The organism is Nocardia aurantia, from assembly GCF_009604425.1.
GTDB lineage: Bacteria > Actinomycetota > Actinomycetes > Mycobacteriales > Mycobacteriaceae > Nocardia > Nocardia aurantia.
This window is the reverse complement of sequence record NZ_WEGI01000011.1, coordinates 55,446-113,116: the sequence shown is the minus strand read 5'-3', so window position 1 is coordinate 113,116 and position 57,671 is coordinate 55,446. Positions and strand designations below refer to the sequence as shown.

General features: G+C 70.5%; 50 protein-coding genes (2 of these 50 cut by a window edge). 14 read left to right on the top strand and 36 right to left on the bottom strand.

From position 1 onward, the window contains the following. The 5 genes from NRB56_RS24820 to NRB56_RS24800 form a co-directional block, all read right to left on the bottom strand. On the bottom strand, positions 1 to 112 hold the 5' portion of the coding sequence (locus tag NRB56_RS24820) for an SDR family oxidoreductase (RefSeq protein WP_153346249.1). Its footprint begins 653 nt before the window's first position; the window shows 112 of its 765 coding nt (coding positions 1-112); the start codon lies at positions 110 to 112; the stop codon falls past the left edge of the window. Between the two features lie 133 nt (positions 113 to 245). Further along, the gene (locus tag NRB56_RS24815) at positions 246 to 887 is read right to left on the bottom strand and encodes a TetR/AcrR family transcriptional regulator (RefSeq protein WP_319943486.1); all 642 of its coding nucleotides are present in this window, start codon (positions 885 to 887) and stop codon (positions 246 to 248) included. A gap of 119 nt (positions 888 to 1,006) precedes the next feature. Next, on the bottom strand, positions 1,007 to 1,630 hold the full coding sequence (locus tag NRB56_RS24810; protein ID WP_153346247.1) for a LutC/YkgG family protein: 624 nt from the start codon (positions 1,628 to 1,630) through the stop codon (positions 1,007 to 1,009). Between the two features lie 196 nt (positions 1,631 to 1,826). Next, entirely contained in the window at positions 1,827 to 3,308 is a 1,482-nt protein-coding gene (locus NRB56_RS24805; RefSeq protein ID WP_319943485.1) for a lactate utilization protein B, read from the bottom strand. Then, positions 3,305 to 4,057: a (Fe-S)-binding protein gene (locus NRB56_RS24800; protein ID WP_153346245.1), complete on the bottom strand. Its 753-nt coding sequence runs from the start codon at positions 4,055 to 4,057 to the stop codon at positions 3,305 to 3,307. Before NRB56_RS24800 ends, NRB56_RS24805 begins: the two co-directional genes overlap by 4 nt. A 94-nt stretch (positions 4,058 to 4,151) precedes the next feature. On the opposite strand from NRB56_RS24800, the gene NRB56_RS24795 reads away from it, so the two are divergent. From NRB56_RS24795 to NRB56_RS24785, 3 genes are all read left to right on the top strand, one after another. Beyond that, positions 4,152 to 4,844, top strand: coding sequence for a FadR/GntR family transcriptional regulator (locus NRB56_RS24795; protein ID WP_319943484.1), 693 nt, complete (start codon positions 4,152 to 4,154; stop codon positions 4,842 to 4,844). 145 nt (positions 4,845 to 4,989) lie between these two features. Next, entirely contained in the window at positions 4,990 to 6,201 is a 1,212-nt protein-coding gene (locus tag NRB56_RS24790) for a cytochrome P450 family protein (protein ID WP_319943483.1), read from the top strand. A gap of 300 nt (positions 6,202 to 6,501) precedes the next feature. Continuing rightward, complete coding sequence (locus NRB56_RS24785) at positions 6,502 to 7,830, top strand: bifunctional o-acetylhomoserine/o-acetylserine sulfhydrylase (protein ID WP_153346244.1); 1,329 nt, start codon at positions 6,502 to 6,504, stop codon at positions 7,828 to 7,830. A 113-nt stretch (positions 7,831 to 7,943) separates the two neighbouring features. Here the strand turns inward: NRB56_RS24785 and NRB56_RS24780 are convergent, their stop codons facing one another. Further along, positions 7,944 to 8,690 carry a 3-hydroxybutyrate dehydrogenase gene (locus NRB56_RS24780; protein ID WP_153346241.1) on the bottom strand — a complete coding sequence of 249 codons (747 nt, stop codon included), beginning with the start codon at positions 8,688 to 8,690 and terminating at the stop codon, positions 7,944 to 7,946. Further along, positions 8,687 to 10,057 (bottom strand): MFS transporter, encoded by a 1,371-nt coding sequence (locus NRB56_RS24775; protein WP_153346239.1) that lies wholly within the window; start codon positions 10,055 to 10,057, stop codon positions 8,687 to 8,689. Before NRB56_RS24775 ends, NRB56_RS24780 begins: the two co-directional genes overlap by 4 nt. Positions 10,058 to 10,157: 100 nt before the next feature. Between NRB56_RS24775 and NRB56_RS24770 the strand changes: the two genes are divergently transcribed. Continuing rightward, entirely contained in the window at positions 10,158 to 11,120 is a 963-nt protein-coding gene (locus NRB56_RS24770; RefSeq protein ID WP_153346237.1) for a LysR family transcriptional regulator, read from the top strand. Between the two features lie 50 nt (positions 11,121 to 11,170). Here the strand turns inward: NRB56_RS24770 and NRB56_RS24765 are convergent, their stop codons facing one another. From NRB56_RS24765 to NRB56_RS24735, 7 genes are read right to left on the bottom strand one after another with little or no spacing between them, the layout of a single operon-like run. Then, complete coding sequence (locus tag NRB56_RS24765) at positions 11,171 to 12,256, bottom strand: MSMEG_0565 family glycosyltransferase (protein ID WP_153346235.1); 1,086 nt, start codon at positions 12,254 to 12,256, stop codon at positions 11,171 to 11,173. Then, positions 12,256 to 13,107: a carbon-nitrogen hydrolase family protein gene (locus NRB56_RS24760; RefSeq protein WP_153346233.1), complete on the bottom strand. Its 852-nt coding sequence runs from the start codon at positions 13,105 to 13,107 to the stop codon at positions 12,256 to 12,258. The genes NRB56_RS24765 and NRB56_RS24760 overlap by 1 nt, the downstream gene beginning before the upstream one ends. A gap of 11 nt (positions 13,108 to 13,118) precedes the next feature. Next, positions 13,119 to 14,360 (bottom strand): MSMEG_0569 family flavin-dependent oxidoreductase, encoded by a 1,242-nt coding sequence (locus NRB56_RS24755; protein ID WP_153346231.1) that lies wholly within the window; start codon positions 14,358 to 14,360, stop codon positions 13,119 to 13,121. Next, positions 14,353 to 15,264: a carbon-nitrogen hydrolase family protein gene (locus NRB56_RS24750; RefSeq protein ID WP_153346229.1), complete on the bottom strand. Its 912-nt coding sequence runs from the start codon at positions 15,262 to 15,264 to the stop codon at positions 14,353 to 14,355. Before NRB56_RS24750 ends, NRB56_RS24755 begins: the two co-directional genes overlap by 8 nt. After that, positions 15,261 to 16,727, bottom strand: coding sequence for an MSMEG_0567/sll0787 family protein (locus tag NRB56_RS24745; RefSeq protein ID WP_153346227.1), 1,467 nt, complete (start codon positions 16,725 to 16,727; stop codon positions 15,261 to 15,263). Before NRB56_RS24745 ends, NRB56_RS24750 begins: the two co-directional genes overlap by 4 nt. Position 16,728: 1 nt before the next feature. After that, positions 16,729 to 17,787, bottom strand: coding sequence for an MSMEG_0568 family radical SAM protein (locus tag NRB56_RS24740; RefSeq protein ID WP_153346225.1), 1,059 nt, complete (start codon positions 17,785 to 17,787; stop codon positions 16,729 to 16,731). A gap of 11 nt (positions 17,788 to 17,798) precedes the next feature. After that, entirely contained in the window at positions 17,799 to 18,344 is a 546-nt protein-coding gene (locus NRB56_RS24735; RefSeq protein WP_153346223.1) for an MSMEG_0572/Sll0783 family nitrogen starvation response protein, read from the bottom strand. Between the two features lie 393 nt (positions 18,345 to 18,737). On the opposite strand from NRB56_RS24735, the gene NRB56_RS24730 reads away from it, so the two are divergent. Next, positions 18,738 to 19,226: a MarR family winged helix-turn-helix transcriptional regulator gene (locus tag NRB56_RS24730; RefSeq protein WP_153346222.1), complete on the top strand. Its 489-nt coding sequence runs from the start codon at positions 18,738 to 18,740 to the stop codon at positions 19,224 to 19,226. Positions 19,227 to 19,332: 106 nt separating this feature from the next. Here NRB56_RS24730 and NRB56_RS24725 read toward each other — a convergent pair whose 3' ends face one another. Continuing rightward, entirely contained in the window at positions 19,333 to 20,829 is a 1,497-nt protein-coding gene (locus tag NRB56_RS24725) for an MFS transporter (RefSeq protein WP_153346219.1), read from the bottom strand. 474 nt (positions 20,830 to 21,303) lie between these two features. Between NRB56_RS24725 and NRB56_RS24720 the strand changes: the two genes are divergently transcribed. The 5 genes from NRB56_RS24720 to NRB56_RS24700 all read left to right on the top strand — a co-directional run bounded on the left by NRB56_RS24720 (position 21,304) and on the right by NRB56_RS24700 (position 30,090). Further along, on the top strand, positions 21,304 to 23,076 hold the full coding sequence (locus NRB56_RS24720; protein WP_153346217.1) for a hypothetical protein: 1,773 nt from the start codon (positions 21,304 to 21,306) through the stop codon (positions 23,074 to 23,076). A gap of 9 nt (positions 23,077 to 23,085) precedes the next feature. Continuing rightward, complete coding sequence (locus tag NRB56_RS24715) at positions 23,086 to 25,866, top strand: ATP-binding protein (RefSeq protein WP_153346215.1); 2,781 nt, start codon at positions 23,086 to 23,088, stop codon at positions 25,864 to 25,866. Next, positions 25,863 to 27,767 (top strand): hypothetical protein, encoded by a 1,905-nt coding sequence (locus tag NRB56_RS24710; protein ID WP_153346213.1) that lies wholly within the window; start codon positions 25,863 to 25,865, stop codon positions 27,765 to 27,767. Before NRB56_RS24715 ends, NRB56_RS24710 begins: the two co-directional genes overlap by 4 nt. A gap of 52 nt (positions 27,768 to 27,819) precedes the next feature. Continuing rightward, positions 27,820 to 28,824, top strand: a complete 1,005-nt coding sequence (locus tag NRB56_RS24705; RefSeq protein ID WP_153346211.1) for a nucleoside hydrolase — start codon at positions 27,820 to 27,822, stop codon at positions 28,822 to 28,824. Between the two features lie 324 nt (positions 28,825 to 29,148). Beyond that, positions 29,149 to 30,090, top strand: a complete 942-nt coding sequence (locus tag NRB56_RS24700; protein WP_153346209.1) for a hypothetical protein — start codon at positions 29,149 to 29,151, stop codon at positions 30,088 to 30,090. Positions 30,091 to 30,124: 34 nt separating this feature from the next. Here the strand turns inward: NRB56_RS24700 and NRB56_RS24695 are convergent, their stop codons facing one another. From NRB56_RS24695 to NRB56_RS38440, 19 genes are all read right to left on the bottom strand, one after another. Next, positions 30,125 to 30,457: a 4Fe-4S dicluster domain-containing protein gene (locus NRB56_RS24695; RefSeq protein WP_153346208.1), complete on the bottom strand. Its 333-nt coding sequence runs from the start codon at positions 30,455 to 30,457 to the stop codon at positions 30,125 to 30,127. Further along, a complete protein-coding gene (locus tag NRB56_RS24690) occupies positions 30,457 to 32,037 on the bottom strand; it encodes an FAD-dependent oxidoreductase (protein ID WP_153346206.1) in 1,581 nt (526 codons plus the stop codon). Before NRB56_RS24690 ends, NRB56_RS24695 begins: the two co-directional genes overlap by 1 nt. Before the next feature lie 111 nt (positions 32,038 to 32,148). Next, the gene (locus NRB56_RS24685) at positions 32,149 to 33,090 is read right to left on the bottom strand and encodes a TauD/TfdA dioxygenase family protein (RefSeq protein WP_153346204.1); all 942 of its coding nucleotides are present in this window, start codon (positions 33,088 to 33,090) and stop codon (positions 32,149 to 32,151) included. A gap of 43 nt (positions 33,091 to 33,133) precedes the next feature. Continuing rightward, positions 33,134 to 34,477, bottom strand: coding sequence for an LLM class flavin-dependent oxidoreductase (locus NRB56_RS24680; protein ID WP_153346202.1), 1,344 nt, complete (start codon positions 34,475 to 34,477; stop codon positions 33,134 to 33,136). Between the two features lie 53 nt (positions 34,478 to 34,530). Then, complete coding sequence (locus tag NRB56_RS24675; RefSeq protein ID WP_319943546.1) at positions 34,531 to 35,325, bottom strand: ABC transporter permease; 795 nt, start codon at positions 35,323 to 35,325, stop codon at positions 34,531 to 34,533. A gap of 261 nt (positions 35,326 to 35,586) precedes the next feature. Further along, positions 35,587 to 36,429 (bottom strand): ABC transporter ATP-binding protein, encoded by an 843-nt coding sequence (locus NRB56_RS24670; protein WP_153346200.1) that lies wholly within the window; start codon positions 36,427 to 36,429, stop codon positions 35,587 to 35,589. Next, positions 36,426 to 37,514 carry an ABC transporter substrate-binding protein gene (locus tag NRB56_RS24665; RefSeq protein ID WP_227838325.1) on the bottom strand — a complete coding sequence of 363 codons (1,089 nt, stop codon included), beginning with the start codon at positions 37,512 to 37,514 and terminating at the stop codon, positions 36,426 to 36,428. The genes NRB56_RS24670 and NRB56_RS24665 overlap by 4 nt, the downstream gene beginning before the upstream one ends. 119 nt (positions 37,515 to 37,633) lie before the next feature. Further along, entirely contained in the window at positions 37,634 to 38,389 is a 756-nt protein-coding gene (locus tag NRB56_RS24660) for an IclR family transcriptional regulator (RefSeq protein WP_194290976.1), read from the bottom strand. A gap of 98 nt (positions 38,390 to 38,487) precedes the next feature. Beyond that, the gene (locus tag NRB56_RS24655) at positions 38,488 to 39,726 is read right to left on the bottom strand and encodes a cytochrome P450 family protein (RefSeq protein WP_319943482.1); all 1,239 of its coding nucleotides are present in this window, start codon (positions 39,724 to 39,726) and stop codon (positions 38,488 to 38,490) included. A 92-nt stretch (positions 39,727 to 39,818) separates the two neighbouring features. Further along, the gene (locus NRB56_RS24650; protein ID WP_319943481.1) at positions 39,819 to 41,051 is read right to left on the bottom strand and encodes a cytochrome P450 family protein; all 1,233 of its coding nucleotides are present in this window, start codon (positions 41,049 to 41,051) and stop codon (positions 39,819 to 39,821) included. Then, positions 41,048 to 42,328, bottom strand: coding sequence for a cytochrome P450 (locus tag NRB56_RS24645; protein ID WP_319943480.1), 1,281 nt, complete (start codon positions 42,326 to 42,328; stop codon positions 41,048 to 41,050). The genes NRB56_RS24650 and NRB56_RS24645 overlap by 4 nt, the downstream gene beginning before the upstream one ends. Then, a complete protein-coding gene (locus NRB56_RS24640; RefSeq protein ID WP_153346682.1) occupies positions 42,325 to 42,942 on the bottom strand; it encodes a GTP-binding protein in 618 nt (205 codons plus the stop codon). The genes NRB56_RS24645 and NRB56_RS24640 overlap by 4 nt, the downstream gene beginning before the upstream one ends. Positions 42,943 to 42,970: 28 nt before the next feature. Beyond that, positions 42,971 to 43,342, bottom strand: coding sequence for a DUF742 domain-containing protein (locus NRB56_RS24635; RefSeq protein ID WP_019930398.1), 372 nt, complete (start codon positions 43,340 to 43,342; stop codon positions 42,971 to 42,973). Beyond that, the gene (locus NRB56_RS24630) at positions 43,339 to 43,755 is read right to left on the bottom strand and encodes a roadblock/LC7 domain-containing protein (protein ID WP_153346197.1); all 417 of its coding nucleotides are present in this window, start codon (positions 43,753 to 43,755) and stop codon (positions 43,339 to 43,341) included. The genes NRB56_RS24635 and NRB56_RS24630 overlap by 4 nt, the downstream gene beginning before the upstream one ends. After that, the gene (locus NRB56_RS24625) at positions 43,755 to 45,149 is read right to left on the bottom strand and encodes a sensor histidine kinase (RefSeq protein WP_319943479.1); all 1,395 of its coding nucleotides are present in this window, start codon (positions 45,147 to 45,149) and stop codon (positions 43,755 to 43,757) included. Before NRB56_RS24625 ends, NRB56_RS24630 begins: the two co-directional genes overlap by 1 nt. Before the next feature lie 335 nt (positions 45,150 to 45,484). Next, the gene (locus NRB56_RS24620) at positions 45,485 to 46,420 is read right to left on the bottom strand and encodes a sugar kinase (RefSeq protein ID WP_153346195.1); all 936 of its coding nucleotides are present in this window, start codon (positions 46,418 to 46,420) and stop codon (positions 45,485 to 45,487) included. Next, entirely contained in the window at positions 46,417 to 47,517 is a 1,101-nt protein-coding gene (locus NRB56_RS24615) for a glycoside hydrolase family 88 protein (RefSeq protein WP_153346193.1), read from the bottom strand. Before NRB56_RS24615 ends, NRB56_RS24620 begins: the two co-directional genes overlap by 4 nt. Then, entirely contained in the window at positions 47,504 to 47,719 is a 216-nt protein-coding gene (locus NRB56_RS38445) for a hypothetical protein (RefSeq protein WP_194290975.1), read from the bottom strand. Before NRB56_RS38445 ends, NRB56_RS24615 begins: the two co-directional genes overlap by 14 nt. Then, positions 47,716 to 50,526 (bottom strand): hypothetical protein, encoded by a 2,811-nt coding sequence (locus tag NRB56_RS38440; RefSeq protein ID WP_194290974.1) that lies wholly within the window; start codon positions 50,524 to 50,526, stop codon positions 47,716 to 47,718. Before NRB56_RS38440 ends, NRB56_RS38445 begins: the two co-directional genes overlap by 4 nt. Before the next feature lie 300 nt (positions 50,527 to 50,826). On the opposite strand from NRB56_RS38440, the gene kduI reads away from it, so the two are divergent. The 4 genes from kduI to NRB56_RS24585 all read left to right on the top strand — a co-directional run bounded on the left by kduI (position 50,827) and on the right by NRB56_RS24585 (position 54,285). Further along, positions 50,827 to 51,645 (top strand): 5-dehydro-4-deoxy-D-glucuronate isomerase, encoded by an 819-nt coding sequence (kduI, locus tag NRB56_RS24600; protein WP_319943478.1) that lies wholly within the window; start codon positions 50,827 to 50,829, stop codon positions 51,643 to 51,645. Between the two features lie 71 nt (positions 51,646 to 51,716). Next, positions 51,717 to 52,505 carry an SDR family oxidoreductase gene (locus NRB56_RS24595; RefSeq protein ID WP_319943477.1) on the top strand — a complete coding sequence of 263 codons (789 nt, stop codon included), beginning with the start codon at positions 51,717 to 51,719 and terminating at the stop codon, positions 52,503 to 52,505. Next, entirely contained in the window at positions 52,502 to 53,275 is a 774-nt protein-coding gene (locus NRB56_RS24590; RefSeq protein WP_153346190.1) for an IclR family transcriptional regulator, read from the top strand. Before NRB56_RS24595 ends, NRB56_RS24590 begins: the two co-directional genes overlap by 4 nt. 80 nt (positions 53,276 to 53,355) lie before the next feature. After that, positions 53,356 to 54,285, top strand: coding sequence for a hypothetical protein (locus NRB56_RS24585; RefSeq protein WP_153346187.1), 930 nt, complete (start codon positions 53,356 to 53,358; stop codon positions 54,283 to 54,285). A 30-nt stretch (positions 54,286 to 54,315) separates the two neighbouring features. On the opposite strand, the gene NRB56_RS24580 is transcribed toward NRB56_RS24585, so the two are convergent. After that, on the bottom strand, positions 54,316 to 54,951 hold the full coding sequence (locus NRB56_RS24580; protein WP_153346185.1) for a PASTA domain-containing protein: 636 nt from the start codon (positions 54,949 to 54,951) through the stop codon (positions 54,316 to 54,318). Positions 54,952 to 55,013: 62 nt separating this feature from the next. Next, positions 55,014 to 57,671, bottom strand: partial view of an FAD-binding and (Fe-S)-binding domain-containing protein gene (locus tag NRB56_RS24575; protein WP_227838324.1) — the 3' portion only. Its footprint extends 168 nt past the window's final position; 2,658 of the gene's 2,826 nt are visible here — the last part of the coding sequence; its start codon lies beyond the right edge, outside the window — the gene reads right to left on this strand; the stop codon is at positions 55,014 to 55,016.

The following is a 57,671-nucleotide window of genomic DNA, read 5'->3' as shown; positions in this document are numbered from 1 at the left end:
AGACCCGGGCGCCCTCGTCGACCAGCCGCTGCGCGATCGCCAGCCCGATGCCCCGGCTGGCGCCGGTCACGATCGCCGTCTTCCCCTCGAATCGCCCCAACGTCCGACCCATCGAATACCGCCCTTCCCGCTGTGGTTCGCTCGCGCGCACGACCAGACTCCCCAAATCCGAACCCGACGTCAAGTTCATCGCCGCGCGGGCCGCGCGTCAACCGGCCCACCACAGTGGTAGCAGCCGGACGCGCTCAGCGGGCGGGACTCAGCCCCAACGTGTTGAACCAGATCCGGTTCAGCCCGGTCAGCAGGCGCTCGAACGCGATGCCCTCCCCCTGGACGAACACCATGTAGGCCATCCGGCTGGTCATCGTCGACAGCGACAGCGCGGTCACCCACGGATCCAGATCGGCTTCCACGCTCCCCGCGGCCTGCAGCGACCGGATCAGCGCCGCATTGCGCTCGCCGAACGCCTTGGCCCGATCGAACCGGATGGTCCGGAACTGCTCGTCGACCTGCGCCACCTGCTCCAGCACCGCCATCAGCCGATGATTGCGCTGATAGGCGAGCAGATATTCACGGTTCGCGGCCTCGATCAGCAGCCGGGGATCGTCGACACCGGAGCGCTGCCGGATGTGCGGATGCAGCATCTCCTCCCGCAACTGCTCGACGACCTCGGCGAACACCTCTTCCTTGCTGTCGAAATAGGTGTAGAACGACCCGGCGGCCACCCCCGCGGCCTTCGAGATGTCGCTGATCCGGGCATCGAGATAACCGTCGCGCTCGAACACCTCACGCGCCGCCGTCACCAGCGCACCGCGCGTGCGCATCCCCCGCTTGCTACGGGGAACCAGCTTCCCGGATTGCTCCTCGGTCACCTCTTGCGCACTCACCGTCCCGCTCGCTGGCCCCGGCGACCCTCGCCGGTGCGGAGGATATCAACAAGCCCCCATGACATCACCAGGTCAGCGATGCTACGCCCGCGACGACCGGATCGTGCGGGCATCGAGTGCTATCCGAATGCCGGATCGACGAGGATCACGTCGAGGGTGCGCGGGCCGTGCACGCCCTCGACGCGGTTCAGTTCGATATCGCTGGTGGCGCTCGGGCCGCTGACGAAGGTCAGTGGGCGCGTCGGGTCGAGGGCGCGGAACGCCTGCGGCACGGTGTCGACGATGTCGGCGGCGCGCACTACGCAGATGTGGCGGTCCGGGACCAGGGTCAGGGCGCGGCGGCCCTGCGCCGGGCCGGCGTCCAGGACGATGGTGCCGGTGGCGGCGATGCCGAGGCGGCTGCCGGTCAGGACGGCGTCGGCGGCGTCCAGCTCGGTCACCGACAGCGGGCGGGGATCGCCGTCGAGCACGAGCGTGGTTCGCGGACGCCAGCTCTCGGGCAGGTCGGCCGGGGCGACGACCGTGGCAACGGGCGACAGGAGGCCGGTCACGAGGTCGGCGATCCCGGATTCGGTGGTGCGGTAGACCTGCGCCCGGTAGTCGGCGACCATGGCGGCGAATCGCGCCACGTCGCCCGGGCCGCACCGTGGGGCGTGCTCATAGTCACGCGGAATCTGCACGGGCGCAATACTTCCCGCGGCGTGGATGCGCGCGAGGATCTCCGCGCGGGCGTCGGAGGCCATCAGCGGCTCCCGGCGCGAGTGGTCGAAGCGGGCTTCGCCCGGCGATCTCGGAGTGGCAGTCCCGGATCCGCACGAATACGGGGTGCGTGGTCTGCGACCCGGCCGATGCCGGGCGACCTGGTCGAAACCCTCGGTGACGGCACCCGGACTCGTCCGGAACCCGCCGCATACGATGTCGGAATACGCTGTGCCGCCGTCATTCTCGCTCCTCGTGGGTACGTGCCCACCATTGCCGGAAGGTCTCCTTCGGGGGCAGCGGGAGGTCGCGGCTGGTGGTCCATTTCGAGCCCGGATAGGGCAGGGTGGTGATGCGGCCGCGCATCCGGCCCAGCAGGCGGGCGAGTTTCGTGGCGCGTTCCGCGGCGGCGAAGCGCGACGGCGAGGCCATCATCGCGCTCGCGGCCTTCATCGCGAGGTCTTGAGGACCGGGCAGGCCACCCCGATGCGCGTCGATGTCCTTCGCGCGCAGATGGACCAGGATGCTCGGGATGTCGATGCGGACGGGGCAGGCGTCGAAGCACGCGCCGCACAACGTGGAGGCGTACGGCAGCGACGCGTTCGGGTCGTCCGGCCCGGTGACCCCGGTGAGCTGGGGGCTGAGGATCGCGCCGATCGGGCCCGGATACACCGAGCCGTAGGCGTGGCCGCCGACGCGTTCGTACACCGGGCACACGTTCAGGCAGGCGCTGCACCGGATGCAGTGCAGCGCGGGGCGTCCCGTCTCGTCGGCGAGGACGCGGGTGCGGCCGTTGTCGAGCAGGATCACGTGCACCCGCTGTGGTCCGTCGCCGGGATGCACGCCGGTCCACATCGAGGTGTAGGGGTTCATCCGCTCGGCCGTGGAGGAGCGTGGCAGCAGCTGCATGAACACCTCCAGGTCGGTGAACGTGGGAACCAGTTTCTCGATGCCCAGCACCGTGATCAGCGTCTCCGGCAGCGTCAGGCACATCCGGCCGTTGCCCTCGGATTCGACGACCGCGAGCGTACCCGTCTCGGCCACACCGAAATTCGCGCCGCTGATCGCCACCTTCGCGGTGAGGAACTTGTGCCGCAGATAGGTCCGGGCCGCGGTCGCCAGGGCGCGCGGATCGTCGGAGACGGCCGGGTCGACACCCGGCATCTCCCGGAGGAAGATCTCCCGGATCTCGGCCCGGTTGCGGTGGATGGCGGGCACCAGGAAATGGCTCGGGGTGTCGTGTCCGAGTTGCACGATCAGTTCGGCGAGATCGGTTTCGTACGCGGTGATCCCGTGTTCGGCCAGGTGCTCGTTGAGCCCGATCTCCTGGGTCGCCATGGATTTCACCTTCACCACCTCGGTGCTGCCGGTGGCCCGGATCAGCTCGGTGGCGATGCGGTTCGCCTCGGCGGCGTCGCGCGCCCAGTGCACCGTCCCGCCGCGCGCGGTGACGTTGGCCTCGAACTGTTCCAGCAGCTCCGGAAGTCGTTGCAGCACCGACGCCTTCAGCGCGCTACCGGCCGCGCGCAGCTGCTCCCAGTCCGGGACCTCGGCCACCGCCGCGGACCGCTTGGCGCGGATCGTCGCCGTGGCCGCACCCAGATTGGCCCGCAACTGGCTGTCGCCCAGCGCTTTCCGGGCCGCCGCCGGGAACGACTGCGCGCCACGCAGATTACCGCCGTCCGGCGGCGGACCCGGTGTCCCGAGGAAAGTGCTCTTCACGACCGGGCGACCTCCTGTTCCGTCGCCGCGAGGATCTCGGCGAGGTGGACGGTGCGGATTCCGCTGCGCAGCCGGGACAGTCCACCGCCGATGTGCATCAGGCAGGAGGAGTCGCCGGCGGTGCAGACCTCGGCGCCGCTGCGCTGCACCGTGCTCATCTTGTCGGCAAGCATCGCGGTGGAGACGTCGGAATTCTTCAGCGCGAAGGTGCCGCCGAAACCGCAACACGATTCCGCCGCGGGCAGTTCCAGCAGCGTCAGGCCGCGCACCGCCCGCAGCAGGCGCAGCGGTTTGTCACCGACCCGCAGCATCCGCAGCGAATGACAGGTGGGGTGATAGGTGACCCGGTGCGGGTAGTACGCGCCGACATCGGTGACGCCGAGCACGTCGACCAGCAGTTCCGACAGTTCGTAGGTCCGCGCCGCGATCGCCGCGGCCCGCGCGGCCAGACCGTCGTCGCCGGCGCGGCGGGCCACCATCGCGTGCTGATGCCGCACCGAGCCCACGCACGAGCCGGAGGGCGCCACCGCCGCATCCCAGGATTCGCCCTCGAACGCCGCCACATGGTTGCGGACCAGCGGCACGGCCTCCGCGAGATAGCCGGTGTTGACGTGCATCTGACCGCAGCAGGTCTGCCCGGCCAGGAACACCACGTCGTGACCGAGGCGTTCCAGCAGGCGGACCGTCGCGGTCGCCGCCTGCGGGAACAGCGCGTCCGCCAGACAGGTGGCGAACAGGGCGATGCGCATGGACTCTCCCGCCGATCGGATGTGGTCCGACCACGGTAGCACTATGGTCGGACCACTGTGACACTATGGTCCGACCACAAGGTAAGCTGCCGGGGTGCGAACCCACGAAGTCGTCCTGCAGCGAATCGAGTCGGACCTCGCGGCCGGGCGGCTGGTCGTGGGCGGCAGGCTGCCCGCCGAACGGGCCCTGGCCGAGGAGCTCGGGGTCGGCCGCTCATCGGTGCGCGAGGCGCTGCGCGTGCTGGAGGCGATGGGCGTGGTGCGCACCTCCGCCGGCTCCGGCCCGGACGCCGGCGCGATCGTCGCCGCCGATCCGGCCGCCTCCATCGGCACCGCGCTGCGGTTGCACGTCGCCACCCACACGCTGCCGGTGCGCGATCTCGTGCAGACCCGGATCCTGTTGGAGACCTGGGCTGTTCGCGAGGCGGCCTTCCGGGCGGCGGGCAATCCGCTGCCGGAGGTCGACGCACTGCTCGACGCGATGGACGATCCGGCGCTCAGTCCCGATCAATTCCACCGCCTCGACGCGGATCTGCACGTCGCGCTGACCGGGCTGGCGGGCAATGTGCTCATCGAGGCGATGATGTCCTCGCTGCGCGAGGCGATCCACGGTTACGTGATGGCGGCGGTGTCGCGACTGTCGGACTGGCCCGCCGTCGCCGCCGAACTGCGCCGCGAACACCGCGAGATCGTCGCCGCGATCCGCCGCGGCCACGGCGCCAAGGCCGCCGAACTGGTGCAGGTGCACATCGCCGGATTCCACGCGCTGGTGGATCCGGGCGCCTGAGTTGCGCGCGAATTGCCACGTACACCATCGATTTCGATGAACCATGCTCGAAAGACGTTGCGGCCGAGTCGCTTCGCCACGACTTGGCGCGGCGTGACACGCGAGCTGCTTGCACGGTCCGGCGGCGGTCCGTAGCGTCGATGAGGTGGTCGATGCCGTGATCGAAACGCTGGGGGACGACTTCTTCACCGAGCCGCAGGCCTACTATCGGCGGTGGCGGGAACGGGGTCCGGTGCGCCACGTGCGCTTCCCGGACGGTATCCCCCGCTGGATCATCGTCGGCTACCCGGAAGGCCGGGCGGCGCTGTCGGATCCGCGACTGCGCAAGGACGCCACGGAATTGATCGAGGTGTTCCGCCGCAAACGACCGGATCAGCATGTCGACTTTCGAGAGTCGATGCTGACCGCGCATATGCTCAACGCCGACCCACCGGATCACACCCGCCTGCGCAAGCTGGTCAGCAAGGCGTTCGCGCCACGGCAGGTCGCGGCCCTGCGGCCGCGCATCGAGCAGATCACCGCCGAGCTGCTGGACCGGTTCGACGGCCGCGACCGCGTCGACCTGCTGGAAGAGTTCGCGATACCACTGCCCGTCACCGTGATCTGCGAGGTGCTGGGGGTCGGCCTCGGCGACCGGGACTCCTTCCGCGCCTGGACCGCCACCCTGCTCGGTATCGGCGGCCGCTCCCCCGACACCACGGACGCGGCCGAGCAGATGACGCGGTACATGCGGAATTTGGTGCAGCACAAGCTTTCTCATCCTGCCGACGATCTGCTGTCGACGATCCTCGAGCCCGGCGAGGACGGCGATCGGCTCACCGAGGCCGAATCGGTCGCCATGGCCTTCCTGCTGCTGGTCGCGGGTCACGAGACGACCGTGAACCTGATCGGCAACGGCGTCCTGGCGCTGCTGCGCGACGAAACCCGCTGGGCGGCACTGTGTGCCGATCCGGCCCGGATACCGGTCGCGGTGGAGGAGTTCCTGCGTTTCGACGGCCCGGTGAACGTCTCCACCCTGCGATTCACCACCGAGCCGGTGGCGATCGGCGGTACCGAGATCCCGGCGGGCGAACTGGTCCAGGTCGCGCTGTCCGGCGCCAACCGCGATCCAGCCCAGTTTCCGGCCGGAGACGATCTGGATCTCGAAGGCGACGCCACCGGCCATCTGGCCTTCGGTCACGGCATCCACTACTGCGTCGGTGCGCCACTCGCGCGGCTGGAAGCAGTGGTCGCGTTCGACGCCCTGCTGCGACGGTTCCCGCGACTGCGGCTCGCCACCGACCGGACAGCGCTGCGTTACTACCGATCCACCCTGATCCGCGGCCTGACCGAACTGCCGGTGCTACTGGGGAATTGACACTCATGGGTGTCCGCCTCTCGAAAGCTGCCCGTCAGGTCAGCGATCGGGGCTGACCTCGGATGAATTCGGCCGACACGGCGGATTCCCGCGATCTGTCGCGAGTGTGAAATTTGTTTCCTTCGATCCGACCGGGCAGCATACCCGTAGCATCGGTCCGGCGTCCGGGATCTCGCTGGTTGCGCTCAGGGAGAACGGAACTATCGCCGCGACGGCAACCGGTTCCTACCGTGGTGCCGGACCACCTGCCATCAGCTCGCCGGCCGGCAGGCCGCACCCACACGCCATCAGGAGCCAGCGATGACCGAAGCCGCCGAACCGATCGACCCCACGGCCGCATGGAGTTTCGAGACCAAGCAGATCCACGTGGGCCAGACCCCCGACGGGACCACCAGCGCCCGTGCGCTGCCCATCTACCAGACGACCTCGTACACCTTCCGCGACACCACCCACGCCGCGGCGCTGTTCGGGCTGGCGGAGCCGGGCAACATCTACACCCGCATCGCCAACCCCACCCAGGACGCGGTCGAGCAGCGGGTCGCGGCGCTGGAGGGGGGCGTCGCGGCCCTGTTCCTGTCCTCCGGTCAGGCGGCGGAGACCTTCGCGATCCTCAACCTCGCGGGCAGCGGCGACCACATCGTGTCCAGCCCCAAGCTGTACGGCGGCACCTACAACCTGTTCCACTACACCCTGCCGAAGCTCGGCATCGAGGTCTCGTTCGTGGACGACCCCGACGATCTCGGCCAGTGGCGCGCGGCGATCCGGCCGAACACCAAGGCGCTGTTCGGCGAGACGGTGTCCAACCCGCAGAACCACATCCTCGATCTGCCCGGCATCGCCGAGGTGGCGCACGCGGCCGGCGTGCCGCTGATCGTCGACAACACGGTGCCGACGCCGTATCTGATCCAGCCGCTGGCCCACGGCGCCGATATCGTCGTGCACTCGGCCACGAAGTACCTGGGCGGGCACGGCGCCGCGATCGCGGGCGTCATCGTCGACGGCGGCACCTTCGACTGGACGGTGCGCGACGAGAACGGCGAGCCGCGCTTCCCCGGCTTCGTCGTCCCGGATCCCAGCTACCACGGTGTCGTGTACGCCGACCTCGGCGCGCCGGCGTTCGCGCTGAAGGCCCGGGTGCAGTTGCTGCGCGACCTCGGCTCGGCCATCGCGCCGTTCAACGCGTTCCTGATCAGCCAGGGCCTCGAGACGCTGAGCCTGCGGGTCGAACGGCACGTGCAGAACGCGCAAGCGGTGGCGGCGTTCCTGGCGGAACGGCCCGACGTCACGACCGTCTACTACGCGGGCCTCGAGTCCTCACCCTGGTACGAACGCGGGCGGCAGCTGGCGCCCAAGGGTGTCGGCGCGGTGATCGGTTTCGAGCTGGCCGGCGGCGTGGACGCGGGCAAGCGGTTCGTGGAGGCCCTCACCCTGCACAGCCACGTCGCCAACATCGGCGATGTGCGGTCGCTGGTGATCCATCCGGCGTCGACCACGCATTCGCAGCTGACCCCGGAGGAGCAGGCGGCCTCGGGCGTGACGCCGGGCCTGGTGCGGCTCGCGGTCGGCATCGAGGGTATCGAGGACATTCTCGACGATCTGCGGGCCGGTTTCGCCGCGGCCGCGCAGTAACGAGCAGGGGTGGATCCCGCGGTCCCTGAATGGATCCACCCCGGACGCCCGGCTGCCCGCACCGAACGGGCGGCTGGGCGTCGTCGCGCCGGGCGCGGCGCATCCGGCCCGGCTCACCGCGCGCTCCAGCCGCCGTCCATCACGTACGACGCCCCGGTCACCATGCCGGCGTGCGCCGAGGCCAGCCAGACCACCAGCGCCGCAACCTCTTCCGGCTCGATGAGGCGCTTGATGGCGCTTTCGGTGAGCAGTACCCGCTCCAGCACCTGCTGCTCCGGAATCCCGTGCGCCGCAGCCTGTTCGGCGATCTGCTTATCCACCAGCGGCGTTCGCACATAGCCGGGATTCACGCAATTGCTGGTGACCCCGTGTACGCCGCCCTCCAGGGCCGTCACCTTGGACAGCCCCTCCAGTGCGTGTTTGGCGGTCACGTACGCGGACTTGAACTCCGAGGCGCGCAGCCCGTGCACCGAGGAGATGTTCACGACCCGCCCGAAGCCCTGCCCGTACATGTGCGGCAGGGCGGCCCGGATCAACAGGAACGGCGCTTCCACCATGAGCGCCAGCATGTTCCGGAATCGCGCGGGCGGGAACTGTTCCAGCGGGCTGACGGTCTGCACCCCCGCGTTGTTGACCAGGATGTCCACCTCCAGCCGCAGCTCCTCCAGGTCCGCCACGTCGAGCAGGTCCACCTCCCACGGCCTTCCGCCGATCTCCCGGGCCACGGCCGCCGCGGCGGCGCCGTCGATGTCGGCGACCGTGACGGCGACCCCGGCGGCGGCGAGCGCGCGGGCGCAGGCCGCCCCGATCCCGCTGCCGCCGCCGGTCACCAGCGCGGAACGTCCGGTCGTCGCGGTCATTTCGCGACGGCCGCGGTGAATTCGGCCGGAGCGGGCTCGATCCGGTCCAGCGCCGCCAGATCCGCGCCCCGGGTCTCCCGCGCGAATCCCACGGCCACCAGCGTCACGGCCGCGGCGCCGGCGAGATACCAGGCGATCGGCACCGACGTCTTGTAGGTGTCCAGCAGTTTCACCGCGATGATCGGCGCCAGCGAACCCGCGACGATCGAGGTCACCTGATAGCCCAGGGACACACCGGAATACCGCATCCGGGTCGGGAACATCTCGGCCATGATGGCCGGTTGCGGCGCGTACATGAAGGCGTGGAACACCAGTCCGACGATGATCGCGGCCATGATGACCGGCTTGTGCCCGCTGTCCATCATCGGGAACGCGAAGAAGCCCCACGTGGCGGTGGTCAGCGCCCCGAACAGATAGACCGGCCGCCGCCCGATCCGATCCGACAGCCTGCCCGCCAGCGGAATCACGACGAAATGCACGGCGTGCGCGGCCAGCAGCCACCACAGGATCGTCTTGGTGTCGGCCTTCACGTGCACCTTCAGATACGTGATCGAGAACGTGACCACCAGGTAATACATGATGTTCTCGCCGAACCGCAGCCCCATCGCGGTGAACACCCCGCGCGGATACCGCCGCAGCACCTCCAGCGCACTGAACGAGGCCTCCCGGATCCGCTCCGCATCCCGTTGCGCCGCAACGAAGATCGGCGCGTCGGTGACCTTGGTGCGGACGTAGTAGCCGATCAGCACCACCACCGCCGACAACCAGAACGCCACCCGCCAGCCCCAGGTGAGGAACGCCGCGTCCGACAGCGTGGAGGTCAGGACCAGCAGCACGACGGTCGCGAGCATGTTGCCCGCCGGCACCCCCGCCTGCGGCCAGCTCGCCCAGAACCCCCGGCCCCGGGCGGGACTGTGCTCGGCGACCAGCAGCACCGCACCACCCCATTCGCCGCCGACGGCGAATCCCTGCAGGAACCGCAGGATCACCAGCAGCGCCGGCGCGAGAAAGCCGACCTGGTGATACGTCGGCAGGCACCCCATCAGGAAGGTGGAGACACCCACCAGCACCAGGCTGACCTGCAACAGCGATTTGCGCCCGTACCGATCGCCGAAGTGCCCGAACACGATTCCGCCGATCGGCCGGGCCGCGAACCCGATCGCGTAGGTGATGAACGCGTCCAGCACCGCGTCCAGATCGCTGCCGCCCTTCGCGAAGAACACCTTGCTGAACACCAGCGTCGCCGCCGTGCCGTAGAGGAAGAACTCATACCATTCGACGACCGTCCCGGCCATCGAGGCGGCCACCACCGTCCGCAGCCCGCGGGTGCCGGAATCGTCCGCCCGCGCCGCGTTGCGCACCCTCATCAGTCACTCCTTCTCGACCGGGAGTCACGCCGCGAAGATGTGACGCCTCCCACATTTCCTGGTCGGATCCGAGTATCGGTGCAGATATATGCCGGTCACAATGCCCAATTCCGCACCGGTTCCCTGCGAAAATGCAGATGTGATCACCAGCCCCACCCCGGCCCGCCGCCCCAGCCCCGACGACCTCCTGGTCCTGCTCGCGGTGGGCCGCACCGGCCGATTCGTCTCCGCCGCAGAGGAACTCGGCATCAACCACACCACCATCTCCCGCCGCGTCGCCGCCCTGGAACAGGCCCTCGGCGGCCGGGTCCTGACCCGCGTCACCGGCGGCTGGGAGCTCACCGACCTGGGTCGCGAGGCGCTGGCCGCGGCCGAGGCCGTCGACGCCGCGGTCCGCTCCCTGGCCACCGACGCCACCGGCGCCCGCATCCTCGAGGGCGTGGTCCGCATCTCCGCCACCGACGGCTTCAGCGCCTACATCGCCGCCCCCGCCGCGGCCGGCGTCCAGCGCCGCCACCCCCGGGTCGCGGTCGAGATCATCACCGCCACCCGCCGGGCCTCCACCCAGCGCTCCGGCCTGGATCTCGAAGTGGTCGTGGGCCGCCCCAAGGTCCACCGCGCGATCGCGACCCCCCTGGGCGACTACTGCCTCGGCCTCTACGGCTCCCGCGACTACCTGGCCGACCACCCCGCCCCCACCGGCATCGACGACCTCGGCCGCCACCCCCTGGTCTACTTCATCGAGTCGATGCTCCAGGTGGACGACCTCGACCTGGCCTCCAGCTTCGCCCCCGCCATGCGCGAATCCGTCTCGTCCACCAACGTTTTCGTCCACGTCGAGGCCACCCGCGCCGCCGCCGGCCTGGGCCTGCTCCCCTGCTTCATGGCCGACCGCCACCCCGACCTGATCCGAGTCCTCCCCACCGAGGTGGCCGTCCGCCTCACCTACTGGCTCGTGGGCCGGCCCGAAACCCTCCGCCGCCCCGAGGTTTCCACCGTCGTCGACGCCCTCCACACGACCGTCGCCGAACAGCGCAACGCCCTGCTCGGCATCACCGCGTGATTCGTTGCCACATCAGGACTCGGTGGTGAGCCGCGGTCGGACGCAACGGATCACGCTGCCAGCGTTTCGTAGAAGGCGAGGTGGGCGGTGGCGGCCCGGTCCCAGTCGTAGCTGCGGGCGAGGTTGCGGCCGTAGATGATTCGGGTGGGGTCGGGGTGGAGGGCGCGGGACATGGCGACGGCCGCGGCGGGTGGGGTGTCGGCGTAGTCGACGGTGTCGGCGAACACCTCGCGCAGGACGGGGAGATCTCGTGCTACGACCGGGATTCCGGCCGCAAGGGCTTCCATCGCGGCGAGGCCGAAGCCCTCCTTCGCGGACAGGAACGGGAGCATGGTGGCGGCGGCCAGCAGCGTGGGCAGGTCGGAGTGCGGGACGGGGCCGAGGACGATCGGGTGCAGGCCGAGTTCGGTGGCACAGGTGTCGAATCGGGACCGGTAGTCGCGGTAGTCGAAGAGGGTCTCGCCGCCGGCGAAGACCAGCTCGAGGTCCGGGTGGTTTCGGGTCAGCAGAGCGAACGCCTCCAGCAGGTCCAGGCTGCCCTTGCGGGGTTCGATGCCGCCGACTGCGAGCACGTAGCGGCCCAGGCGTTCTCGCCAGGCGGCGCGGGCGGGGGCGGCCGTCGGGGCGGCCGCGGCGGCGAAGCGGTCGTATTCGACACCGTTGGGAATCACGGTGGGGCGCAGGCCCCAGCCCGCCTCGACCTCCGCGGCGACCGCGGCCGAGACGCAGATCCGCGCGTACGGCTGCACCACCGCGCGCTCGTGGCAGCGGGCCAGTTCGGGGGTGGTGAAGTGGTCCAGGTGGTGGATGGTGCGGACACAGTGCGGGACGGCGTTGGCGCTGATGCAGTCCTGGGCGTGCGCGACGTCGTAGTCGTTGCCGGGGAAGGCGTTGTGCAGCAGACTGATCGAGCGGAGGATGCGGGGGCCGACCGGTTCGTCCTCGATCGGCGGGAAGGGGACCACGCGCACCGTCACCGCCGGATCCACCGGGCGGAAGAACGCGTCGTCGCCACCGCGGCCCAGCGTCCACACCGTCACGTCCGCACCGGCGCGGGCCAGCGCCTCGGCCAGGTTCAGGGTGTGCACCACCCCACCCCGGGGTTTCGTGGAGTAGGTGAGCAGCGCGATGCGCATCAGTGGATCCCCTTCTCGCGCAACAGGTTGTGATAGGCGTCGGTGCGGCGCTCCGCCAGGTGACGCAGCACCCGCCGGGCCCGGGCGATCTCGGCGTCGACGTCCAGGTCCACGACCGCGAGGCCGCCCTTGGACCAGGTGCGGGCCAGAATCTCCCCGCCGGGCCCGACCACCTTCGCCTGTCCGAGGAAGCGCAGATTGCCGGTCACGCCGGTCTGATTCGACGACACCAGCACCACCTGGTTCTCGGCGGCGCGGGCCTGATCGTAGAGGTCGAACAGGCGGGCCTGGCGGTCGTTGGGCATCCGGGAGGCGCGATCGGTGATGCTCGCGGGCCACGCCGACAGCGCCGCCACGATCCGGGCGCCGTCCAGGGCCAGGGTGCGGGCCGACTCCGGGAAGGTCTTGTCGTAGTCGATCAGCATGCCCAACCGGCCGACGGGAGTATCGAAGGCGGAGAACCGATCCCCCGCGGCGTAGGCCAGATGCTCACCGGCCGGCTGGTGCACCTTGCGATGGCGGCCCAGCACCCCGTCGCCGGACAGGCAGACCGCCGCGTTGTAGCGCAGGTCGCCCGCCCGCTCGGCGTAGCCGGCGCACACCACCATCGCGCCGGCGGTGCGGCACAGCAGCCGGATCTCCGGACCGTCCGGATCGATCGCCTCCGGGCCCGAGGCCGGATCCGGATGGCGCAGATCGCCGATGTAGCCACCGAGCGTGGCGTCCGGCAACACCAGCAGGTCCACGCCGTCGGCCGCCAGTCGCTCGATGATGGCGGCCAGTTTGTCCAGCGAGCGCGCGATATCGGCGCCGAAATGGGCTGCGACGGCGGCGATCCGGATCACGGTCATCCCGGTGCGCCTCAGGCGGCGGCGGTTTCGCGGGCGAGGACCGCGATCCGGTCGGCGAGATGTCCGGCGTCGCGGGCGATCGCGGCGAACCGGCCGGAGCCCCACGTGTGCAGCCAGGGCAACCCCAGGAAGTAGAGCCCGGGAACGGCCGTCACGCCCCGGTGGTGGCACGGATGTCCCGCGCCGTCGAAGACACTCGCGCGCAGCCACCGGTAATCGGTCCGGAAGCCCACCGACCACAGCACCGTCGTGATATCGCATGCGGCGAGGTCGATCTCGGTGATCTCCCGCTCCGGCCGCCACACCGGCACGTACCGCTGCTCGACGGGCGCGTCGATGCCGGACCGGGCGATATAGGCGTCGATCGAGTCCTTGATCCCGTCCGCGACGGCATCGGCGGCGTCCAGGGACCGTTCCAGCGTCGGCGCGAAATGTGCCCGGCCGCTGTGGAAGTCGGCCATCCGCCCGTACAGGGACATGCCCTCGAGGGCGAATCGGCGCAGGTCGATGTCACGGCCGCCGTCGCGGCCGGTGACGTAGTGGTTGGTGTTCTCCCGGCGCGCCAGGCCACCGGGCTGTTCCTGGACGGGAATGTCGTAGTGGCCCATGTCCTGTAGCCACGCCACGCAGTCCCGGCCGCGGTAGAACCGCGCCACCCGCGGCGCGTCACCGGCGGCCAGATGGACCCGCCGTCCCGCCAGATGCAGATCCTCGGCGATCTGCGCCCCCGACTGCCCGGTCCCGACCACCAGGACCGCGCCGGGCGGCAGCGCCGCCGCGCTGCGGTACTGCGCGGAGTGCAGCTGGGTGACCGTGGCGGGCAGCCGCTCCGCGAACCTCGGCACGGTCGGCACGTGGTAACCACCGACCGCGACCACCACCTGATCGCAATGCACCGGCCCCGTGGCGGTTTCGACGTCGAACCCGTCGGCGGCCGGCGTCACCGCGGTGACCTCGGTGTGCTCGCGCACGGGCGGGTCGAAGGTGCCGGCGTAACCACGCACCCAGCGATAGACCTCGTCGCGCGGCATGAAACCGTCCGGATCCGGCCCCTCGTACCGGTAGCCGGGCAGCACGCACTGCCAGTTCGGTGTCACGAGAGTGAAGTTGTCCCAACGACTGTCGCGCCATTCGTGGGCGACGGTGTCCCGCTCGAGCACCACGTGATCGATGCCCCGGTCGACCAGGTGCCGGCTCATCGCCAGCCCGGCCTGACCGGCGCCGATCACCACCACCCGCCGATGCTCAGGCATGAGCGGTCTCCCGTTCCGGTCGGCCCACCACGCCGTAACGCTGGACGACGCTGCCGTACACCTCGGGCCGGCGGTCGCGCAGGTTGTACATGCCGCCGTCGCGGGCGAGTCGCAACGCCTCCGCGACATCGACGGCGGCCGTGGCCAATCCGGGCTCCGTGCCGGTGGTGGCGAGCACGTCGCCGCCCGGTCCGACGATCTTCGCGCTGCACACGAAGCGCAGCGAACCGAACCGGCCCGCCTGATTCGACGCGATCCAGATCACCTGGTTCTCCACCGCGCGGGCCCGATCGAAGATGTCGAACCGCTGGGTCCAGCGATCGTCCTCGAGCCGCTCGGCGGCGGCGGTGCGGGCGGTCGGCCAGGCCGACACCGAGGCGATGATCTCGGCGCCGTCCAGCGCCAGACCGCGCGCGGCCTCCGGGAAGGCCTTGTCGTAACAGATCTGCATGCCCATCCGGCCGATCGGGGTGTCGAACGCCCGGAATTCGGAACCCGCCGCATAGCAGAGGTTTTCGCCGAGCGGCTGATGCACCTTGCGGTAGGAGCCGAGGATGCCGTCGCCGGTGAGGGTGACCGCGGCGTTGTACCGGGTGTCGCCGTCCGCCTCGCAGAAACCGAGGGTCACGACGAGATCCCCGGCGAGGGCGGCGATCCGGCGCAGTTCCGGTCCGTCCAGGTTCAATGCCGGTGGCAGGCTGCGCAACCGGCGCTGCCGCGCCTCCTCGCTCTCGTCGGTGCCGCCGAGGCTGGTCAGATAGCCGCCGAGGCAGGCCTCGGGCAGGACCAGCAGCCGGCTGCCGCGGGCGCGCGCCTCGTCGATCAGGGCGCCGATGGTCCGATAGCACTGTTCCAGATCGCGGCCGAATTCGGCGGCGGCGACGGAGATGACGGTCTCGCTCATGATTCTCCCAATCCGGTGACGGTGCCGGGCACCGCGTCGGTGACGGCCCCGTCGGGCCAGCGCAAGACGACTCCCGGTGTGGCGGTCAAGGTTCCGCACACCGCCGAGGTCGCCGGTCCGGGGTCGGCGATGCGCGCGCCGGGGTGATCGGCGGTGAGCATCGCGAAACCCGGGAAGCAGGTGAGCCAATCGGCCGTTCCGGCGCCGACGGGCCGCGGGACGCGGGCCACCTCCACCTCGGCCCCGACTCCGGACGCCTCGGCCAGCATGCCGGCGGTACCGGCCAGCCCGGCCATGCTGACATCCTTGGCGGCGGCGGGCGCGGTGGCGGCGACGAAACCGCCCAGGGCGCGCAGTTCGGCGCCGCTGCGGGATGTCGTCGAATCCCATTGGCGTCCTTGGTATCCCGGTCGCCAGCGACCGCCGAGGTCGGCGGTCACGCGCAGTTCGTGGCCCGCCCGGCCGCCACCGCCGGGAATCGGCCGCGCGGTGCGGCCGAGTGCGGTGACCGACAGCGCGGCGGACACGCCGAGCTGGGTGTGACCGCCGAGCACCGGCACGTCCCAGGCTCGTGCGGCCTCGGCCAGCCCGCGCAGGATCCGGGTCAGCAGCGAATCGGTCGGCGCACCCACCGCGTCCAGCAGCCCGACCGGTGCCGCGCCCATCGCCGCGAGATCGTTGAGGTTGACCAGCACCGCACACCAACCGGCCCATTCCGGGTCACGTTCCACCATGGCGGGAACGATCGCGTCGCAGGCCGCGATCAGGTCCGTGCCGGGCACCGGCGCTCCGTCGTCACCGCGGAAACCACTGCCGCCCAGTGCCATCGGATGCCGGTTCAGCACCGCGAGGGCGGGACCGAGCGCGGCCTTGGTGGCGTGGGCCAGCCGCCGGATCCGGTCGATCGGCCACCGCATCCGCACATGTGGCGTCGCGCCGATCACACAGTCGCCCAGGCGATTCCAGCCCAGACGCGCGAACATCGGCTCGTGCGCCGCCTGGACGGTCGCCTCGAAGCGCAGGACGCCACCGGCCTCGGCGTGCGCACAGGCGGCGCGCACCAGGGCGGGACCGAGCCCGTGGGTGCGACGGGCCGGATCCACCACCAACCGGCTGCCGGTCCACCAGCCCAGATCCGGGTCGGTCGCCGGAGCCAGGCGCACCCCGCCGAGGATCGTGCCGTCGGCGGTGGCCGCGACCAGCACGACCGTGCGCGGGTCATCGTCCAGGTCGTCGGCATCGCTGCCGGCGAACAGGCCCTGTTCGACGACGAAGGCCGACCGGCGCAGGGCCCGGTAGGCGGCCAGGTCCCGGCCGTCGGCGGACCGGATCAGATAGCCCGGGGCAGCCGCGACCGTCTGCCCGGCCAGCAGGCAGCGATCGACCTGCGGCGCTCGTGGCCTATCCAGACCCGCACCCCACCAGGCTGTTTCACCGGAAGTGGCGAATCGCGCGGCCGGCATGTCAACCTCCCAGACTCGGCAGGACGCTGCACGCTCCGCAGGCCGCACAGCCGGCCTTCTGCCCACTGCCCGCCATCCCGGCGCGGCGCAACGCCAGCGCCACCCGCTCGGTCACCTCGGCCAGCAGCTCCGCCGGTGGCCCCTGCGCGCCGTCGACGACAGCGGCGAGGGTGCCCGCCAGCGGGCGGAACGGCACCACGAACGGGTACACCCCCATCGCGATGAGTTCCTCTGCGCCGGAGACCAACTCGTCGGGATCCTCACCGAGCCCGACGAGCAGATAGGTGGACACCTGGTTGCGGCCGAACAGCCGCACCGCCTCGGCCCAGGCCGCCCGGTATTCCGACAGCGGCACCGTGGATTTGCCCGGCATCCACCGGGCGCGCACCCGGTCGTCCAGCGATTCCACGTGAATGCCGATGGAATCGGCTCCGGCGGAACGCAATTCGGACAGCGCGGCCGGATCGCCGGGCGGTTCGCACTGCACCTGGATCGGCAGATCCGGTACCGCCGCGCGGACCGCGCGGACACACCGGGCCAGATGCCGTGCGCCCCGGTCTTTTCCGGCAGAGGTACCGGTGGTCATCACCATCTGCCGTACCCCGTCGAGCCGGACCGCCGCCGCGGCCACCTCGGCCAACTGCTCCGGCCGTTTCACCGCGACGGTGTTGCCCGCGGCCAGCGACTCCTCGATGGAACAGAACCGGCAGCGCTGGTCCGCGGCGTAGCGGATACACGTCTGAACCACGGTGGTGGCCAGCACATCCGCGCCGTGCAGCCGGGCGATCTGCTCGTAGGCGACGCCGTCGGCGGTGCGCAGATCGTAGAAGCGCGGGCGGCGTACCGGTTCGACGGCGATGCCGAGGTCCGCGCCGTCGAGCAGCAGCCGGTCGCCGCGGATCTCGTAGGGGCTGTCGGCCCGGATCGGCAGTGCCGCACCGATTCCGCCGATCAGCACGTGGCCGTCGTCGCTCGGCCCGGCGCCGGCGCGCCGCCGCACCGGTACCTCGACGCGTATTCCGCGCAGCGCCAGATCCACGCGGGTGGACACCTCGGTCATCGCCGGTGTCCCTACACCTGATAGGTGGAGTTGATGATGGCGCCCTTGCGGGCGTAGTGGATCAGCGCGTCCTGCACGTCCAGCGGGTGGGCCGGGACCACGCCCTCGATCAGGTCTTCCTCGCGCGCGCCGTGCAGCGCCAGGCCGAATCGGCACGCGAACACCGTGCCGCCCTCCTTGATGAACGTGCTCAACGCGTCGTTGATGTTCTGCTCGCCCGGGAATCCGGCGTCGCCGGTGGTGGGGAAGCCGCGGTTGGCGATGCAGTTGATCGCGCCCGGACCGTAGAAGTAGATGGCGGACTCGAAACCCTTGCGCAGCGCGCGGGTCGCCTGCAGGACCGCCACGAAACTCACCGACGATTCGTGCGCGATGCCGTGCACCAGGGTGAAATAGGTCTCGCCGGCCTCGGCCCGATAGTCCGGGAAGATCTTGGTACCGCCGTAGATGTTGGTACCCTTCGGCAGCGCCGGATGCGGAATCTCCGCAAGGGATTTCGCGATATTCGCCTCGATCTGCTGATCGATGTCGGCGGTCGGCTCGGCGGGTGCGGACATGTCGTCACTCCTGAACGGGTTGCGAGGATGGGGCCCGATCCGGCTGCCGCCGGGTCCGGCGATGCATCCAGTGCACGCCCGCCGCGTTTCCGGATGGTCACGTCCGGAATAATTGGCGATAGCCGGGAGTTCACCGCCGTGATGATCTCGGAGATGCTCGTAATTCGTTGCGGCACAATAATTACGATCGAATCCGGCAGGTTCCGCCGATCGTCGCGACCGGTTCGATCCGGCGACGGGGAAATCATCGTTCTGGGCTTTCCCCGGAAGCGGTTAACAATCGACGAGGCCGAATCGGCGCGGCGTCACACGGCCGTAACCGGCTCGTCGCGGGCGGCGGGAACCCGAAAATGGTATCCATGCGGATTATCTGTAATGGATATAATGGGCGGCATGACCGCCATGGCATCGTCGCGCACCGAACCCGATCTCTCCTACCTGCTGGACCGAACCAGCCATGTGCTGCGGACCAGGATGGCGGCGGCCCTGGCCGAGATCGGCCTCACCGCGCGGATGCACTGCGCGCTCGTGCACGCGCTGGAGGAGGAACGGACCCAGATCCAGCTCGCCGAGATCGGGGACATGGACAAGACCACCATGGTCAACACCATCGACGCCCTGGAACAGGCGGGCCTCGCGGCGCGGAAACCGTCCAGCACCGACCGGCGGGCCCGCATCGTCGCGGTCACCGCGAAGGGCCGGCGGGTGGCCGAGCAGAGCCGGCGCATCGTCGACGGCGTGCATCGCGCGGCGCTGGAGTCACTGCCCGCCGACGAACGCACCGTGATGCTCCGGGCACTGACCCGCCTCACCGAAGGCGAACTGGCCACCCCCGTCGAATCCCCGGTCGCCGCCCGCCGCGCACGCCAGTCGTCACGGTGAGCCCGGCCGTCCGTAGTGGCGCTTCCACCACATCGGCCCGCACAGCGCCGCCGGACACCGGTCGCCGGCCGACCGCGATCATGGTCGGCCGGGCGTCCCGCTCGGATCAGCGGCCGGCGTGCGCGGCTTCCCCGTCGGCGGCGGCCACGGCCGATCCCGATCCGGCAACCGTCGTCTCCGCGACCGGCAGGTCCGCGACCCGAGCGGACGCGGCGGGCTTCGGGCGACGCAGGAGGGTGAGGGTGACCACCAGCGCGGCGGCCAGCAGGCCGGTGGCGAGTGTGAACGCCGCGCGATAGCCGCTGGTGAGCGCCTCGGCGGAGGTCGCGCCGCCCGCCAGGGCGCCGGCGGTCCGGGAGGCCGCCACGGTGGACAGCACCGCGACGCCCAGCGCCATGCCGATCTGCTGGGTGGTGTTGAACAACCCGCCCGCGAGTCCGGCGTCGGCCTCGCTCGCGGCCGACATCCCGAGCGTGGCCAGCGCCGGGAGCACGAGCCCGCCTCCGGCGATCAGTACCATCGTGGGCAGCAGATCGGTGAGGTAGGTGGCGTGCACCGGTAGCCGGGTCAGCAACGCCAGCGCGCCCGCGAGGAGCACCAGCCCGGTCACGAGCACCGCACGGGGGCCGAACCGGGTGTTGAGCCGAGCCGAAAGCATCAGCGACACACCGCCGATCGCCACCGCGGCGGGCAGCATGGCCAGGCCGGTGGCGGTCGCGCCGTACCCCAGCACCTTCTGCATGAACAGCGCCACCATGATCTGGAAGCCGAACATGCCCGACAGCGCGAGCATCTGGATCAGGTTCGCGCCGACGACGGTGCGCGAGCGGAAGATTCGCAACGGCAGCAGCGGGGTCCGGGCCCGCGACTGACGGAACACGAAACCGGCCAGCAGCACCACCGACACCGCGGCCAGGATCAGGGTCCGCGCCGACGCCCACCCGTGGTCGGCGATGCCGACGACGGTGTAGATCCCCAGCATCAGACCGCCGGTGACCAGCACCGCACCCAGCACATCGGCACCCGCGCGCACCCCGACGCCCCGATCCCGCGGCAGCACCCGCACCGCGGCGGCGACGGTGACGACCCCGATCGGGACGTTGATGAAGAAGATCCAGTGCCAGCTCAGGGTATCGGTGAGGACGCCGCCCAGCACCTGTCCGATCGAGGCGCCCGCGGCCCCGGTGGAGCTGAAAACCCCGATGGCGGTGGCTCTTTCGCGCGCCTCGGTGAACACCGTGACCAGGATTCCCAGCACCACGGCCGTCGCCAGGGCACTGCCGGCCCCCTGCAGGAACCGCGCCGCGATCAGCCAGCCCGGCCCGCTCGCCACACCGGCCAGCACCGACGCGGCCGTGAAGACCACGTTGCCCGCGATGAAGACGGTCCGGCGGCCGATCAGATCGCCCGCCCGCCCGGCCAGCAACAGCAGCCCGCCGAACGCGATCAGATACGCGTTCACGGTCCAACTCAGTTGCGCCGGAGCGAATCCCAGATCCTGTTGGATCGCGGGCATCGCCACGGTGACGATGCTGCCGTCGAGGATCGTCATCAGCGCTGACGCGGACAACACCACCAGCGCGGCAAGTTTGGGAACCGACATCGTGCACTCCCGTCTGTTCAGGTCCCGGAGGAACAAGAACGAGACTAGCGGATAGTTTCGTTACAGACAATCCGCAAGAGAACTGTGAGGTGGGCGGCCGATCCGAGCGACGCCGGCCGTCCCGCACATCCGGAAACCTGGCGCGTGGCCGGAAACCGCTGGTCCGATCGCCGTCGACACGCCGGGGAAAAGCCACCGAAAAGTCGGCACGTGCGCCTGAAATCGAACCGCGTGCCGGCATATGCACGCTCTTTTCGGGTTCGCCACGAATTCACTTCGGCACTCGATCACCGCGGCGCTCCGAAAAATTCCATGTACCCGAGGCCCTCATCGGGCCGGCGCGCCAATTGCGCGCGGTCCGAGCACTTTCGAAGATTCGAAAATCGATGTGCGCGCGCACATCCGGATGCAATATCGCGGACCAACTCGTATCCTGGCTCTCGCGGCGCTTTCGCATCTTGCATGGGGGATGTCATGAATCGGCTGCAGATCATCGGCGACAGCGATCTCGCTGTGCGATTACTCGTGCCCGGACAGCGCTGGGGCTGGGAATTCACGCCGCCACAACGGATCGCGCCGAATCCGCTACGGTCCCGCGAACCGCTCTGGACCGACGCACCGCCACCGGCACAGCTCATCCGGCTGCAACAGGGCCTGCGGCGGGCACCCCTCGTACTGGCGGCGGGAATATTCCTGGCGGTATGGGCCACGGTCGCCCTCGCCGCCTGGAAGTCGTCACTGTGGTTCGTCGCGCTGCCCGGTGGAATCGCGTTGTCCGCCGCATGGCCGATGTGGATCGTGCTGCGACATTGGGCGATTCACCAGCAATTCCGTACCGCCGAATCACAACGCCGTGCCCGCTATCATCGCGCACACGAGCATTGGGCCCGGCAGGTCGCGGAACAGGAGCGCCGGGATCTGGCGCGAGCCGCCACGACGACATTGTGGTATCCGCTGATGTTGCGCCCCGAATCGCGCCGGGTGGAGATATTCGGCGGCACCGTCGACGGCTGGATCAGCTTGCTCGCCACGGCCGGAACAGGACCCCTCGCAGAGGTCACGGGCATCATGGTGCTCGATTTCACCGAGCACCGGGTCGCCACGGGCCTGGCCGCGATGTGGCGTGCCATCGGGCAGCTCCCCGCGTCGGCGGAATTCGGTGACGCGCCCGCGCGGCTGAATCCGCTGGCGGGACTGACCGCTGCCGAGATCGGTGAACTGATCGCCGTCACCGTCGAATCGGACCGGAGCGCCGACGCGGCCCGGGGCCTGCGCGCCGAACTCGTCGAACGGGTCGCGCAGTGCCTCGCCGGGCCCGTCACCCTCCCCCGGCTCGCCGCCGGCCTGCGCATGTTGCGCCGCCTGGACCCGGGCCCGGCCCTGTCCGGCGCGGAAACACGTTGCCTCACCGAACAACTCGGCCGGATCGACTGGTCCGAGCCGGTGCGCGAGGAACTCCGGCTGCTCGGCGGACTGCTCGACCTGCTCGCCACCGCACCACCGTCCGACGCCACCGCGGAGATCCGCTGGCCCCCTGCGGGCCTGCACGTCTACAGCACGACCTCGATCAATCCACGCCGCAAGAACCTGCTGGACCGGCTGCTGTTCCATCGGACGGCACACAGTCTGCACGGCGCCGGCTCCGCCGCCGGGGCCACGCTGATCATCGCCGGCGCCGACGGATTCGGCGTCGCCGAGTTGGAACGGCTCGCACGGCAGGCCCGGCGGATCGGCATCCGGCTGGTCACGATGATCGAGCACCTGCGCGGCGATCTGATCCAACTGCTCGGCGCCGCCGACGGCGCCTCGATCCTCATGCGGCTCGGCAACGCCGCGGAGGCGGCGGCCGCGGCGGAATTCGTCGGCCGCGGTCACCGATTCGTCCTGTCCCAGTTGACCGATCAGTACGGCCGCGGTGTGACCGACGGATATTCCGACACCACCGGGGATTCGACCACCACCTCACACACCGGCGGCTACTCCGCCGGCGCGGCGAGCGTGTCCGACTCGTGGTCGCACAACTGGTCGTCGACCGTGAACTGGTCGGAGTCCACCTCGCTGTCCACCGGCCGCACCGTCGCGCGCGCGTACGAGTACGTCATCGAACCGGTCACCTTCCAATCGCTGCCGCCCACCGCGCTCGTGCTGGTCGAGACCGGCCGTACCGGCCGGCGGGTGGTCGCCGGTGACTGCAATCCCGGTATCACCCTGCTGGAACGGGTCTCGCCCCGCCCGCGAGCGGCCTGAGGACAGCGCATGATTCCGTTGCGGCACTACCGCTTCCACCAGGTACTGACCATCCCCACCGCACCCGGCGAGCATCCCGCCGCACGATCCGGTCACCTGTTCGCCGCGTTGGTCGCGGCACACGACCGGCTCACACCCGGCGCCGGCATCGCGGTGGCCTGGGAGCGTCCCGGCCCGGAACATCGGCTCCGGGTGCTCCTCGGCGGCGCTCCCCGATTCCCCTGGGCCGAAAGCGAATCCACCGAACCGGTACCGATCCGCTATCCACCCGGCAGCACGGCGATCGCCGTGGATTCCGCGGCGGTGGTGGCGAACTGGGCCGCACTGCCGAACTGGTTGCGCTGCCCGGCCCGGATCGACGCGCTGTGGTCACCGCACGAGGCCACTCCGCCCGCGCGAGGGTGCTTCGAGGACCACATCGCCCACGTGCCCGGCGAATTCGTCTGGCTGGTGATCGCCGAACCGGCAGCCGCAGCCGAGGTCGACGGCGAGTTGGCGGATCTGGCCGCCCGGCTCCCCCGGCTGCGAGCCCGCGAACACACCGAGATCGACCGGATTGCGCTGCACCGCGACGAGTTCCGCTACCGGGAACTGGTCCGCGCACAGTCGGCCGGTCTGTGGTCGGTCCACGTGCTCGTCGGCGGGCGCGAGCCGGACCGCACCCGCTCGGCCGCCGCGTTGCTCTGCGGCGCCGCGGATCTCGACCGGCTGCCCTATGTGCTGCGCCCGACCGGAGCCACCGGCACGCTCGCCGAGATCCACGACAGCGCAACGGATTCCACCGCGGAATTCCGCAGTCCGTTCCTGGCCGGCACCGAGGTGGTCGCGGCCCTGGCCCGGCCGCCCCATCGTGAACTGCCCGGAATCCGGGCCGTGGATCCGGTCCGCTTCGACGTCACCCCGGAACGCGACGACGGCATCCCGCTGGGCGAGGTACTCGACGAGGCCGATCGCCGGGTGGGCCCCTTCCGCATCGGCCTCGACACGATCAACCGCCACGGCTTCGTCGCGGGCGCGACCGGATCGGGCAAATCGCAGACCGTGCGGCATCTGCTGGAAGGTCTCGCCGCCGAACAGGTTCCGTGGCTGGTGATCGAACCGGCCAAGGCCGAGTACGCGGGTATGGCCGGCCGGCTCACCGGCGTACCGACAGCGGCGATCCGGCCCGGCGCCGGCGACGAGGTCCCGGTCGGACTCGGACCGCTGGAACCGGAACCCGGCTTCCCGTTGCAGACCCACATCGACCTGATCCGCGCGCTGTTCCTGGCGGCCTTCGACGCGGTCGACCCGTTCCCGCAGGTGCTCGCGCACGCGCTGACCCGCTGCTACACCGATCTCGGCTGGGACACCGTCCTCGGCGAGCCCGTACGCGACGACGTCCGGCCGCGCTATCCCACCCTCGCCGACCTCCAGGCGACCGCGCTGGCGGTGGTCGAGGGCATCGGATACGGCCGTGAGGTGGCCGACAACGTCCGGGGATTCATCACCGTCCGGATCGGCGCCCTGCGCCTCGGCACCCCCGGCCGTTTCTTCGAGGCCACGTACCCGCTCGACATCGGTGAACTGCTGCGGCGCAACACGGTTTTCGAGCTCGAGGACATCGGCAACGACGCCGACAAGGCATTCTTCATCGGTGTCGTCCTCATCCGCCTGGCGGAGCACCTACGGGTACATCGGCACAGCGGCAACGGATTACGCCATGTCCTGGTGATCGAGGAGGCGCATCGGCTGCTGCGCCGGGCCGAGCCCGGCTCGATGACCGCGCACGCCGTCGAACTGTTCACCGCGCTGCTGGCCGAGATCCGCGCCTACGGCGAGGGCATCGTGGTCGTCGAGCAGATTCCGGCGAAGATCGCGGTCGACGTCGTCAAGAACACCGCGTACAAGATCATGCATCGGCTCCCGGCCGCCGACGACCGCGCCGTCGTCGGCGCCACCATGAATCTGGCCGAGGATCAAGCGCGCCATGTGGTTTCGCTGATACCGGGCCACGCCGTCGTGTTCACCGACGGTATGGACCGGCCGGTGCGGGTCGCGGTGCCGCTGGGACAGCACCGCGAGGATCCGGCACGCGCGGTCCGCACGGTCGCCGTCACCGGAACCTCCCCCGCCGCACCACTGCTGCTGCGAGATCTGCACCGCGCCCGCCGGATCGCCGACGACGCGCGGCTGAATCTCTGGCTCGAACTCGTCCTGCTGGCCCATCTGGTGGGCCGGCCCTGGCCCCGGCCGACCGAGCGCTGGCGAACGGCCGTGACCAATCGCTACCCGCCGCGACTGCTCGCGGCCGCGATCCAGCACGGATTCCACGCCGCCGTCGAACGCCGTTACGCCGGACTGTGCGCGTACTACCAGCCCGAACATCTCGTCGAACATCTCCGGCACGCCGCCACCGCCGCGCTCGCCGGCGCCACCGACCTCTGCCCCGACGACGAAACACAGTGGCAGGCCGGCCGTTTCCGCTGGGCCGATGTGGTGAGCGACCTGCACCAGGCCGATTCGAACTACCAAGGCCCGCATCCGAACACAGATTCCTGGCGACAGCGCGGCCTGGACCTGCCGGGCGCGACCGTGGGAGAGCAATCGGCCGCCCTGTACGCCCATCCGGACAACTGGGTCGACCCGGCCATCGTCACCGGGCCCCGCCCGACCACGCTCGCACTCGCCCTGACCCGGCTGAGCCTCGCCCCCGACACCGAGCAACGGCTGCGCGACGCCACCACCCATCTGTCTCCCGGCCACCGCTGGCCGCTGGCCCTGCTGGCCGAACCCGGCCGGAGCCCGGCATGAGCATCGAACCCCGCGACCGGCCGGAAAACTCACCGTCGCAGTCGAAACCGGACGCGCCGGCGCCGAGGGTCGATGCCGCGAACCTGCTCGACCCGGCCGCACCCCTCTCCGGCCATCCCACTCCGCCCGAGAACCGCGGCCACCCAGCATCATTCGACGGCCCGGACTCACCCGGGACCGATCGACCGAGCCGGGCGGGGACCGACGACCCCGACCGCCCGGCAGCCGGTCTGCCCGGCTCACTCGACGCCGATCATCCCGCCTACCCTTGGGTCCCGCCCGACATCGATCGGCCGGCCGCACCCGACGTCGATGATTCCGTCGCACCCGGGACCGGCGATTCCGCGATGCCCGAGACCACCACGCCGGGCGCCGCCGCTTCGCCATCGCCCCGTGCCCACGGCCCGACACCGGCCGAAACCGGTAACCAGGGCCGCGCCGAAATCGACCGCCCGGCCGCACAGAGCACCGGCGACACCGGCACACCGGACGCCGACGCACCTCCCTCGCCCGAGCCCCGCGGCCCGGACGCCGGCAGTTCCCGTGTGCCCGGCCCCGGTGACCCGACCCGCCCCGAGATCGACGATCCGGCCCCCTCCGCGGCCGACGGTCGCGCAGCTGCCGATCCACCGCGACCGGCCGACAGCGCCGTCCGGCCCACGACCGACGATCCGATCCCGGCCGAGGCCGGCACGCGAAATCCGTTCGGCGACAGCGGTGGACCCGACCGCATCACCGGCGGTACCGATGCCCGGCCCGATGCCGTGACCGAATTCGCCGCCGCCGTGGAGCGAGCCGGCGCGTTCGCGGACCGCCTCCGCGGATCGGTCGACGCGCCGCCGGACCTACGGGAACGCGCGGTGACGACCGTGCTCGACCGTTACGGCATCCGCACGCCGGAGGAGCGCGCCGCGGTGGAACAGGTCCACAACGTGATCACGGAACACCTTGCGCCACTGGTCACGTACGGCACGGTGAAGATTCTGGAGGCGGCACGCGCGGCGGTGGCCGAACATCCCGACACCCGCGTGGTTTTCGTCGGCCGGGACGGACATTCACCGGCATTGGCGGCCCAGCAACTCGACCCCGAATTCTTTCGCCGGCACTGCACGGAGGTCACCGTCTCCCGGCGCCTGGCCGACGCCTCGCTGCAAGACCTCGAACGGCATTCCGGCCGGACCTTTCCCGAGGTGGAGGTGTTCCGGGGCGCACGCGATCAGGTGGATCCGGGCGACATCCCGGGCACCCGAGCACAGCTGACGAACTACCTGGAAGACCGCGGCGTACCCGTGGCCACCCCCGGCAGCCGAATCCTGTTGATCGACACCAGTTATCGCGGCACCGTTCAGGAGCTGCTCTCCGCCCAGTACCCCGATGTGCACTTCGAGGGGCACTACCTGTTCCACGCCGAATCGCCGGACGATCCGCATCCGGGCAGCAAAACCGGCCACCTGCTGCACATCTCGGCGGACGGGACGAGGACGACCGACGAGTTCGCGACGGTCTTCTCCCGGAAGGACGAGGTTCTCACCATCGAGCACATGCTGCGCGGCCCGCTGTCCAAAGCGGTTCGATTCGACGACCTGGGACGGCCGGAACAGCGCCTGGAAGCACCCGTCGCGGGGCTGGATCCCGCGGCTACGGCCCCGATCTACCGGAGCGAGGCGGTGCGGCTGGCCGCACTCGACATCGCGCAGATCGCGGTCGCCCAGCACTCCCGGCAGGTCGCCGACAGCCGGGCCGCCGGGCTCCCGTGGCGTCCGGACCTGTCCGCCGCCGCCGCTCGCGCAGCCGGCCAGGTGCGATCATGGAGCGAGGGCCACGACACTGTCGATCCCGCGCTCCGCACTGTGCTGGATTCGTTCGTCCGACGCTCCGCCCGGCCTCCGGCCGGGGAGTGAGCGGACGTCAGAGAGTTGCAGAGCCGAACCGACCTGTCGGAAGGAATCCACCATGGGTGATATCGAGGACGAGGCGAACGAGCCCCGCGAGCCGATCGGGTCCGCCTGGTCGTCGCTGCTGGGCTTCGCCGACCGCTACCGCGCGCTCGGCTTCGGCCCGCTCGCCGACCAACTGCGCGGCGAGGGTCCGCCGCTACCACCCCTGCGCGGTACCCCGGTCATCATCGACACCGACATCGGCGGCGACCCCGACGACGCGATCGCGGTGACCTGCGCGGCCCGCGCCGTGCCGGAGCTGGCCCTGGTCCTCACCGCGGACGAGAACGGCGGCCGGCGGGCACGTTTCGCGCGCCACCTGCTCGATCTCCTCGACCGGACCGAGGTGCCGGTGGTCGCCGGGGCCGACCTCGGCAACACCCGGTACTACTGCGTCGAGGACCTGATCCCGGCGGAAGTACCCGCCCAGCCGCACGATCCGGTGGCCGCCGTGCACGCGGTCTGCGCCACGACCGACGGCCCGGTGCGCTGGGTCGGTATGGGGCCGCTGAGCAATCTCGCCCGAATCCTCGACACCGCACCGGAATTGGCGCCACGCCTGGTGGTCACCCAAATGGGCGGGGCCATCGCCTATCGCGATCCGACCAAGGCGGAGCACAACTTCCGGCTCGATCCCGCCGCGGCACGCTTCGTGGTCGGCCGTGCCGTCCACCTCTTCCTGCTGCTCTCCGACACGACGTTCACACCGGAGATCGAAATCGCCCGGGACAGTGAGCTGTACAAACGGCTCGCCACCGGTGACGCCCCGCCATGGGCCCGCCTGCTCACCGCGCATCTCGACAACTGGTTCGACCGGTTCTATCCCGGTACCAGACAACATGATCCACTCACCCTGACCGCCGCCCTGCAACTGCCGTTCGTGGATTTCGCGCGGCGCGCGGTGCTGCTCGACGACGACGCGCGCATGACATCGGACCCCGGCGGTCGAACGGTCCGGACCTCGGCACGCGCCGACTACGCGGCCTTCCGCGCGTGGCTCGCCGCACAACTCGATTACTGACCGGCCGCCGGTCACCTCGACCTCGGCCGACGCCACACGACCCATCCGATCACCAGCGAATTCACCACGACGGCAACGATCACCGTCGCGGTGCCGACGCTGCGCCACCAGGCCGAACCCTGCCTACGGTGTCGTCCCATCGCTGTCTCCCCCGTGCCTTTCGTGTGAACGAATGCCGCCCGCGGGCTCGCTCGAACAACCCGGTGCCGGATATGAACGACGCTACGCCGAGCGAATCGGAAAACAGGGGCCGAAGTTGGCGCGCACGGGACGACAGCCGATTCCCCGTAGCCGATCCGGGCGCGTCCGGGCCATGATCTACCCATGTCCACTTCCCGTGCCGCGACAGCACTGCACAAGGCCCTGGAGAATCACGCCCGAACCCAGCGAAAACTGACCGCGGCCAGCATGATCGGTGACGGTAGTGACGTCCTGAGCGCCCTCACCGGCAGACCGGTCACGCACGACGAGCGATTGCGGCTGGCGCCGTGGGTGGTGCAGCAGTTACAGCGGCAGATCGCCCAGATCGCGGATCCGGCGGATCGCCGGATCGCGCAGATGGTCTTGGCGGCGACCCGGGAATTCGAGGACCTGAACGTCGAACAGCGCAAACAGTACGTCTGCGACCGGCGTGCGGAACTCAGCCGCGAGCTGTACAAGAAGCACCGGATCGGGGTGCTGGCCGAACTCGCGGCCGGGTTGGAGCTCGCATATCTCGCGATCAGCGCACCCACGGTCTTCGTCGGGGGCAGCTACACCGACCCGGGCTGGCACGCGATCGCGGAAGGCGTGGGACGCGCGCTGGCCGGGAAGCCCGTCCGGCTGGTCGCGGCGCTCTGCGACCCGGGTATCCGCGTCTGTTACGGCCTCGAGAAGGCCCGCATCGCCGGGAATTCGTACGTGCTGCCCCGAACGAAGCTGTTCGGACGGCCCGATTCGGCCCGTCGTGCCGAGCAACCCTACGGCGCGCGCGAATATCTCACCGGCACCAGGGAGTCCGTCCGCACCCACCTGATGGCCGGGTCGGATCTGGTCCTGCTGTTCGGGGGTGGTCCGGGTACCGAGGCGGAGGCGCGCCTCGCCGAGCAGGCCGGGAAACCGGTGGTGCCACTGGGATTCACCCGCGGCACCGCCGGCGAGTACTGGCGGTCACACCACGACCCGGTCGATCCGGACAGTTATCAGGAGCTCGGCGACCCGGACCCGCAGACCGCGGTGGATGCGGCCGTGCGGCTGATCACCCGGCATCTGCTGCCGATGGGGTGACGAACCCACGACCGGCAGCAGGACTTCCGTGCTCTCACCCCCGCCGCGGCGGCTGCGCGCGCGGCAGTTCCGGCCCGATCGCCACCAGGCTGCCGGGCCGGCGGCCGCGGCCCCAGCCGATCTCGCGGCGGTAGCGGCCGACCTGGTCCTCCGGGATCTCCTCGTCCGGCGCCAGGGGCGTCACCCGGGGCGCCACGTAGAGGGCGTCGGCGGGGCAGTACGCCTCGCACATGAAGCAGGTCTGGCAGTCGGATTGCCTTGCGATGACCGGGATCCCGCTGTCGGTGCGGTCGAACACCGAGGTGGGGCAGACGTCCACGCACTTGTCGCAGGCGATGCAGTCGGCCGCGCGAACCAGTTCGATCATCACGCCACCGCCGCGAGGGCGTCCGCGGCCGCCCAGACCCGATCGGTGCCACCGGACAGGATGTGGTGGCACTGCGCCGGGTCCTGATCGGGGTGATCCTCGCGCTTGCTCATGCCGCGGGATTCGGTGCGGTACAGCGCGGATTCGTACATCAGCCGGCCGACCGCGGTGACCGCGGCGGCCGAGCGGGCGCGCACCCGATCGGCGCCGGAGGCTCCGGACAGGTTGCGTACCACCAGATCCCACAGCAGGTCGAGCCGGTCCCGGGACAGCAGCAGGCGGTCGCCGTGGCGGAGGTAGTTCTTCTCCAGCGGCAGCAGTTCCGCCTGAGCCCCGGCCAGCACGTCGGCGGAGCGCAGGGTGCCGGTGCCCTCCGGGCGCAGCCCGGCCCGCCCGGCGCCGCGCACCGCGGCCGGATCCGGACGGCCGCCGCGGCGGGCGAAGGCGGCGGCGCCCCGGCCGGCCCAGCTGCCCGACGACATCGCCCAGGCCGAATTGTGGCTGCCGCCACCGGTGAACCCGCCGCAGATGCGTTCCCGGGTCGCGACGTCGCCCGCGGCGTACAGGCCGGGGACGGTGGTCGCGCAGTCGTCGCCGACGACATCGAGGCCACCCGTGCCGCGTACGGTGCCCTCCGCCAGCAGGTCCACCTCGAAGCGATCGGTGAACGGGTCGATGCCCCGGCGATCGAACTGCAGGAAGAAGTTCGGCTGGCCGAGACGCATCTGCCGTCGCACGGTCTCGTCGGCGCGGTCGAGTTGCGCGAAAACCGGTTCCGTCAACAGAGTTCGCGCGATGACCGACCGGCCCCGCTGTGAGCCCGCGCCCTCGAGCACCCGGCCGTCGGCGTGGAAGAAGGTGGCGTAGCCGTAGTACGCGGTCTTGGTGACGGTCGAGCCCTTCGGCGCGATGCCGTAGGCGTTGGAGAACTCCATGCCCGAGAAGCGCGCTCCCACTTCGGCGGCCATCAGCGCGCCGTCCCCCGTGTCGACGTCGGTGCCCAGCGCGTGGGACAGGAAGGCGCAGCCGCCGCTGGCCAGCACCACCGCGCCCGCGGTGATCCGGTAGTCGCGATCCGCCGCACGCTGCCATCCGGCGGCGCCGCGGACCACACCGTCGGCGTCGACCAGAAGTTCCAGCGCCGGTGCGTGATCGCGGATCTCCACGCCGAGCCGGCGCACCCACGCCCGCATCCGGCGCATGTACTCCGGGCCCTGCACGCCGGTGCGGATCTGCGCGCCGGTCTCCGGATCCACCGGGAACGGGTAGCGGCCCTCGGTCGCGAGCCGATTCATGTTGGCGTAGGTCTGATCCAGGACCCGATCCATCCAATGATGCTCGGCCAGAAAGCCGCCCAGCGCCTCGCGGCTCGCCTTGGCGGCGGCGCGCGCCGACGGCTCCGGCGCCACGTACCAGACGCCGGTGCCCGCCGGGGCGGTCGTGCCGCTGGCGCCGCAGTAACCCTTGTCGACGAGGATCACCTCGGCCCCGGCCTCGCGGGCATGGATCGCGGCCCAGCAGGCCGCGGGTCCGCCGCCGATCACCAGGACGTCGGTACTGGCGTGCAGGTATTCGCTCATCGGTGTCGCTCCTGTCGATGGTCCGAACCCGGTCCCGGTGCGCGCCCGGAACCGGAGTACTCGCGGCGGGCCCGCCCACCCGCCGCACGGGTGGACGGGCGCGCCGGAAGGTCAGTTCCCCGCGAACCGCTCGCCGACGATCGGCTCCGACACCCGGCCGTCCACGCCGACCGGTACGTCACCCTCGAGCGTGGTCCGGTACAGCACCCGGTTCACGCCGTCGCCGAGGTGTCCCAGATCGCCCGGGGCCAGGTGCGCGGTGGCGCGGTTGTCCCAGAACGCCACATGACCCGGCTCCCACCGGAATCGGACGGTGTAGACCGGATCGGCCAGTTCGGCGAACAACAGTTCCAGCAGGGCGTCGCTCTGCCGCGCCGACAACCCGAGGATGCGAGTGGTGAAACCCGGATTCACGAACAGGATTCGCTCGCCGGTCACCGGATGCACCCGGACGACCGAATGTTCGGTGGCCAACGGCGCCGCCGCGACCTTCCTGGCGTAATCGCTGTTCGTGTCCCACTGCGGCCGGCGACCGCCGAAGCGGTGCTCGGCGCGCAGTCCGTCGAGGAAGTTCCGCAGTGACTGCGGCAGATTCGCGTAGACCGCCGCCAGATTGGTCCACTGGGTGTCGCCACCGCGCACCGGGACCTCGTGCGCCCGCAGGATCGACGCCGCGGGCGGGTTGATCAGTGGCGAGATGTCGGTGTGCCAATAGTTGGTGTAGCTGAACTTCTTGACGCCGAAACGCTTCTCGTAGATCCGGCTGTCGATCGCGAGGATCTCCGGATGTTCGGTGGGCGCGTCGTCGTCGTACGGATGCGAGGGGGTGACCTTGCCGAACCGGCGCGCGAACGCGACCTGTTCGGCGTGGCCGACGTGCTGCTGCCCGCGGAAGAACAGCACCTTGTATTCGTGCAGGGCCGCGGTGATCTCGGCGACCTGCGCCTCGGAGAGTTCGGCGGCGAGATCCACGCCGGAGACGTCGGCGCCGGTGTGACCGGCGACCGGCGTGAATTCGATTGTGCGCGTCAGTGGTTCGTTGACGGCGGTCATGGTGGCTCCTTCGGTGGGTTCCGGTGGACTGCTTCGGAACGGCTCAGGCGGTCGCGGGGACCGCGTCGGCGAAACGGTTCGGCACGGGCGCGAGCCCGTAGTGCCCGCGCAGCGTGGTGGCGGTGTACTCGGTGCGGAACAGCCCGCGCCGCTGCAGGATCGGCACCACGCGCTCGACGAAGTCGGTGAGCCCGCCGGGCAGATACGGCGGCATGATGTTGAAACCGTCCGCGGCGCCGCCCCGGAACCAGGTCTCCAGATCGTCGGCGATCTGCTCGGGCGTGCCGGCGAGCGTGCGGTGTCCGCGGCCGCCGCCGAGTTCGCCGATCAGCTGCCGGACCGTGAGCTCCCGACCTGCGGCCAGCTGCTTCACCAGTGTGAAGCGGCTCTTCTGGCCCTCGACGGCGCTCTCGTCCGGCAGCGGCGGCAGCGGCCGATCCAGTGGATAGGCGGTCAGATCGAGCCCCAGCATGGTCGACAGCTGCCGCAGCGCGTAGTCCGGGGAGATCAGGCCGGTGAATTCTTGTTGCAGGGCGACGGCTTCGGCCTCGGTGTCGGCGATGAACGGCACCAGGCCCGGCAGCACCTTCAAGTCGCCCTCGGCGCGGCCGTGGCGCGCGAGCCGGTCCTTGAGGTCCCGGTAGAACGCCTGCCCCTCGGCGAGGGTCTGCTGCGCGGTGAACACCGCCTCCGCGTGCCGCGCGGCGAATTCCTTACCGTCCTCGGACGACCCGGCCTGCACCAGCAGCGGGCGGCCCTGCGGACTGCGCGGCGAGTTCAGCGGCCCCCGCACCCGGAACCGCTCGCCGGCGTAGTCGACGGCGTGCACCTTGCCGGGATCGGCGAACACGCCCTCGTCCGCGTCCAGCACCAGGGCGCCGGGTTCCCAACTGTCCCAGAGCTGTTCGGCGACATCGACGAATTCCTCGGCACGGGCGTACCGGCGCGCGTGCTCCGGGATGGCGTCGTAGCCGAAATTGAACGCCTCGGCCTCGGTGCCCGAGGTGACGATGTTCCAGCCGGCCCGCCCGTTGCTGAGGTGATCCAGCGAGGCGAAAGCCCGGGCCAGCGCGTACGGCTCGTGATAGGAGGTGGACGCGGTGGCGATCAGGCCGATCTTCTCGGTGACCGGGGCGATCGCCGACAACAGGGTGATCGGCTCGAAGACCGTGTGCACGTTGCGCTTCACGTACGCGCCCACGGCGAGGTTGTCGGCGAAGAAGATGGAGTCGAGCCGCCCGCGTTCGGCGATCCGGGCGAGCTCCTGGTAGTGCGCGACGTCGAGCACCCGGTGCGCCTCGGTCCGCGGATGCCGCCAGGCGGCCTCGTGGTGGCCGACGCCCATCAGAAAGGCGTTGATGTGCAGGGTGTTGTTGTCGTGTGTCATCGGAGTCGAACGTCCTTCGTGAAGTGGTTGCCGGAGGCCGGGCGAGCGCGGATCTAGCTGCGCCAGCGGGACAGGCGGCGTTCGATGCCGACCAGTACGGCGTTGAACAGCAGGCCCACCAGCGAGATCGCGAGGATGCCGGCGTACATCTGCGGGATCTGGAAGTTCTGCTGGGCGGCGGTGATGAGGTAGCCCAATCCGGCTCGGGCGCCGACCATCTCGGCCGCGATCAGCACCAGGATCGAGGCGGCGGCCGCCATCCGCACACCGGTGAAGATGGATGGCACCGAGGCCGGCAGGATCACCTTCGCGAACAGGCGCAAGGGTGAGAAGCCGAGGGAGACAGCGGATTTCACCAGCAGCGGATCGACGGTGCGGACACCGTTGATGGTGTTCAGCAGGATCGGGAAGAACGCGGCGTACACCACCAGCGCGATCTTCGAGGTCTCGCCGATGCCGAGGATCAGCACGAACACCGGTAGCAGGGCCAGTGCGGCGGTGTTGCGGAACAATTCGAGCAGCGGATTGAGGAATTCGGCGATCGGCTTGTACCAGGCGATGGCGACGCCGACCGGTACCGCCACCACGACCGCGAGGGCGAAACCGACCACCGAGCGGGCGAGGCTCGCCTCGACGTGCTCGGCCATCTCGCCGCTGCGCACCAGATCCACGAACGCGCCGAGCACCGTCGACAGCGGTGGCAGGAACACCTCGTCGACCAGGCCCAGCCGCGGCGACGCCTCCCAGATGCCGGCGAACACCGCGATCACGATCAGCGGCTTGACGATTCGCCACAACAGCCGGCCTGCGAAGGCGGCGGCGACGCGGACGACCGACCGCGACCGGATGTCCCGGTCCGCGGAATCGGGCACCGGCACGGCGCCTCCGGCCGCGGCAACGGTATCGGCCGCAGCAACGGTATCGGCTACAGCGACAGTGTCAGCCGCGGCGACGGTATCGGCCGGTGCGGCGGCGCCTGACCGCGCGGCGGTCACCGGCGCGGCGACGGCGGTCCGGACGGCCGTGGTCGCCGAGCTCGCGGTCTCCGACCTGTCGGCCTCGGCCGCCCTCGGAATGATCTGAACAACACTGGACATGGAATTCCTCCGTCACTGTCCGGACGCGCCGGTCCGGGCCGATATCGCCACGCGCTCGAGCCCCTGGGCCCGGGTCACCTCGCTCTGCAGCAGCGTCCAGATCTCGTGCCGCAGCCGGCGGAACTGCTCACTGGACCGGATATCGTCACCGTCCCGGTCGATGTCGATGTCCACCACGGCCTTGATCCGGCCCGGCCGCGAGGTCAGCACGGCCACGCGCTGACCCAGATACACGGCCTCGTCGATACCGTGGGTGATGAACAGGATCGTCTTGCCCGTGGTCTGCCAGATCCGCAAAAGCTCGTCCTGCAACGATTCCCGGGTCTGCGCGTCCAGCGCCGCGAAGGGCTCGTCCATCAGCAGGACCTCGGGATCGAAGGCCAGGCTGCGAGCGATCGCGACCCGCTGCTTCATCCCGCCGGACAGCTCGTGCGGATAGCGGTCACCGAAACCGCCGAGCCCCACCAGTTCCAGGTAGTCGTCCGCGACGGCCCGACGCTGCTTCCGGCGGATTCCCTTGGCCTCCAAGCCGAATTCGATGTTGGCCCGCGCGGTGCGCCACGGCAGCAACGCGTACTGCTGGAAGACGACGCCCCGATCCAGCCCGGGGCCGGTGATCGGCCGCCCGTCCAGCAGGATCTGCCCGCTGCTCGGCGCCGTCAGCCCGCCGAGCAGGTCCAGCAGGGTCGACTTCCCGGATCCGCTCGGCCCGACCAGCACCAGGAATTCGCCGGTACGCAATTCCAGCGTCACGTCCCGCAGTGCGGCGAGGGCGCCACCGGATCGGCCGCGGGCGGCGAATTCCTTACCGACCCCGGAGATCGACAGTTTCACTTGCGTTGTCGCTGTGGTCATTTCGCTGCCTCCCCGGTCGGACCGGCGTCGGGTTTGTAGGTGCCGTTTGCGTAGGGGTTGTACTGATTGGTGTACAGGTCGGTGGCCCGGTATTTGCCTTGCGGCAGTTCACCGTTGCGGACGAGCCAGTCGATCCAGATCTGGATCTCCTTGTCGGCGATCACTCCGCCCGGCGCGGGGATACCGGTGCTGCGATACCACTTCAGCAGGTCGAGATTCTCGTTGCGGCCGCGCTTGCTGATGATGTCGGTGAAGCGGGCGACCACCTGGTCGCGCGGGGTGACCTGGGCCCAGCGGATCGCGCGGGCGGTGCCCTGGACGAAATCCCGCACGGCGTCCTGGTGCGCGGCGATGTAATCCTTGCGGAAAACGTAGGTGCCGTAGTCGAACTGACCGAACAGATCCTTGTCCGTGTACAGCGAATGGATACCGCCGCGCGCGACCGCGGTCTCCCGGAAGACGCTGCCCAGCGCGGCGACGTCGATCTGTCCCTTGCGCAGGGCCTCCTCGGTGCTGACCGGCGGCAGCACGACCAGCTGTACCTGCTTGATCTCCGGCTCGCTGAGCCCCTGCTGATGCAGCCATTCCCGGGTGATGAACTCGTGGTGGGCGCCGAGGGTGTTCACCCCGACCTTCTTGCCGATGAGGTCGCGAGCGCTCTTGATACCGGAATCGTCACGCACGAAATATCCGGTGAACGAGTCCTGGTCCGCGCCGTAGGAGGACAGGACCGAGGTGATCGGCGCACCGCCGGCGGACAATTTGACCACCGCGCCGTTGAAGGCGCTGCCGAATTCGATCTGTTTCGTGGCGGCGGCCTGGATATTGGCCGGGCCGCTGGTGGTGTCGCCTTCCCAGTGCAATTGTATCTTCGAGAAGTAACCCAGATCCGCGGCCAATTCGAAGGCGCCGACCTGACCGGTCGAGCCCTGGTAGCGAAGGATCGACTTGCCGTCCGCCGTGGCGCCCGAGCCGCCTTTGCCACACGCCGCGACGGTCCCGGCGATCAGGCACAGCGTCAACAGTGCGTAGAGCGTTCGGTACAACCGCTTTTTACGTGTGGATTTTATCGGATTCTCCAGCATGCCTGTTCCTGATATATGCGGACGACTGCGGCGAACAACTCGCCGCTGAATCAATCGTGCTGGCGGATCGGCCGCCGGGCAATACGCTTTTCACGCTGTGGAAATCAGCGTGATTTTAATTACTCGGAAGTGTGCGCCGCGGCCTCGGCGTGAAAATACGGACTCAGCCGGCCCGCCAGTTGCCGCATGGCCGGCACCACCGTCCGGACCAGTTCGTCGTTGAGCCGCACCGACCGGGCCTGGACGCTCAACGCGCCCCACACCTGCCGATCCGCGCTCAGGATGGGCACGGCCACCGACCGCACCGGCTCGGCCGCGTCGATCTCCTCCACCGCGAACCCGGTCCGGCGCACGCCGTGCAGGCTCTGGCGCACCGGCGCCGGCATCCGGTCGCCCGGGGCGAACGCCAGCATGGCCCGCCCCGCCGCGCTGGCGTACAGCGGCCGCCGCGCCGTCTGAACCTGATTGGCGCAGAACCACACCGGCGGCCGCGCCTGCAGAACCGACACCGACTCGGCGCGATCGGCGACGTTGAGGTTCACCGTGATCCGGATGCCGGCGGCGAGCGCGTACACATGTGGGGCCACGGCCTCGATCCCGGCCTGCGCCACGGTGTCGAAACCCAGTCGCGCCAGCGCCGGTCCGGCCAGATCGGCCAGCCCGCTACCCACCCGGTACCGGTCCGTGCCCAGATCCTGCTCCAGCAGACCACCCCGGACCAGGGCCTGCGCCAGCCGATGCGTCGTACTCACCGGCAGCCGGGCGCGCTGGGCCAGCTCGCTCACCGACAGCTCCGGATCCGTTCCCGCGAAGCAGTTCAGCACGTGGAGCGCCCGATCCACCGCCTGTGTTCCCGACCTCGGCTGCTCGCTCATGGCATCCTCCTCAGGTTCCGCCTCCAGGGAACTATCGGACGACACCGGATTCGCCACAAGGATTCGGCGCACCGCGATTCCGTGCCACCGCGGGCGGTTCAGCCGCTCAGGGGCCGCACCGCGGTGAATCGCACCGGCAGCGAGGTCATCCCGCTGAGGAACGGTGACGGCCGGCGCACCAAGGTCTCGGGCTCGACGGCCAGGTCGATGTCCGGCAACCGGTCCAGCAGCACCTCGATACCGGTCCGCGCGATCGTCTCGGCCATCTGTTGTGCGCCGTAGGGGCAACGGTATTCGCCGTGTCCGAACGCGAAATGCGCGCTGTTGCCGATGCTCGACGGCTCGACCCCGGTGTACTGCCGCACCTCCGGATCGGAATTGGCGGCGGCCAGGCCGAGCAGCAGCATGTCGCCCGCGCGAATCACCTTGTCGCCCAGCCGAGTATCGCGCGCCGCCCAGCGACCCGCGAGGATCTGCGTGGGGGTCTCCTCCCACAGCACCTCGTTCATCGCCTGGCCGATACTGCGCCGGCCGCCGCCGAAGGCGCTGGCGAACCGGTCGTCGGTGAGCATCAGCCGCATCGAGTGCACCAGCCAGTCGGCGGTGGTGATGTGCCCGGCGAACAGCACCGACATCAGCGTCAGGCCGCACGCCTCCTCGGTGTAGGTGCCCTGCTGCAACAGAGCGGTCGCCAGATCCGGGCCCGGCCGGTCGCGCTTGTGGATGATCAACTGCCGCATGCTCTCCGCCAGCCGGCCGTACGCCTGCATGGAGTCGGCGCCGGCATCGCCGATGACCTCCATCGAGCGCAGCAGTTCCAGGCCCTCGGCGTCCGGCAGGCCGATCAGGCGGGCCAGCGCCAGCACCGGCAGGGGTTCGGCGAACGCGCCGACCAGATCCGCGGTGCCACGACCGCAGAAACTGTCGATCAGCCGGTCGGACAGTTCCTCACAGTCACGCCGCAGCGCGAACGCGTCCATGGTCTCCAGCGCCGCGTCGAGATTGGCCTGCTGCGCGCGGTGCGTGTTGTCGGCGAGCGCCGGGGACGGCGAGATCGGGAGGATGGGCAGCAGCGGCCAGTCCGGCGGCACGTTCGGCCACTGGTTCCACAGCGCCGCGTCCCGGGGATAGAGTTCGGGATCGCTGGTGACCTGGTGCAATTCGCGGTAACCGATGACCAGCCAGGCGGGCAGGCCGCCGGGCAGCTCCACCGGCACCACCGCACCGTGTCCGCGCCGCATCTCGCGATACAGCCCTCGGGGATCGTTCAGGAAGCGCGGGCCGAACAGCGGAATCGGAGCCGGGTCCGAATCGACCGACGCTACGGGTTCGAGCACACGCACACGCTATTCGAAAGCTATCCGAATCGTAAGAGCAATGGCGATATCCGGCACACCGATCGGTACGCCGGACCACCGTATCGGCGAAATCAGCTCAAGTGCACCGGAAATGCCACGATGTCGTTCTGCGTCATCACCGGCAGATTCCGGATCTCGGCCACCGGCACCGCCAGTCGCAGCCCCGGGAAACGCTCGAACAACGCCGGCAGGGCCACATTGCCCTCCAGCCGCGACAGGCCGGCGCCCGGGCACACGTGCGGCCCGTATCCGAAGGCCAAGTGCCGGTTGGCACTCGGACGCTCGATGTCGAATTCGTCGGCGTCGGCGCCGTGCACGGCGGTGTCGCGGCCGATCGCGCGATACGACATCACCACGCCCTCGCCCTTCTCGATCACCGCGTCCCCCACCGGAATGTCCTCGGTGGCGAAACGCATCAGCAGATGCGTCGACGGGCTCTCGTACCGCAGCGTCTCCTCCACGGCCTGCTTCCAGTCCGCGTCGCCGGCCCGCAGCAGCGCCAGCTGCTCCGGGCGGATCAGCAAGGCGCGCACCGCATTCAGGATGAGGCTGACCGTCGTCTCGTGCCCGGCGGCCACCAGCGCCTTCAGATTGCCGAGGACCTCCTCCTCGGTCAGCCGGTCGCCGCCGTCGTCGGCGAAGATGAGCGCGGACAGCAGATCGTCACCGGGCTGCGCGGTCCGCTTGCGGATCAGATCCAGGTAGTAGTCGTCCAGTTCGGCGATGATCCGCAGCCGTTCGTCCTGCGGGGTCAGCACCGAGAAGAACTTCTTGTAGGACTCCAGCAGCATCGGATGGTCGACGCGGTCGACGCCGAGCAACTCGCCCACCACCCGCATCGGCAGCGGATAGGCGAACAGCTGCTTCAGATCCACCACCGCACCGTCGCGCCCGGCCTCGGCCAGATCGTCGAGAAGCTCGTCGGTGAGCCGGGCCACGGTGGGACGCAACAGTTCCAGCCGCCGCGGCGACAGCGCCTGGGTGGTCTTGATCCGCAGCCGCCGATGCTCGGGCCCGTCGACGGTGAACATCGAACGGCCGGCGTCGACCATGCCGATCAGCGGCCATTCGTAGGTGACCGCGCCCGACTGCCACAGGCTCCAGGCGTTGATGTCCTTCACCAGGCGGCTGTCCACCAGCAGTTGCCGGGCCAGCGTGTGGTCGGTGACGGTCAGCGCGGGGGCGCCCAGCAGATCGATCCGGGCCACCGCGCCGGCGGCCCGCAGTCGCGCGGTCTCGCCGGGCAGATCCCCGACCATCGGATCGATCGAGATGGTGTCGCCGAACGGGCATTTCGAGCTCACGATAGACCTCCGAGCGGACGGACTGCGGTGAAACGGACTGGTAGTGAGGTCATTCCGCCCTGGAATACCGAGGGCCGCCGCGCCAGCGTCGCCTCCGACACCCCGAGCTGGATGTCGGGCAGCCGGTCCAGCAACACCTCGATGCCGGTCCGCGCGATGATCTCGCCGATCTGCTGCGCGGGGAAGGGGCACCGGTATTCGCCGTAGCTGAAACCGAAGTGGGCGTTGTTGCCCGTGTAGGCCGCCTGCTGACGGTCGTCCAGGTTCTGCCGGATGTGCGGGTCGGTGTTGGCGCCGGCCAGGCCCAGCAGCAGCATGTCGCCGGACCGGATCACCTTCTCCGCGAGCCGGGTGTCGCGGGATGCCCAGCGCCCGGCCAGGATCTGGGACGGCACGTCGTCCCACAGCACTTCGTTCATCGCCTGCGCGATGCTGTTGCGCCCGCCGCCGAAGGCCGCCGCGAAACGATCCTGGACCAGCATGAGCCGCACCGAGTTGCCGATCCAGTCCGCCGTCGTCAGATGTCCGGCCGCCAGGATCGCCATCAGATCCAGCGCGTACTCCTCGTCGGTGAACGGGATCGGATGCTGCATCATCCGGCTCGTCACGTCGTTGCCCGGCCGGTTGCGCCGGGCGGCGACCAGCTTCTGGGTGTGCTCGCCGAACCGCTGATGGGCGAGGATGGCGTCCGCGCCGCCGTCGGCGAGCGTCTTCATCGTCCAGGCCAGGTCCGGGATGTCCTCGTCGGCGACGCCGACGATCCGGCCGATCGCGTACACCGGCAGCGGCTCGGCGTAGGACGCGATCAGGTCCGCCTCACCGCGGCCGCAGAACAGGTCGATCAGCCGATCGGCCAATTCCTCGGTGATGCGGCGCAATTCGAACGGATCCACCGCCTCCAGCGCGGGCTCCACCATCGTCACGTGCCGCCGGTGCTCGGCGCCGGCGCTGAAATAGATCGACGGCATCGGCTGCCCCACCATCGGCAGCAGCGGCCAGTCCGGCGGGATGTTGGGCCACTGGTTCCACAGCGCCACGTTCCGCGGGAACAGCTCGGGATCGCTGAGCACCTGGTGCAATTCGCGATAGCCGATCACCAGCCAGGCCGGGATGCCGCCGGGCAGCTCCACCGACACCACCGGTCCGTGCTCCCGGCGCATCTGGCCGTACAGCTGGTGCGGATCGGTGTGGAAGACGGGGCCGGACAGCGATACCGGCGGCCGCGACGCGACCGGGCAGCCACCGGCGTGATTCGAGGCGGCATCGGGTGCGCTCACGAGACTACCTCCGGACCGAGTTGGTATGCCGGGCCCAGGGCCTGGGCCGTCTGTTCCCGCAGCCGCGTGGCGCCCCGGAACAGGTGCTCCACCAAGGCGATCAGGATCTGCTTGCACGAATCCCGGGACCGCGCATCGCAATCGATCAGCGGCACCTGCGGATCCAGGTCCAGCGCGTCGCGGATGTCGGCCAGCGTCTGGGTCGCGCCACCGAAGTTGTTGCGCGCCACCACGAACGGGATCTTCTGGTGCTCGAGACGATCGATGGAGTACCAGGAGTCGGCGATGCGCCGCTGGTCGACCAGGACGATCGCGCCCAGCGCGCCGGTGAACAGCCGGTCCCACAGAAACCAGAATCGTTCCTGCCCCGGCGCTCCGAACAGGTACAGCACGTGCTCGGCGTCGATGGTGATCCGGCCGAAGTCGAAAGCCACTGTGGTGGTGGCTTTTCCGGGCACCGCGGACAGATCGTCGATACCCACGCCGACGTTGGTCATCGTCGCCTCGGTGTCCAGCGGGCGGATCTCGCTGACCGCGCGCACCAGAGTGGTCTTGCCGACGCCGAAGCCGCCGATCACGACGATCTTCAGGCCCCGGCTGGCCGTGCTGAGCAACGGCGCCTCGGCCCGCGCGGGCCGGGGGTCAAAGGTTGCGGAGTCCAACGAGCACCTTCTCGAGCATGGCGGTGTCGAACAGCGAATTCTGCTGCGCACCGGGGCCGGTGTGGCCGGTCTTCGGATGTCGCACGGTGATCTTCCCGGCGAGCAACAGGTCGGAGAGCAGGACCATGGTGATGCCGACCGGCAACCGCAGTTCCGCCGCGATCTCCACCACCGCGGTGGGGGCGCGGCACATTCCGAGGATCTTCACCTGTTCGGACGGCATACCCGGCACCGGATCGCATTCGCTCACCACGAGCGTGACCAGATCGAAGGCATCGGTGTCCGGGCGGCTGCGGCCGCCGGTCAGCGTGTACAGCCGATCCGGAGCGTCGTCGCGACCGGGCCTCGTCACGATACGATCTCGCCCTCGGCCCGGGGCGGTGCGGCCAGGTGCTCGCTGAGTTGCTCGACCAGTTCGCGCATGTTGTGGCCGACCAGGCCCGCGTCCGCCTCCTCCGCCGCCACCACCGCGATGTGGGCGCCCTGGCCCGCCTCGACGATGAACAGGATGCCGCCGTAGAACTCCGTCATCGATTGACGGACACCGCTGCGGCCGTTACCGAATTCGGCGGAGGCGCCGTGCGCGAGGCTCTGGATGCCGGCCGAGATGGCCGCCAGCTGATCGGCCTTGTCGATCGACAATTCCGGCGTGTGACAGATTTTCAGCCCGTCACTGGACAACAGCAGCGCGTGCCGCGTCTCCGGGGTGCGGTCCAGCAACTGCTCGAGCAGCCAGCTGAGCTGAGAGGTGGCGGATGTCGTCATCAATCGTTCTCCACGGCGACAGAGGGGGATACGGTGGCCGCGGCGTCGATGTCGCGACCGGTCACCGCGCGCTGGAATGCTCCGAGCGCATCGGGCCGGGCGGGAGGCGGCGTCTGCGTCGCGTTCTCGGTTCCGGCGGGGCCGGACAGACCGTCCGGATGTACGGCGGCGAGCGTGCTGCCGCGGCGCCGCTTCGGCAGCCGGGCGTCCTCGGCCACCGGCAGCTGCGCCGTGGTGGTGGCGGAGATCGGCTCGGCCGCAACGGTTCCCGCGGCCGGGCGCGGAGCGGCCGCGACCGTGACTCCGGCGGCGGGCAGCGCCAGCACGGTGGTCGCGCCGGGGGTGCGATCCAGGCGGGCGGTCAGCTCACGCGGCACCACGACGACCACGGCGGTGCCGCCGATCGCCGACGGCCGATAGGACACGGTCAGAGAGTGTTTGCGCGCCAGGTGGCCGACGACCGCGAGGCCCAGCCGGGTTCCGGTCAGCGAGGAGAGGTCCCGGCCGCCCACGGTCTCGCCGGAGACGGCGTGCTCGGCGCGGCGCAGCGCGGACTCGCTCATCACGAGACCGCTGTCCTCGATCGTGACCACCACGCCCGCAGGCACTTCCGCGGCGTACACGTGCACCTCGGTGGTCGGCGGCGAGAAGTTGCAGGCGTTGTCGATCAGTTCGGCCAGCGCGTGCATCACGCCCTCGGCGGCGTGGCCGAGCACCGCGACATCCGCGACCGCGCGCAACCGGACGCGCTGATAGCCCGCGACCCGGCCCATCGCGCCACGCAGGATCGATTCCATCGCAATGGGTTTCGCCCAGCGCCGACCGGACCGGGCGCCGCTGAGGACGGCCACACTGTCGGCCAGCCGCCCCGCCTGCGCGGTGCGATGGTCCAGTTCCAGCAGATCGGCGAGCACCGCGGGATCCCCGTGCCGGTGCTCCATCTCGCGCAGTTCGGCGAGCATGCTGGTCATCATCGCCTGCATACGGCCCGCGGCGCTGGCGAAGGACGCCACGGCCGCGGAGCGCCGATTCTCGTTCTGCTGCGCCTCGCGGGCGTAGTGCGCGACGTTCTCGTCGGCGGCCGCCAGGCGGGTCGCCATATCGATCGCGGTGGTCTGGGCCGAGCGCTCGGAGTCGATCCGGTAGCGCTCGGCGTCGACGCGCGCGAGATCGGCGTCCCGGCGCGCCTGGTCGACCACGATCCGCGCCTGGTCGATACCCTCGCGGTACCAGGCGGCCTCGGCGCGGGCGCGCCCGGCCTCGACAGCATTGTGTACGGCCAGACCGATGCTGACCGAGATGATGATCGCCGCCGCGCCGAGACCGACGCCGAGGGGGATCCGGAGATTTGCCGGGGAGATGAGAACCGACCACACCGCAATACTCGCCGTCACGATCGTGACGCCCAGTACTACCGGAACGGTCGGATTCCGCCGCTGCGCTACGGCACTGCGACGTTCATCCTCCGGCGGATTCGATGACTGTGACACCTTCCGCACTTCCACACTCGCCAAGGGAAATGGCACAGCCTCCCCGGACCTATCCGCAACTCAGGGGTAACCCAAACGAGCGGACCGACAAGCAGTTTCGAGCCGCGGATGAGCATAGCCAGTCCGGCACACCCGCGCCAGTCGGCCAGAGTCGAGTACCCCCGAGCAATATCGGGCAAACGCTTCCCAGCTGCGGCAACCAGCCGTGCCGCGCAATTCGGCGAGCCGCGCCGGCGCGTTCAGCGGGCCGCGGGCCAGCCGGCCCCGGTGCGGGCCAGGTCCAGTTCGCGGGCCGTCGGCGCGCGACCGTGATCGGTGTGACCGCCGATCACGATGGCGGCCAGCAGATGTCCGGTGCGCAGCGCCGCGGCCAGGCTCGCCCCGCCGCGCCGGGCCGCCAGGTAACCCGCGGCGAAGGCGTCGCCGGCGCCGATCGGCTCGACGACCGCGGTGGGCAGCGGCGGCACGTCGACGCGGTCGGCGCCGCGGAAGGCGCTGGCGCGGCGCGGCCCGTCCTTGACGATCAATTCGGTGACGCCGGGCAGCAACGCGCGAATGTCCGCGGGCTCGTGCACATCCCAGAGCAGGGCCGCCTCGTCGAGACCCGCCAGTACGATGTCGGCCCGTTCGGCGAGCGCCAGCAGGATCGGGCCGGCGTCGGCCGGATGCCACAGCGCCGGACGGTAATTCAGATCGAACGAGGCGGTGGCGCCGGGTGCGGACAGCAATTCGGTCACCAGGTCCCGGCACGGCGGCGACAGCGCCGCCGTGATGCCGGTGACGTGGATGTGCCCGACCCCGTCCCGCGCCGCGTCCGGCAGTCGCGCGAGAACCGAGGCGGCCGAATCCTTCCGGTAATAACGCACCGCCCCGGCCGGATCCTTCAGATACAGACCGGTCGGGCGATCCGGGTCGACCTCGAGGAATCGGGCGTCCACGCCGGCGGCGGTGAGCACCGCGGACACCCGGCGGCCGAACGGGTCGTCGCCCACCCGCCCGGCGAACCGGCTCGGCACCCCCAGGTGCGCCAGGCCGACCGCGACGTTGACCTCCGCACCGCCGACGGCCACCGACAACGTCTCGGCGTCCCGGAGGCCGGTCGCGGCGGGCGGGGTCAGCGCGATCAGCGGCTCCCCCACGCACAGCACCGTGCCCGGCGCCGGTGCGGTGATCACGGTGCGCCCGCGGGGAATTCCGCCGCCGCCAAGGCCGCCGCCACCGCGTGCAGGGCCAGGCCCTGACCCCACGGCTGCTGTACATCGTCACGAATCACGCTGTAGCCGAACGGGATCAGTTGCAGCACCGTACCGGCGCTGACCCGGGTGAGGGTACCGGCGGCGTCGACGTAGGCCAGCGCACCGGCGACCGCCCGCCAACCGGCGGCACGGATCTCGGCCGGGCAGCCGGGCAGGACGGCCGCCGCGCGCAACATCGCGGCGCCGATCCCGGCGGCGGCCGAGGTCTCCAGAATTCCGGCGTTCTCGGGTTGGTCGTCGACGAGCACACTCCACACGCCGTGCTCCGGCTGCCGCGCGGCGAGCGCGCGCAACTGCCGGGTGAGCACCCCGGCGACCGCCGTTCGCTGCGCGCGATCCACCGGAACCCGGCCGCGGGCGGCCACTTCCAGGAATTCGACCGCCGCGAGGGCGCACCAGGCGTTGCCGCGTCCCCAGAAGCACGGAATCGTCTCGCCGCGATGGGATCCGTGCGCGAACAGCCCGGTGACCGGATCCTGCAGGATCTCGGCGTGGGCGAGCAGTTGTTCGCCGAACCACCGCACCGGCTCCGGGTCGCCGAGTTGCTCGCCCAGGTGCCCGAGGAACACACCGGCCATGAACGTGGTGTCGGCCCACACCCCGCCCGGCCAGTGTTCCAGCGCCCCGTTCGGCGCCCGCGTCGCGGCGGGCGACTCCCGGAACCATCGGCCCAGTGCCACCGCCGATTCGGCGAGATCCGGGTACTCGGCGGCGGCGAGCACCGCCGCGGCGCCGGGGGCGAGGTTGTTCACATGGGTCACCTCGATCCCGGTATCCCATTGGCGCCGAAGCCAATCCACCACCTCGGGCGGTACCGGCGCGCCACGGGCCCGCGCGAATCGCAGCATGCCCAGCAGGCACACCCCCTCCCCCCAGAACCAGGCGGGCAGTCCCACCGCCCAGGTGCGCCGCACCAGCCGCTCGCCGATCCGGATCAGTCGCGGCGCGGACAGTTCCGGCAACGGCGGCAGCGGCGGCGCGGCCCGGCGGGCGGAGGACGGATCAGCGGCGGACATCTGCCGCCCCGGATTCGATTGCGGGCACACCGCTCTCGGGTTCGAGGCGACGCCCGGCGGCGAGATCCAGCACCAGCCGATGCCCCGCCCACCCGGCCGTCAGCCGCGGCGCGCCGAACGGCAGGCACACCGCCGGATTGTCCAGGTGCGGCGGCTCGCCCGGCACACCGTCCACGAGTTCCAGTGCGGGCGAACCGTTCACGGTGAAGGCGCCCGGCCACGAGAGCGCCAGCGCGCGGCCGTCGCGCGCCCGCCACGAGACCGTCCCGGCGCCGAACCCGGGTTCGGCGAGCGCGGCCGCGAACTCCTCGAACGATCCGTCGGACGCGGCCTGCCCGACCGTGGCCACGAAGGCGCGGCCGTCGCCGCGGGGCAGCCACGCCTGGCCGGCCTCGTCGCCCGCCCGGACCGGCTCGAACCCACCGGCGGCCGCGACGGCGACATACCCGTCGCCGACCGCACCGGCCAGCCACGATCCGCGGGCGACCCAGCGGTCCAGATGCGGTGTGGGGAACCACAGATGGGTGCCGAACCGGTCGTGCGCCGGAATCCGGTGCAGCACCAGGACGGTGTCGCGGTGCTGGTGCGCGCGGGGCAGGACACGCTGCCCGGCCCAGGCATTCGGCCGTGCCGACGAGGACGTGCTGTCGGCGGCGGCATGGGTGGCGAACACCTGGACCTCCGGCCCGAGGGTCGCGCCCCAGATGTGCTCCTGCAGACCGGGCAGGCCACTGCGGTAGTCCTGCACGCTGGACAGCATGGCCGCCGGGTGCGCCACACCCGCAGATCCGAGCGGTACGGCCGGTCCAGCAGATCGTGGTGCGACCGGTAGTCACCGCGATACACCTGCCGCCCTTCCCATTCCGCCGGTGGCTCGGTGGCGATCGCGCGGATCACCTCGGGCATCCGGTAACAGGTCGCGGTCGCCAGGGCGGTCGCCGGGAGCACGGCCGAGTTCAGCGCGCCCGCGCCCCACAGCGTCCACATGATGGGCGCGGTCTCCTCGAATCGCGACGATCGCAGGGTCGGCACGTAGGAGCGGCCGTGCGCGGCGCCGTGCACCCCGCGCCAGGAGTTCGCGGCCAGCGTCAGTAAAGTCTTGTCCAGCAACGCTTCCGCCTGCCGGCGCAGTCCGTCGTCGGCGGCGAACTCGATCCAGGAGACCAGGGCCAGGGAGTCGATGGCCAGATAGGCGTTGGAGTCGAACTCGCTGAAACCGCCGGTGAGCTTGCGCCGCAGCCACTCGGCGGCCAGTGTGCGGCCGTGGTCGGCGTGCCGCCGGCCCGGCCGGCCGGCGTTGCCGAACCTCTCGTCCGGGAACAGCTCACCGATCAGGGTCTCCGCGGTGTGCCACACGAACTGGTGGTTCTCGGTGAAGTAACACATGGCGTCCAGACCGGGCTGGTCGATCCAGTACTTGAAGCCCAGCAGCGCGCGGCGCACCCGATCCCGTTGCGCCACGGGCCATCGCGTGTCGCCTAGCCGATGCCACAGATGCACCAGTCCGATCGCCTCGAAATCGGCGCAGTCGCTGCGGGATTCGATCATCCGCAGCGCCGGGGCCAGATCCGCCTCGTCCGGAACGGTTCCGGGACACAGCGCGTGCCGGGCCAGGGCCCGTGCGACCCCGGGCACTCCGGATGCGACGTGCCGCAGCAGTTCCCGCCGCCGGCACGCCGCATCCGTCCCGTCGGGCTCCGGCCGAAACTCGGCGGGCACCCGCGCCACCCGCAGCCGGCGCAACACCGGCGTACCCGGAACACGTACTGTCAGAGTCGTTTCCCCGGTCGTAAGCATCGAGGCGGCGGTCTCGGCGTCCCCGGCAGTCTCGGCGTCCCCGACGGTCTGAGCGCCCCCGGCGGTCTCGGCAGTCTCGGCGGACTCGGCGTCCCCGACGGTCTCAGCGCCCCCGGCGGTCTCGGCAATCTCGGCGGACTCAGCGCCCCCGACGGTCTCAGCACCCCCGGCGGTCTCGGCAATCTCGGCGGACTCGGCGTCCCCGACGGTCTCAGTACCCCCGGCGGTCTCGGCAATCTCGGCGGACTCGGCGCCCCCGACGGTCTCAGCACCCCCGGCAGTCTCGACGGTCTCAGCGTCCCCGACGGTTTCGACGTCCCCGGCGGTTTCAGCGATCCGCGCGGTGAGCGCGGTCAACGGCACCGCCGCGCGGCCGCCGTCGAGCCGCACCTCGCGCGCGTGGTCGTCGAGTTCGACCACCAGCCGCACCCCGGCGGGACCGGTCAGCGTGACGGTGCCGCCGGTGACGGCCCATGGCGTCACCGCGATCGCGTCCAGGACGGTTTCGGCGGCGGCACAGCGATTCTCGTCGGCGCCCGGCGACGGGATCAGCACCCGCACCGGCAGGCCCTCGATCCGCAGGCTCGCCACGTGACGGCACTCCCGGAAGGCGACCTGCCAGGCGACCAGATGGACCGCGGTCCGCCCGGAACGCAGTCGCACCCGCACGCGCAGCGTATCCGGCTCCATATAGGTGAAATCCGTTGTGGTACCGATACATTCGCCGTCGACGAACACCGCGATCGGGCCGGTGCAGGCGACCTCCAGCACCCGGTACTCGGGCTGGTCGACCTCCAGCACGGTCGCCGCGATCGCCTGCCGGTACTCGGGGGTGAAACAGAACTCGCTCCAGTCCAGCAGGCCGTCGGTCCCGGCGTGCGCGCGCCGCCAGGCGGCACGCCGGAGTTCCCCGTCCGCGCGCAGTTGCCACGCGATGTCACCGCCCTCCACCACGACCGGCAGCGGCTGGGCCAGATACAGCGGATGCCGCTGGTGGAGGCGCTGTTTCAGCGGCGCCACATCCGGCCCGTTGGTCAGCACCCAGCGACCGTCCTCGCCCCACGGGCTTCCGTCCGGCGACAGCACCTCGCCGAGGTCGTCGCAGGGGATCGACCACGCCGGGCTGACCAGCCAGTCGCGGACGAAGCCGTGCTCGTCGAGCGGGTGCGACGAGCGCTCGCCCGCCGCGAGATCGGGGAGGTAGCGGCTCATTTCGCGGCTCCGCTCACCGGGCCGCAGATGTTCCGGCCGCGGGCGCCGGTTCGGTCCTCGCGGCCGGCGCTGGGCGCGCGGGCCGAGATCGACTCCGGCGCAACCACTCCCGCCGGCCCGACACCGAACCTCATCGTCCTGATCCGCATCGGTACCGCTCCTTGCCTGGTGGCGGGTCGCGGCCCGCCACTGCGCGGCGTTCGTGCCTTGCCGCTGTCGTGCTCGGTACGGCATACTCCTCCCGCGTCCTCTGGGAGGGAAAGCACTTTCCGCCTGACGGGAAAGATGAAGGAGCAGTACGTGGCCGACGTCCGCTATGCCACCAGCCCGGTCGAAATGGCCACCCTGTCGCCGGAGGAGTTGCGCGCGCGCTTCCTGGTGACCGATCTGTTCGCCGAGGGCGAGGTTCGATTCACGCTGTCGCATCACGACCGGTTGCTCATCGGTGGCGCGGTGCCCGCCGGGGGCGAACTCACCCTCACGCCGCCGCCGGAACTGCGCGCCGAACGGCTCTGCGACCGACGCGAATTGGGCATCGTGACGCTGTCCGGCACCGGAACCGTCACCGCGGGCGAGCGGCGTTTCGCGGTCCGGGCCGAGGACATCGTCTACGTCGGCCAGGGCACGGCATCCGTCACGGTCGCCGGCGACGCGGTCTTCTACATCGTCTCCGCCCCCGCCCACCGGCCGCTTCCGACCAGCCTGATCACCCGCGACGAGGCCGAGACCCACCGCATCGGCGATCCGGGCAAGGCCAGCGAGCGCACCCTCCGCAAATACGTCCACGAGGACGGCGTGCGGTCGTGCGAATTGGCCTTGGGCATCACGACTCTCGAACCGGGCAGCGTGTGGAACACCATGCCGTGCCACACCCACGATCGGCGCACCGAGATCTACCTGTACTTCGACCTGGATCGGGCGGAGCGCGTGGTGCACCTGTGCGGGCAGCCCGCCCGCACCCGCAGCATCATCGTCGCCGACCGGCAGGCGGTGATCAGCCCGCCGTGGTCGGTGCACACCGGCGCCGGCACCGCCCCCTACCGCTTCGTCTGGTCGACCGCCGGCGAGAACCTCGCCTACACCGACATGGATTTCGTCGCCACCGCGGATCTGGCGTGAGCGGTCAGGGGCCGGAGACGGCAGCGGAGCGTCACTACGCAGGCCCCCCGAGCACGCCCAATGGACACAGCGTGAGCGGTCAGGGGCCGGAGGCGGCAGCGGACTCCGATCCGTTCCGGATCGACGGGCAGTGGGCCGTCGTCACCGGCGCGCGCACCGGTATCGGCCGCGCCGCGGCCCTGGCGCTGGCGCGCGCCGGCGCGAATGTGGTGCTGTGGGGCCGGGATCGGGCGGGTCTCACAGAGGTCGCCGCGGAGGTCCGGGCCCTGGGCCGCGAATGCGACACCGTCGGTGCGGATCTCACCGATCCGGCCGGGGCCGAATCCGTCGCCACCGAATTGGCCGCCCGCCGCCGCATCGACCTGCTGGTCAACAACGCGGGCATCATCAGCCGCGGCCCGGCCGCGGAGGTGTCGCTGACCGAGTGGCGGCGCGTACTGGGCGTGAATCTCGATGCGGCCTTTCTGCTCTCCCGCTGTTTCGGCACCGCGATGCTGGCACGCGGCAGCGGCCGGATCGTGAACATCGCCTCGCTGCTGTCGTTCCAGGGCGGCGTCAACGTCGCCTCCTACACCGCGAGCAAGCACGGCGTCGCGGGCCTCACCAAGGCGCTGGCCACCGAGTGGGCGGGCGCGGGGGTCGGGGTGAACGCGATCGCCCCCGGTTACATCGCGACCGGCAACACGGCGCCGCTGCGGGCCGACCCCGAGCGCAATCGCGCCATCTCCGAACGGATTCCGGCCGGCCGCTGGGGCGAGCCCGGCGATCTGGCCGGCGCGGTGGTGTTCCTCTGCTCCCCGGCCGCGGCCTACGTGCACGGGCACGTACTGGTCGTGGACGGCGGCTGGACGGCCCGATGACCTCCCCCGCGAGCTCCGTCGCCGCGCCGTCCCCCAGTGCCGTCGCGAAGGTGGTGCTGGTACTGGAGGCGCTGTCGAGTGTCCACGGCGTCAGCGAGATCAGCCGCGGCACCGGGCTGCCCACGTCGACGGTGCACCGCATTCTGCAGGAACTGGTGGGGCTCGGCTGGGTCCGCGTCGACGCCGACCGCCGCTACCTGCCGGGCGTGCGCCTGCTGTCGCTGGCCGGGCAATCGGCGAGCATCCCGCAGATCGTCCGGCCCGTCCTGCAACGGCTGTGCACCGAGACCGGTCACACGATCCACTTCGCCCTGCTGTCCGGCGACGAGGCGGTGTACGTCGACAAGCTCGAGGGTGACCGCGCCTACGCCATGCGGTCCCGGGTCGGCCTGTCGATCCCCCTGCACTGCACCGCGATCGGTAAGTCCATCCTGGCGGCATTGCCGAAACCCGAACTGCGCACGCGACTTTCGCGCCTTCCGCTCACCGCCATGACGCCGCGGACCATCACCGATCCGGATCTGCTGGTCGCGCATCTGGAACAGGTGGGTGCGCGCGGATATTCGGTCGACGACGAGGAGAACGAGGAGCACACCCGCTGTCTCGGCGCCGCCGTGCTGGACCATCACGGCGCGCCGATCGGGGGTATCAGCGTCTCGGCGCTGACCTTCGACCTCGATCGCGCCAAGGTCCGGACCTGCGCCCCGCTGCTGCTCGCGGCCGCGCGGGAGGCATCCCAGGCGCTCGGCCTGCCCGCTCGCCGCGACTGATTCGCGGCGTTTCCCGGGTTCCTCGGGCAGTATCCCGCGAGTTAGGCTGTCCGGGTTGTTCTTCCGGATCGGAGGCGGGCGTGGGCTGGTTCAACCGACGGCAGCGGCGCGATCCGGGGACGGACCCGCGCGATTCCGCGTTCTCGTTCCTCTCCGCGGACGAGGGCAGGCGTTTCCGCGCGACCATGCGGGAAGTGCTGGCGGAGCGCGGCATCGAGGGCGTGGTGTCCGAGACGCATCTGACCACCATGGACGGCGCCCAGCTCGGCTTCTACAACATCGCGGCCTACTGCCACAGCTACGGCGGCGATCCGGGATCCTGGCCCGCCCTGATCCGCGAGCACCTCGATCGGCTGCTGCGCGAACACCATTCGGACCCACTGGATCTGCCCCACGACGAACTGCTGCCGACCGTGTTCCCTCGCGTCGTCCCGGACTTCCAGATGCAGTACCGGGACGAGTTCCGCTACGGGCCCGAGGTGGCCGAGGGACTGTGGGTGGTGCTGGCCATCGACCGGCCCGACACCGTCACCACCATGCCGGACACCGCCATCGCGGAACTCGGCGGCTTCGACCGGCTGTGGCCGCGCGCCATGGAAAACCTGCGCGCCCTGCCGATTCCGGCCCATCACACCTTCGGGCGGCAGTCCGGCGGCTGGTTCCACGCGATGGTCGACGATTCGTACTTCACCGCCTCCCGGGTGCTGATCCTGGACGAGTTGCTCACCCGCATGGAGGTGCCGTTCGGCGACGACGGTGTGCTGGTGACGATGCCGAACCGGACCCAGTTGGTGTTCCGCCCCCTCGACGGCAGCCGCTTCGCCACGGCCGTCCACGACATGACCGACTTCACCATCCGCGGTTACGTCGACACTCCGGGCCTGGTCAGCCCGCACCTGTATTGGTGGCGGCACGGCGAGCTGACCCAGCTCACGCAGCACGAGGACGACCGGATCACCTTCGACCTGCCGGAGGACTTCCGCGAACTGCTCGACCGCTACGGGGAATGAGCCGAGGGATTCCGCCCGGCGGGGCCACGTTCAGCCGACCGCTTCCTCGGCCGGCTCGGGCAGTGCCTCGCGCATGGACAGCGGGGTCGGCTTCGGGCGCCGCGGTTCCCGCACGCCGCCGTGGCCCTCGTCGCGGGTGAGCCAGACCTGCACGATGGACCGGGCCGGCACCCGGGCGCCGGATTCGGGGCTCTGATCGGTCACGAGCCAGCCGACCTCGGTGCGATCCGGTGTGGGCAGGTCGGGTACGGCGCTCACCGCGGCGAGGCCGACCTTGTCCAGCGCCGCGTAGGCCTCGATCCAGCTCTTGCCGATCACGTTGGGCACGGTGACCGCCGATCTGCGCCGTTCCCGGGCGGCTTTCAGCGGCACCGCGGCCACCTCCCGCGCCGCCTGCTCCGTCGCGATCGTCTGATCCAGATCGTGCCAGCGCTCCCAGGCGGACTGCCGCGTCACACCGAGATAGGTCGCGACCTCCGTCCAGCTCTGGCCGTATTCCCGGGCGGCGCGCACGGCTTGGAGTTCCATCTGGTCCAATGCCCTGCGCACCGTGACGACCTCGTCCAGGGCGGCCAGTGCCTCCGCCCCGGTCGACGGCCCCGTGCGCCGGGCGATGAGCCGCTTCCACGCCGCGTTACCGTCGCTCCACCTGTTGCTGTCTCCCATGTTCGACAGGCTAGCCTGACAGCGCGGATCGGACACTACGCCCAGGGTGAACAGCGAGATCGCTACGGCGCCAGTCGATCCGCCAGCAACTGGGCCAGATGCACACCGCGGCGATCGGTGAGATCGGCCAGCTGGGTACGACAGGAGAAGCCGTCCGCCAGGATCGGATCCTCCGGGCCGGCCGCCGCCACCGCGGGCAGCAGCCGGCTCCCGGCCACTGCCACCGAGACCTCGTAGTGCCCCTTCTCGACCCCGAAATTGCCTGCGAGACCGCAACATCCACCGACGCGCCGCACCTCGGCCCCGGCGGCGCGCAGGAAATTCTCGTCGGTGCTCCAGCCCATGACGGCATGGTGATGACAGTGCGGCTGCGCCACGATCGACATCCCGGTCAAAGATGGCGGCTGCCAGCCGCGTTCGGTGAGCAACTCCGCGAGGGTGCGGGTGGCCGCGGCGACCGGGGCGGCCGAATCGCCCAGCAGCTCCACGGCGTCCGACCGCAGCACCCCTACGCAGGACGGCTCCATCCCGACGATCGGAATGCCGGAATCCGCTTGCCGCGCAAGGCTTTCGATGGTCCGGCCGAGAATCTTCCGCGCGGCGGTGAGCTGGCCGGTGGTGATCCAGGTGAGCGCGCAGCACTGTCGCGCGGCGCCGAGTCGCGGACGGTAGCCCGCCGCCTCCAGCACCCGGACTGTCGCGCGTCCCACGTCGGGGGCGAAATTATCGGTGAACGAATCGACGAACAGCAGCACCGGATCACCGGTCGCCGCACGTTCGGATGCGGTGGCCGCGAACCAGGACCGGAATGTGCGGGGGGCGAACGGCGGGATGCCTCGGCGGGAGTCGACCCCGGCGGCCGCCAGCACCGCGCGGCTCACCCCCGGAATCCGCATGGCCGCGTTGACCGTTCGCGGTGCGAGGGCAGCGAGCCGGGCCCAGCGCGGCAGCCGTCCGAGCGAATAGTGCGAGGCGGGCCGGAGCCGGCCGCGATAGGTCTGGTACAGCACCTCGGACTTGTAGGCTGCCATGTCGACCCCGGTGGGACAGTCCGACCGGCATCCCTTGCAGGACAGGCACAGATCCAGCGCCTCGTGCACCTCCGCCGCGCGCCAGCCACCGGTCACGGCGCCGCCGTTGACCATCTCCTGCAGGATGCGGGCGCGGCCGCGGGTGGAATCCTTCTCCTCGCCCGTGGCCAGGTAGGACGGGCACATCACCCCGCTGGTGCCGGTGTTGTCGGCGCGGCACTTGCCGACGCCGGTGCAGCGATGCACGGCCCGGGTGAAATCGCCGTCGTCCTCGGGATACGCGAAGGCCAGATCGCGGCGCACCGACGGCGCCGCCGGCACCCGCAGATCGGCGTCGACCGGCCGGGGGTCCACCAGCACACCGGGATTGAGCACGTTCCCCGGATCGAAGACCTGCTTCACCGCCGCGAACAGCCGGATCGCGTCCGGGGAGTACATCATCGGCAGCAGCGCGCTGCGGGCCCGGCCGTCGCCGTGCTCCCCGGACAGCGATCCGCCGTACCCGGCCACGAGTTCGGCCGCGGCGGTGAGGAATTCCCGGAAGACCGCGGTACCGCCGGGCCGATCCAGCGGCAGGTCGAGCCGAATGTGCAGGCACCCGTCGCCGAAATGCCCGTAGGGCAGGCCGGTCACCGCGAAATCGCGCATCAGCGCGTCGAAGTCGCGCAGGTACGCGCCGAGCCGGTGTGGCGGCACCGCCGCGTCCTCCCACCCGGCATGGGCGGGCAACCCGGCGGGGCTGCGCGCGGACAGGCCCGCGCCGTCCTCCCGGATCCGCCACAACCGGGCGGCCTGCGCGGCATCGGTGACCACCCGGCTGTCCAGTGCCCCGACGGATCCGGCCGTTCGTGCGGCGCGGTCGAGCACCTCGGCCCGATCGTCCCCCGCGATCTCGACGAACAGCCAGGCCGCCCCGGCCGGCAGTGGCGGCACCGCGCCGGGCCCGCGGCGCTGCCGCAGCACGTCGACGATGCGGGAGTCGATCCCCTCGCAGGCGGTCGGCGCGAACGCCAGCACCGCGGGCGCGGCGTCGCCGGCCGTCGCGATATCCGGATACCCCAGCGCCACCAGCACCCGATGCGCGGGATCGCCGACCAGCCGCACGGTCGCCCCGGTCACCACCGCCAGCGTGCCCTCGCTGCCGACGAGCATCCGCGCGACGTCGAATCCCTTCTCCGGCAACAGATTATCCAGCGCATAGCCGGACACCTGACGCCCGAAACGACCCAGCTCGGTGCGTATGGTGGCCAGTCCGCCCCGGGTCACCCGATGCAGATCCGCGAGCAGTCCCGCGCCGGGTTCGGTGCGCCCGGCGGTGAGCCGCAGCGGCACACCGGTTCCGGCGATCACGTGCAGTTCGGCGATGTTGTCGGAGGTGCGCCCGTACCCGAGCGCGCGGTTGCCGCAGGCGTTGTTCCCGATCATCCCGCCGATCGTGCAGCGGGTGTACGACGACGGATCCGGCCCGAACCGCAGTCCGTGCGGTGCGGCCGCCCGTTGCAGAACCGCCTGCACCACACCGGGTTCCACCACCGCAGTGCGCGCCTCGGCATCGATCGACACCACCCGGTTGAGGTATCGCCCGAAATCCACCACCACCCCGGCCCCGACCGCGTTACCCGCGATCGAGGTGCCGCCGCCCCGCGAGGTCAGCGGTACCCCCTCGGCGCGGCACACCGCCAGCACCGC

Bases quoted from the DNA above. Each gene is read 5' to 3' on its own strand.
- NRB56_RS24810 (WP_153346247.1), bottom strand. From the start codon at position 1,630: ATGGCCTCCGACGCCCGCGCGGAGATCCTCGCGCGCATCCACGCCGCG.
- NRB56_RS24800 (WP_153346245.1), bottom strand. From the start codon at position 4,057: ATGCGCATCGCCCTGTTCGCCACCTGTCTGGCGGACGCGCTGTTCCCG.
- NRB56_RS24785 (WP_153346244.1), top strand. From the start codon at position 6,502: ATGACCGAAGCCGCCGAACCGATCGACCCCACGGCCGCATGGAGTTTC.
- NRB56_RS24780 (WP_153346241.1), bottom strand. From the start codon at position 8,690: ATGACCGCGACGACCGGACGTTCCGCGCTGGTGACCGGCGGCGGCAGC.
- NRB56_RS24775 (WP_153346239.1), bottom strand. From the start codon at position 10,057: ATGAGGGTGCGCAACGCGGCGCGGGCGGACGATTCCGGCACCCGCGGG.
- NRB56_RS24770 (WP_153346237.1), top strand. From the start codon at position 10,158: ATGCCCAATTCCGCACCGGTTCCCTGCGAAAATGCAGATGTGATCACC.
- NRB56_RS24765 (WP_153346235.1), bottom strand. From the start codon at position 12,256: ATGCGCATCGCGCTGCTCACCTACTCCACGAAACCCCGGGGTGGGGTG.
- NRB56_RS24760 (WP_153346233.1), bottom strand. From the start codon at position 13,107: ATGACCGTGATCCGGATCGCCGCCGTCGCAGCCCATTTCGGCGCCGAT.
- NRB56_RS24755 (WP_153346231.1), bottom strand. From the start codon at position 14,360: ATGCCTGAGCATCGGCGGGTGGTGGTGATCGGCGCCGGTCAGGCCGGG.
- NRB56_RS24750 (WP_153346229.1), bottom strand. From the start codon at position 15,264: ATGAGCGAGACCGTCATCTCCGTCGCCGCCGCCGAATTCGGCCGCGAT.
- NRB56_RS24745 (WP_153346227.1), bottom strand. From the start codon at position 16,727: ATGCCGGCCGCGCGATTCGCCACTTCCGGTGAAACAGCCTGGTGGGGT.
- NRB56_RS24740 (WP_153346225.1), bottom strand. From the start codon at position 17,787: ATGACCGAGGTGTCCACCCGCGTGGATCTGGCGCTGCGCGGAATACGC.
- NRB56_RS24735 (WP_153346223.1), bottom strand. From the start codon at position 18,344: ATGTCCGCACCCGCCGAGCCGACCGCCGACATCGATCAGCAGATCGAG.
- NRB56_RS24730 (WP_153346222.1), top strand. From the start codon at position 18,738: ATGACCGCCATGGCATCGTCGCGCACCGAACCCGATCTCTCCTACCTG.
- NRB56_RS24725 (WP_153346219.1), bottom strand. From the start codon at position 20,829: ATGTCGGTTCCCAAACTTGCCGCGCTGGTGGTGTTGTCCGCGTCAGCG.
- NRB56_RS24720 (WP_153346217.1), top strand. From the start codon at position 21,304: ATGAATCGGCTGCAGATCATCGGCGACAGCGATCTCGCTGTGCGATTA.
- NRB56_RS24715 (WP_153346215.1), top strand. From the start codon at position 23,086: ATGATTCCGTTGCGGCACTACCGCTTCCACCAGGTACTGACCATCCCC.
- NRB56_RS24710 (WP_153346213.1), top strand. From the start codon at position 25,863: ATGAGCATCGAACCCCGCGACCGGCCGGAAAACTCACCGTCGCAGTCG.
- NRB56_RS24705 (WP_153346211.1), top strand. From the start codon at position 27,820: ATGGGTGATATCGAGGACGAGGCGAACGAGCCCCGCGAGCCGATCGGG.
- NRB56_RS24700 (WP_153346209.1), top strand. From the start codon at position 29,149: ATGTCCACTTCCCGTGCCGCGACAGCACTGCACAAGGCCCTGGAGAAT.
- NRB56_RS24695 (WP_153346208.1), bottom strand. From the start codon at position 30,457: ATGATCGAACTGGTTCGCGCGGCCGACTGCATCGCCTGCGACAAGTGC.
- NRB56_RS24690 (WP_153346206.1), bottom strand. From the start codon at position 32,037: ATGAGCGAATACCTGCACGCCAGTACCGACGTCCTGGTGATCGGCGGC.
- NRB56_RS24685 (WP_153346204.1), bottom strand. From the start codon at position 33,090: ATGACCGCCGTCAACGAACCACTGACGCGCACAATCGAATTCACGCCG.
- NRB56_RS24680 (WP_153346202.1), bottom strand. From the start codon at position 34,477: ATGACACACGACAACAACACCCTGCACATCAACGCCTTTCTGATGGGC.
- NRB56_RS24670 (WP_153346200.1), bottom strand. From the start codon at position 36,429: ATGACCACAGCGACAACGCAAGTGAAACTGTCGATCTCCGGGGTCGGT.
- NRB56_RS24665 (WP_227838325.1), bottom strand. From the start codon at position 37,514: ATGCTGGAGAATCCGATAAAATCCACACGTAAAAAGCGGTTGTACCGA.
- NRB56_RS24660 (WP_194290976.1), bottom strand. From the start codon at position 38,389: ATGAGCGAGCAGCCGAGGTCGGGAACACAGGCGGTGGATCGGGCGCTC.
- NRB56_RS24630 (WP_153346197.1), bottom strand. From the start codon at position 43,755: ATGACGACATCCGCCACCTCTCAGCTCAGCTGGCTGCTCGAGCAGTTG.
- NRB56_RS24615 (WP_153346193.1), bottom strand. From the start codon at position 47,517: ATGTCCGCCGCTGATCCGTCCTCCGCCCGCCGGGCCGCGCCGCCGCTG.
- NRB56_RS38440 (WP_194290974.1), bottom strand. From the start codon at position 50,526: ATGAGCCGCTACCTCCCCGATCTCGCGGCGGGCGAGCGCTCGTCGCAC.
- NRB56_RS24590 (WP_153346190.1), top strand. From the start codon at position 52,502: ATGACCTCCCCCGCGAGCTCCGTCGCCGCGCCGTCCCCCAGTGCCGTC.
- NRB56_RS24580 (WP_153346185.1), bottom strand. From the start codon at position 54,951: ATGGGAGACAGCAACAGGTGGAGCGACGGTAACGCGGCGTGGAAGCGG.